This window comes from Anaerococcus sp. Marseille-P3625, from assembly GCF_900232825.1.
GTDB lineage: Bacteria > Bacillota > Clostridia > Tissierellales > Peptoniphilaceae > Anaerococcus.
In genome coordinates this window covers 1-57,671 of the sequence record NZ_OCTP01000009.1, presented here as the reverse complement: position 1 = coordinate 57,671, position 57,671 = coordinate 1, and the positions used below count along the sequence as shown (strand labels likewise).

The following is a 57,671-nucleotide window of genomic DNA, read 5'->3' as shown; positions in this document are numbered from 1 at the left end:
GGTATTTCGTAATTCTAGGCAAAATACCTATTAATAGTTACAATAATTATACAATAATTATCAAATTGTGTCAAAAACCAAAGCTTTGATAAAACTTGCCAAAAGCTTAAAATTTCAATAAATAAGCCCCACAAGGATTTTAATCAGATTCTTTTGGTCAATTAATTTTAAAATAAATTTTTTCTTTTAACTTTGCATATTTTTATTAGATAGTATAATTAGTCTGTATTACACAAAAAAAGGGGAGAAATATGAAAAACAAAAAATTTTTATTAATATCACTTGTTTTTGCCTTACTTTTACCACAAGCAGCTTGCTCTAGCAAAAATACAAGCGAAGAAAAACAAGCAACTGTAAGCGAAGATGGCAAAAAAGAAGAAGAAAATAAGGATGAAGCAAAAGAAGAAAATAAGGATTCTATGCCAGCTGGAGATTGCTGTGGTGGAGCAGTTCCAAACCAAGAAAAAAAATCTGAAATCTACCAAAAAGAATTTTCTTACTTGCCAGAAGGCTTTGTAGAAAACTTTTCTGACAACAAAAAAGACCTAAGAACGGTTGAATATGTTGATGAGAAAAGCCCAGCAAAAAAAATAACCCTCCAACTTTGCGATAACGATAAAACATTCAAGGAATTTGTAAAAGTAGCTGACAAAACAGAAGAAATAGACATAGCCGATCAAAAAGCTCAATTTTGGGATGATGGAGCCTTTAGATATATAGTTTTAGACAAAGGAACTTACAAAATTTTCGCAAGAAGCACCTTGGATAAGGAAGAAACCATCAAGGTTGTCGAAGCAATCAAATAAAATGATAAGCACTCTAAAAAGAGTGTTTTTATTTTGAAAATTTTTAGCAAATAGATGATAATACTAATAAGATTTACAAAAGGAGAAAAAATGCTTAAAATTTATCCAGTTTATTTTCTAATCTACGCCATGGCAGGCTGGCTCTTAGAAGTTGCCTTTAACGGTATAAAAAACAAAAAATATATCAACTGTGGAGTTTTAAACGGGCCTTGGTGTCCCATGTATGGACTTGCAGCAATCCTTATAATCATAAGCCTTGATTTTTTCAAGATAAATAACAAGATCGCCCTATTTTTCATAAGTATGTTTGTGGCAAGCACAGTTGAATTTATCACAGGTTTTATCCTAGAAAAATTATTTGGCAAAAAATGGCGGGATTATTCTGACAGGAACTTTAACCTCTTAGGCTATATTTGCCTAGAATATTCCTTGATGTTTGCGGCAGTTGGCTTTATCTTCTACGATGCGATCCATCCAAGCATCAGCCAATTAGTAGGAAAGATCCCGGAGAATTTCTTAATAATAACAAATGTAATAATTGGAATTGCCTTTGTCATCGACACATTCGCCGCAGTAAATTCTATCCTTGGAATCAACAAGAAATTTGCCCAAATAGAAAAATCTTCCGAAAAAATTGGCGAATTTACAGACGAACTTGGAGAAAAAATAGCCGAAAGAAGCATAGAAAAAGCAGAAAAATTAACAGAAGGCAAAAAAGAAATAGATGAGAAAAAACTTGAGATTAGAGAAATTTTCGACAAATACGGAGAAAGAAGACTCCTAAAAGCCTTCCCAAACCTTATAAAAGACTTGGAAGATAAGAGAAAGGAAATAAAAGATTAGGGAATTACTTTGAGATCTTTCGACTCCAAACATCTATCGATGTTTTCCGCTTACTATGCCAAAGCTTAGCTAAGCAATGATTGTATTAAATTTGTGTATAAATATATTTAAAAAATACAAAAATGCCCTTTCTGGAAAACCAAAAATCAAAAAAATCTCTACAGCCTAAAATTTCCAACAAAAAACCAGCCTAGGTTTTCCTAAGCTGGTTTTTGCTTTATAAAATTTTGACAAATTTTATTTTCTAAGCCTTTAATCTAAGAGTTTTTTTCTTTCTTTGATAAAAATCATAAATCAAAACTCCCACAAGCATCACTACAAATCCACAAAGAGCGTAGAACAATGTTCCATTTCCTCCAGTAAATGGATAAATTGCTTGTTTGTTTACAATTACCATCGGATCTGGTTCTTTGATTTCTTTGCCGCCTTCAGTTTTCTTAGTGTATTTTATATTCTCATAAGTTCCTGCTTCTACAGATTTTTCTATAGATTCAATACTTATTGTTCGAACTTGGTCAATATCTGCTCCATCATTGCCTTTAGGAAGTTTTAATGTCTGTGTGATAGAAGTTTTTGTGCTTAGATTGCCACTATCATCAGTATTTGTAGATTCTAATTTAGCTCTTAGCACTATCTTAAAGCTATCAGTAGATTTGATAGGATCTGTTGATTTTGTATCGTTGATTTTCTTTAATAAATTATGGAAGCTAAATAAGATATTACTACCGTTTGAACTTAATATACCACTGCTGATGTCTTTTACTTCAGTCCATGTTTCATCATTCTTTGATTTTTTATGGTAAATCTTTACTTCTGAGACGTTTGCACCATTTCCTCTCCAATTAAGTCCAATGTTATCAGCTATTAGTTCAAAGTGTGATTTTGGGATTGTAGAAGTAGCACTCTCATCACCTGGATAATAGGTAAGTTCCTTATTATCTCCATTAACAATGAAAGTCATCTCCAAATCCTTAGGCTTTTCTTTCGATTCATCTTTCTTAATATTAATATCAGTAAAGGTCTTTTCTTTTACTTCTCCATCAGCAACCGCAAACTCCTTGACATAATCTCTAGGTCTGATATGACCATGTGGAGCTTTAATTTCTTTTAGTGCGTAGTAGCCATTTTCATAGAATTTGAACTCTACTAGACCTTTGGCATCTGAGGTGAATTTTTGTACTTCTTTGTATCCATCCGGAGCTGTTTCATCTTTAATTAAGACTAATCTTTCAGTTTTACCATTAGCCGTCTTTTCATATAGTTTAAGATCTTTTGAATAAGCCTTATCCTCAAGATTTTTCTTATACCAAACTTCAAACTCAGCACCAGTTAGAGGATTTTTTCCGTCTGGGCCAGTTTTCTTAAAGATGATCTTATGTTCTTTCCTGTTTACTATTGTTATTGGTACTACACCTGGTTCTTCAACATATTTTTCTTGTTTTTGTCCCTTTCCATCCTTGTAGTATTCTTTTCTGAAAATCTTGCCACTTTCATCTACTTTGAATTCAGCTACTGGACCATCTGGTTTTACATATCCTTCTGGTGCTGTAGTTTCTTTTAATTGATATTCACCTTCTGGAAGCTCAGAATATTCAATCAATCCATTTTCACCAGTTGTAATTGGTTGGCCATGAGAATTCCACTTTTCTTCACCAATCTTTTTGTAAAGTTGGAATGTTGCACCTTGTAGCGCTGCTTCATCAAAATTGTTTACTTTCTTAAACTTAATTTTATTTGAAGGGTTAACTGCTTGGATAGAAAGTTTGGCATCTGCTGTTGATTCATTTTTGAATCCATAGACCCCATCAAATCTGTCAACAAATAATTTTCCTCTATAATAATCATATAATTGAAGAACACTTTCTGCTTGATAAGATGATTTATCTTTACCTGAAACTCTACCTGTTACTTTAACAATATATGAGTCTCTAGAAGACATACCATTTTCAAATGGAAGCTCTAATAATTCTCCTTTAGCCATGCTTTGTCTTGATACACCATAGCCTGATCTTGTTATGTTGGTACTATTTTCATTAACTCCAAATGATTCCGGCATATCATTCTCAACATTAGTATTGTTGGATAATCTGTACTTAGTAATTACTACATTTTCTACATCTTGACTAGGAATATAGTAGAAAGAATTTGTACGTGAATTTTCTTTATCCCTATTAATGTAGAAGTAGTGAAGGAATTCTCCAGTTTCTTGATTATACTTAACTATCTTGGAGGTCATATTTAGATAATCAATTCTATTATTATCTTTTTCCATTCTAAGATCATAAATAACCTTGATGTCTTTATATTGACTTGTATCTTTTCCAATTCCAAATCCAACTTTTTGACCGCCAAAAGTTCCATCTGAGGTTTTTACTTTGTATAGGTCTATAAATCCAGTAAGCTTGTTTGAAAAATCAATTAAAGTATAAGTGTCGGCATATTTTGTGAATGTGTAAGTCAAAGTTCCAGCTTCTCTATTATAATCAGCTTTTGCTATAGTACCTACTCCATCAGCAACTACATCCAAATTTGATATGCTGTTTTCAAAAATTCCGTGTAGGTCCATATTGTCACTTATATTTAGTACAAAATAGTCACCAGGATTAATCTTTGTGTTTTCTGCAAGTGTGAACTTATTAGTAAATTCCATACTTTCACCATAATGTGGATGGATTTCTCCTTTTTTTCTTGGTGTTTTGGATTCTGGATTTAATACCTTCATTTCAGTGGTTTCAAGAGTAATCTTATCTGATAAATCTTTTCCAGTTCTTGCAATATCGCCAGAATATGGATCTAGACCTTCACCACCTACTGTAAAGTGCCATACTTGCTTAGTATTAATGTGTCCATCAGGAGATTCAATTTCTTCTAGTTTGTAGTTACCTATTTTAAGTCCTTCAAATGATAATTTACCATCTGTTCCTACTGTTTTTTCAACAGGTTTTGAAACATCTGTTAGGTTTGTAAGTCTAAACTTAGCTCCTGCTGTTAGTTCGCCTTTGTCATTTGCTGTACCTTTTAAGGCAGTTCCATTTTCATCAACTTTATTGATCATTACACTACCCTTACCTGGCTTTTCGTTTACGATTTTACCCATGTTCTTGGCAGTGGCGCTTGTAACATAGTCTACTAGCAAGCCGTCTTTTTCAGTGGTTGATTTTTCTTTGATATATTGGTAAACACCATTTGCCTTATCGTATTCTAGAGAAATATATCCGTTAGAAGTTGGTGTTATTTGGATTTCACTTAACTTATATGTGTCCTTTATAAGCTTTCCTTCTTTGTCCTTTATTTCTCCTGGGAATTTGATACTCAAATCTCTTAAAGGCACTTCTTTAGTTTTATCCAATGGATTTATAATTCTGGTTGTTTCCAAATCAGCATTCTTAGCATCCTTAAATTTGATGACTTCATTAGTTACTGGATCGTGCATTTCTAATTCTTCAAATTTGTAAGATTTATCATTTCCTGGGAAATAGAATCCAACTGTATCTACCTTAATGTTTTCACCAGTTCTAGGGTCGGTTATCAATTTTGAAACTATACTTACTGTTTCAACTGAGAAATGTAGAAGTGGTCCATCAATTGGTTTGTATCCCTTTGGAGCTTGTACTTCTATTAGTCTATAACGACCTGGTTCAAGTCCTCTAAAACCAAAGTAGCCGTTGAAAGCAGATGATACGTAAGAGCCTTCTACTTCTTCATAGATTCCTTCTCTTACTCTCTTTTCAAGCTTGAATACTGCACCTTCAAGTCTTCTCTTAGTGATTTCTTCTACACTATCTTTGTCAGTTTCCTTACCGTGTTTAGAGAAGGTGATGTTGTATCTTTCTGCATCATTTTCAATACTAAGTCCTTCTTGAGGAACTGTATTTGTTTTATTTGAAGAGTATAGGGAACTAATGTCGATGCTTGTTTTTATAGTACTAGATGGGTTCTTATATCCTTGAGTGCCTGGTGTAACTGTAGGTGTTATTTTACCTGTTATATATGGATCGCTTCCTATATATACTTTCTTACCTAAAGCATTAGCATATTTTTGACCAGCTGGTTTAGAATTTGCCCAATTGTCTGCTCTAGTTTTACCGTAATTATATTCCAAGTATTGTCTAAGTGTTTCTGCACCACTTTGGAAAGATGCTTCGTCCTTACCATTTTCATCTTTAAGAGCTTTGTAAGTTATACGACCATTGTCGTTATATAATTGTTGGAATTCTCTTGCACCATCAAAGAATTCAATATCAATATCAATCTTTCCTAAATCTTCATCTGGTAAATCAGTTTTGTTGTTATTTACATAAGGATCTTTTAGTACTGGTTCAGTACTTGATGCAGTTCCCTCCTTATTTGTAAAGTTATAGTTAGAATCTATCGCTACTTCATTAGTAACATTTCTATCTATAATAGAAGTATCATAAAATCCTTCAATGTCTATATAGTAAACTCCTGGTTCAAGATTTAGTTGGTCTTCGTCAAATCCCCAGTCAAATGGTCTCCATCTTGCTGTGTTTACAACAGTTACATCTGGATAAGAAACGTCATAGTCATTTAAGATTTTAATCATTTGAGCTTCGTTCGGATCTCCATCTATTCCAGTTATCTTATAAGTTGACCTGTAAGCTGTCTTTACACCTTCTTTGATAGTAACTGGTGGAAGTCCTGGTCTGTCAATTTCTTCTCTTTTGTGTTTTGGTTTAATTTGAACGTTGACAGTTCCATTTTTTCCTCTTGTGTCAATATATACTCTTTGGATAAATGTTCTTGATTCTGTATCAATATGAGTGATTTTTGTTGCGTATTTTACACCATTTGCTTCTTTTATATCAAGATTTTTATTTTTTTCAATAAAGCTTTGTGGTGTTTCTTCTGGTCCTTTGTATTTTGCTACTAGTTGACCATTTTCTTCCACAACCTGTACTTTCCAAGGAGCATTTGCTTTTCTATAGCCTAGTGGGGCTGCTGTTTCTTCAATTACATAATATCCTTCTGGCAATCTAACTGGCTTATCATTTTTATCCTTAAATTCAACAAGTCCTTTATCATTTGAAGTTCCTGTTTTTACTCCAAAGTTTTGGTCAAATGTCTCGTATTTTTCATCAGTTTTTCTGATGGTAAATATAGCACCTTCAAGTTTTCTGTCGTATCTGTCTTTTTTGTAAATCTTAAGATCAAGACCTGTTTGCTTGTTGGTAATTTGAGCAACTTGACCATTCTGTATTTCAGTTCCTAAATCTATCTGCTTAAAGCTTGCAGTAACACTTACATTAGCGGCTGGCATTATAAATGAGTTATTTGTAACTTGTACAGAATCGCCATTGTCAGCTGTTACTGTAAATTTATCTAATTCATAACCTGATATTGCTGTGGCTGTTAGAGTGACTGATGCTCCAGCTAAAGCAGAATCTGTACTTGCAGTAACCGAACCATTTTGTATATCACTAGCAATATTAACCTTGTATTTGTAAGTTTGTGGATCTTTTACAAATGTTGCAGAAATTGTGACATTGGATTCTGGCATTGTAAATGAGTTATTTGTAACTTGTACAGAATCGCCATTGTCAGCTGTTACTATAAGTGTGCCAAGCTTAAAGCCTGGATTTGGTGTAGGTTTAAGATTTACAGTTGTTCCTTTTGTTGCAGTGCTAGCATCTGCACTTACTCTTCCATCTATAATATTTTCATCTATCTTAATATTATAAGCAGTATCTTGTGGTTTTTCATAAGAAACGTTAACTCCTACATCTGAGGTCGGCATTGTAAAAGTATATGTTGTTTCATTTACTTTTGTATATGCCACAGTGCCACTTGTGCTATTAATACTTAGCTGTTTTAGCTTAAATCCTGTTTGTGGCGTCAATGTAAGTGTAACGGTATCTCCAGCTTTTATATTTTCGCTTGGACTTGCACTTATTGTTCCGTTTTCTTGAACATTGATATAAACTTTATAAACTTTTTCAAAAACAGCACTTATTATTACATCTGATGCTGGCATTGTAAACTTATTGCCATTTAATCTAACAGGATTATTAGTGCCTTTTTCTAATACTTGTAAGCTATTTTCCTTATATTTATAGCCTTGATTTTCACTAATAGTTAGACTTATCTCTTTTCCTGCTTCAGAGCTTGTTGGATTTGCTCTTACAGAACCACCCAAAGAAGAATATTCAGTAATATTGTATTTACTTCCAATGACTGGCACATTTGCTTCATTTGTATAAGATTTTTCTAACCAACACTTGTTACCGTGTTGCCCTCCAGTATAAAAGTTATAGTTTGAACCTAAACCTATTGGATAGTTTTCATTATAATTTGTTTCAACTTCTATCAAGATGGTTCCTGGATATCTTGTGTTGATATCATTAGTTTGAATTTTCTTGGTACCTTCTGCTGTAAATCTAATATTTTTACTTATATCAGTTTTACCAGCGATAGCATCTATATCCGAACTTTTATTGATATTAGCTAGACTAGTACCATCAGGTACTTGGTAAACTCTTGTCGTAACTTCACTCGGACTTATATCGTACTTATCATAAGCTCTGTGGAATTTGATGTTACGATTTTTCTTAGCATAACCTTCTTTGTATATGAATACTTGTTTGTATCTATTGTGTTCTTTGTCAATTTCGATTATCTTTGTGTCAATTAACTGTCCGAATTCTGAATCGGAAGCATCTTCTCTCTTTGTTGGTTGAGTTGAGCTTTTATTGTCTACAACTTTCCAACCATTTCCAGCTCTTAGCGGATTTGCTAAATCAACTAAATTTCCGCCAACTTCAAGGCCAGAATTATCACTGCTAAAGCTTTCTAATAGGTTTCTTCTCATTGGATTAGCAAACAAACTTCTAACAGATGCTGCTGATACATTGTTAAGATTTTCTACAGATAGATTTGTGTTTGGATTACTTATTCCAGCATTATTAGCTTTGATATAAATTTTTCCATCTTTAGTTATTGTAACTGTCCAATCAGTATCGGCTTTTTCATAACCTGGGGCTGGTTTTTCTTCTACTAGTGTATATTTACCAGGTTTTAGACCGTCAAATGAAACCATACCGTCAGATCCAGTGGTCATAAATCTTTCGTCTTGGCTTGGATCTGGTCCTGTCAGTTTGAAAACTGCTCCTGGAATTGCTGTAGTTTTATCTTCCTTAACTTTTTTGATTTTAAATCCATATGTTTTGAGACTATTTGTTACATCAAGCGATCCTTCTGCTAGGTATGAACCAACTATTGTACCGCCTGTATCACTTACAAGGCCTGCAGTTTTGATGTCGGAAACTCTTTCGTAGTAATCGGACTTCCAGTAGGTTGTGTTACCTTCTCTCCAGTCCATACCTGTACCTACTCCACCGCTTTCGTCTTTGTAAGGTACTTTGACATCAACTACTATCGGCTTATTTGTAACTGGTAGGTCTAGTTTTAGTCTAGTTTCTCCAAAATGGGAATTGTTGGTAGATTTTTTTACTTTGTCAGTAATTTCAGTAACTTTATAAGATGCAAGTCTTAAGTCTGATATTAGACCAGTAACCTTACCATCAGTATTGCCACCTGTTTTCGGTTCTAGAGTGAATATTTTTACATCTTCAGTGCCCGCATACCAATCCATATTTGGATATTCTGGTTTTTCTCTATGGATTGTAGCTGCAGTTACTCCATCAACTCCTACCGTTTGTCTTGCTTCTGGGTTTATTACATATCTTTGGACTACATATTTTTCTTTCTTATTTATAGCAATAATTCTTGTACCCAAATACTCAGCCTTTTGATTATTATCTACCCAACCAGTCCATCTATTGTCATAGTTTGACCAGCCTGATGTGTTCCTATTTTTAACATCAACCCATTCTGTACCTTCATCTCCAAGAAGTGATTTTTCTACAGTTACATCTTCTTTTGGATCTGAATAGTTGTAGACTTTTGTTTTGCCATCTTCTACTCTTAGAACCCATCTTTTATTAAGTGGATTATAGCCTGTTGGTGGTTCATCTTCTTCAAGTATATAATTCTTGCCTTCTGTTAGAGTTGCTTTAAATTCTACAATACCATTTGGTCCTGATGTTGCTTCAGCTGAGAAATTTGGATCGTCTGGACTTGTTATCTTAAATTTTGCTCCAGGAAGTGGCTCTCCCTTGCCGTTCTTTTTGTAAACTCTAAACTTTTGTCCAACTGGTTTGTTTGATACTGGAATATTAATTTTATTTCCAGTATAAAGTTGACCTACACCTGTAATAGATGTTTCTCTTATTCTCACGCTACCGTCACTTAGAACTGTAACTTGCCATTTTTTGTTAGTAAGCTGATAGTCTTTTGGTGCTTTAGTTTCTTCTAAAGAATATCTTCCAGGTGCGATATTAGCAAAATCAACTTCACCATTAGCATTAGATGTTCTGTAAATTGTCTTGTTATTTTCATCTGTTAAGGCAAAAGTTGCTTTAGGAAGTTTCTTTCCTTGATTTGTTTCGTCGTATTTTGTTAATTTAAAAGAACCTGGAGTATATTTATGATTTATTAAACCAATTACTTCTTTATAATATTTTGGTATTTCTCCGCCAGTTTGGTCACCTATGGCTGTGTTTACATTGGCCTTGGATGCGAAAGCTGATGTAAGGTTACCATCATACATATAGAAAGCTCTCCATTTTTTATTAAACTGGTCTATATCGGTAATCTTAAATGTTTGTTCTACTACATATCCACCCTTTTCTCTTGGTTTTGGTACTTTTACAACAAGAGGAGCCTTGCTAATAGCTTCTGTAGCTAATTTTTCATTGGTTTTTATATTAGCTGGATTATAGTTAATATATATACCATTTTGTGTCCTTTCACTCCCACTTTCAGGATTTATTGCTTGATGTGCTAGTAAGTGGTAGATATTTGGATCTTGTTCTGGTCTTATACCCATTGATAGAGGCATATACTTATTTAAAGGAAGTTCTCCTAACCAATATTTTGCATAATCAGTTGCGTATACTTTTACATCATTAAGTTCATATAGAGGTTTATAACCCTTACCTGACCATTCTGCAATACGGTTGTTTTGAAAATCAGTTGTTAACCAGTTATATCTGACTGTTTTTGCACTATAACCTTCACCAAGTGGGTTTAGATATGTTAGAACTGTTACATACCATTGTCCGTCTTCTTTTTGGTATACATCTCTAAAGTAGTAAGACTGGTTAGAGTCGCCTGTCCCTGAGTGGTGGCGTCCATAGTCCGCATTTATTTCTTGGTTTAAAACAGGATTTCCATCCACATTAGCGACACCAGGAGCTACCTTTATAGTAAATGTATATTTTCCTGTTTCTCTTGCAAAGTATTTATCTGGAATTATACCCCTGAGGTTAATAGAAGCTGTTACATCTTTTTTTGCCTTATCGTTAAATACATAAGTCAATAGGTTGGTATCATAATCGAAGTATGGATCTGCAACTTCTACACCCTCAATTACAATCTTAGGGAAAGCAGAGAAATATTGGGTGAAGTCAAGGTTTCTATCGAATTGAATTTCAAATCTTGACCCTTTTGACACATTAGTTAAAGTAACATCGGCATGGTATTTTAGGGATTCATAAGAATATGCTTCCCAAATGCCTGTCTTAGTACCAATATCACCCGGTTCGTTTTCTAGGTATTCAAGTCTTTGGTTAACACTAGTTACTTTAGCCTTTGCTGAGCTTCCTGTTTCTTCACCCTTTTCAATGTAGTAATCTTGTCCTGTTTGTGGGGTTCCAATACCATCTTCAAATCTTGCCTTGTAGCTTACTTGACCTTGGTCATCAACTACAACTTCAAAATATACACCGTTTTGTTGGTAACCATCTGGTGCGGATTTTTCTTCTAATCTGTATGTTCCTGGTGGGAATTGTCCAAAGTCTGCTGTACCTTTGTCGTCAGTAAATTTATTGGCAATTACATTATCATTACTATCTTTAAGGACAAATTCTGCACCTTGAAGTCTTTCTCTATTTCCGTTGGTATCAAATGTGTCGCCAAATTTTGTTGCAGAAATTGGGCTTTTTGTAAATTCTTCGTTTGTTACTAAAATTTGATTTTTTTCGCCAGTTCCTTGTCCATTTGTTTTATTTAAAATAACGCTTTGAGTAAGTTTTGTTTGTCTAGCTGTATCTTTATCTGTCAACCAATCGTAGTCTAAACTAATAGATTGTTTGTTTCCTACATTTGCTTTAACTTTTACTAAGAATCCCCAGTCATTTTCAAATCTTTGTTGTGGGAAGTAAATTTGGTAACCAGTTTTTCCTGTGTATGGATCTGTAGTATTTGCTGTGCCTGTAATTTTGTTATTATTTGCAGCATTTATTACATTTTCCCCAAGTAAAGGAATGTATCCTTCAGCATTTTGTTGTTCCATGCTGTACTTAACGTTATTTCTATGTCCTGGAGATACGTCGTAAGCTTTTACATCTGTAATATTTACGCCTGGTATAGAAATATTAAGTCTTGTATTTCTATTTGTACCATCCGCACCATTATTGCTTTCTGGTTTTAGGTAAAGGTAGAACTCAACTTCATTTTGATTAGTTGTTCCATTGGTTGTTATCTTACCATAGTGCATAGCGTTCATATAGTCTGGCCAGTTAGGTGCACTGTCGTGTTGGACAAGTTTTGTCACGTTTTTGCCACCTGATAGCTGGATATTGCCACCATCTACACTGATTGTACCATCTTTTGCTATGGTGATTGTTTTTTGTGATTGGTCAAGCTTGTAACCTGCTGGAGCTTTTTCTTCTGTTAAAGTATAAGTTCCAGGTAGTACATTATTAAAGGCAGCTTTACCTTGGTTATCAGTAACTATAGATGGTTGATTATCGCCTAGTAATTTAAATCTTGCTCCTGCTAGTTTTTTGCTTGGATCCTTGCTATCAACTTTTACTACAGTAAATGTAACAGGGTTTGGTTTTGTTGTATCAATAGCAGAGTTGTGAATGTATTGACTTTTTGTATCTCTTTGATAGTAGTTGGCATTTTCGTTGTATTTGTAAGTTTTTCCATTTACTCCAACTGTATCTTGGTCGAATTTTTGTTCGATTTTATTTTCTCTTTTAGAAGCTTCGTGAGAATTTTCGTCAATATCCCAATATCTTGCGTTAGGAATTGTGACAAATCTTGTGGTCTCTCCAGCAGCGCCTTTATCTACATGTACTTTACCAAGTTCATTTCCTTTATTATCTTTTGCGATAAAGTCTTGTCCAGGCATAGTCATGCTTTGCTCTGGCAAGTTCCAAACTTGGTCAATGTATAGGTCTCTGAATTTAGAAATTCTTACACCAGAAATACTATAGTTATTTGGTTGATCTGCATTTGTTAAACTTGTATCTAATTGATAAACCGCAATATTTCCAACTTCTTGTTTGCCTTGAGGGTCAGATTCTTTTGTTGGAAGAGAATTGATATTTTTTGTTGTTCCAATTTGAACCATTTGACCTTGATCGTTTAGACCGTAGACTGCACTTTGTCCACTTGTTATATTTTGATTACCTTCTAGAGTTCTATCTTCAAGAGGTAGGCCCTTATTTTCATCCTTACTTGATACAGCATCTGTGATTGTCCAAGTAGCTTTATTATTAGATTTGAATTCTCCAAGGATTGTTGTTCTGTTATTAATTCCTGAACGAGTTGGTGTGAAATCTCTTATGGCTTCTTGGCTAAAACCATTGTCGTTTATTGATCTAACTGCACCTTTTTTCAAACCTTTATTGGCATTGTAAATAGATATATCGACCATATAAGAGCCTTGCCTATTTACAACAGGTGTATAGAAAGTATATATTGCTTCGTTGCCAGTTATATCTGGTTTGTAGTGAACTGAACTTGTGATTCCAAGATTTCCATCTATTGGGTTTTTTGTCAAAGCCCCATCACTTGTTATTTTTAATTCTTGACCATTTACCTTGAAGTTTTGAATTTCTCCAAGTCCTGATCCTTTGACTGTTGTAAGGTTTAAGTTAAAGCCTAGGCCATCTTTTAGGTCTTCATCAGCATTTACTTTTATAGTCCAGCTCATGCCAGTCATTACTCCATCTTCTACAACTGGTGTTCCAATTGGATCTAGGTCTAGCTTATAATCTGCCGATTCTACAATTTGTACTACATCATCTCTTCCATCTTCTATGATAGTATTTGTTACATTACCATTTTTATCTACTACCACTGGTAAAAGAGCTTTTGGATTTGTAACACCAAGTCCTGATACTTTGTTGATAACGGTGAAACTTTGATCGGCAGGGATATTTTTAGTATTGAAATCTACGTCAATATTTAAAGGAAGGTTTATATCTTCAGATATTTCCTTTGATATTTTATATCTTATGGTGTTTGTAGTCGAATCATATTCTGGATTAGCTATTACTTGTCCATTATAAACTATTGGTTTTAGAGTTGATGGGTCTTTTACCATTAGTTTTTCATCTAGGTGGAGATCAAAATATTGGTCAACTTTAATTGGACCAAGTCTATTTGATGTGTCAAAACGGGTTCTTATTGTGAATTTCTTATTTTCTAGTGGTGATGGACTTCGGCCTACAGGAGTAGGTATATTTTCTTTGCCAAAAAGCAAAGTTTCTAATTTGCCTAATAAGCCTTCTTTGTTTGAATCTTCTTTTGCTGGCTCGTCAATTTCTGCCTCTTGATTTGTTTGATTTTCAGTGGCAGTATTTGTTTTTTTGCTATTTTCTTCTGATTTTTCTTTATCCTCAGTATTTTCTTTTGTAAGTTCTTTTGTTTGAGGATTTTGATTTTCTTCGGTATTTGCTTTTATTTCTTCTTTTGGATAAATTTCATCTAATAGCTTTTCTAGGTCAATTTTTGCTACTTTGAATTTTTCCTCGTTTAATCCAGAAGTTAGGGTTATTAAGATTTCTTTTAAATTTTCTTTGTCTAAATCTTTTGCTTGATCTTTTAGATTATTTTTAAATTCTTCTTCGTTTATTTTTTCATCGTTGTAAGATTTGATATTTTGAGTTATTTCTTCAACTTTTGCTTGTAGGTTTTCATTAAGTTTATTTTCGCTTTTGTATTTATTTATCAAAGCATCTTTGTTTAGGTCGATAGGAGAAGCTGATGTTTGTTCTTTGCTTTGATCTGGCAAAGAATTTTCTTTAATTTCTTTATTTTCATCAGGCAAAGGATCTTCGTTTGAATCCTTATTTTCTTCTTCAGATTTTTTATCTTTACTTTCTTCTTTATAATAAGGGTTTTTTATTATTTTATTATTGTAGGTAAATTCTTTTGGGTTTGCGTCTTTTTTAACTTTGGTTGTTAGGGCGATTTTTGCAATAAATCCTTGTGGAATTTGTAATTCACTTTCTTTGGCAAAAGGAATTTCTTGGCTAAATTCTTTTTTTAGGATAAAGCCTTCTTCGTCTGCTTGGTAGAAGTCTACTTTGATTCGACTTTCTTTTGTATCTTGGTTTTCGTCTAAATTTATTTGATAATTTATGCTTTCCTTAGCTTCTGTTTGTGTATTTATTAGATAATCTGTCCAGGAAATTTCTGCTTTTTTATCCCCTAGAAGATTTGCTTCTTTGAAAGTTCCTTCAATTTGGTTTTCTTCTTCTATTATTTCTAGTTGGTATAAATTTTCTGGGTTTTCTTCTAAGATAATTTCTTGTGGGTTTTCTTTTTCTTCTTTTTGCTTAAAGCTTAATCTTTCTTGGTGGAGTATTTCTTCATTTTGATCTTTGATTACAAAGTCTAAAGAGTATATTTGATCTTTATTTTCTTTGATTTTTTCAAAAGTTTTTTCTTCTATTTGTGTGCTTAGGTAATAAACTACTTCTTGGCTTTCGCTTTCTGTGGTGGCTGATAGGGTTTCTATGTATTTATCTTGATTTAAAATGTTTGGAGTTTTTACTTGATTTTCAATTTCTACTTCATTGCCATTTTCATCTATGGTTGTTGTTTTTTCAAGCTTTAGTTTTTCTTCTTTGCTATTTTTGTTTATGGCAAAGAAAGCCTTGATTTTTTCTAAGTCATTTTCTTTGGCTTTTATAGCAATTCTATAAGATATTTGACCTGTTGTTTGTGATAGGCTCACGGATTTTTCTATTTGAAGTTTTTCAAGTTCTTCTTTTTTTATGTCGCTTTTTAAAAATGTGCTTTCTTTCTGATTTTGGGCAGACTTATCCCCTTGATTGTCCTCGACAGCTTTTAGGCCCATTAAACTTGTTTCTTTGCCGTAAATTTTTCTAGGATTTTTTGTTAAACTTTGTGCTAAAATTTGACTTGGAAATGTCAGAGTGAATACTAGAACCAACGCCAGTATTTTTACTAAAACTTTTTTTAATTTGCTTTTCATATACTCCCCTTAAAATTCATATTCTTATGTATGGTAATTTTTTATAGATTTTCATAAATTAAGTAAATTCATAAAGAAAAATGCTCTATTTTAAAATAGCACACACTTTTCCATTCTTATACTTATATTATACTATGAAAAGTATATTTTTAATATAGCAAATCCGGCGTTTTTTTAGTTTTATTTTCAACAAAACACAAAAATTACTAAATTTTTTTTAATTTTATTATTTTTAAAGAAAATAAGGACTATTGTTGGTAATTTCAAGCTTCTTTACCTTACAATAGTCCTTAATTTAATCTATTTTTTATTAATATTCTTTAGCTATTTCTCTAAGTACTTCAATAGCCTTGTCAATTTCTTCATCAGTATTAAAGTATGAAAAGGAAAATCTTACTATTCCTTGAGCCTCAGTTGCAAAATGTTCGTGAATTAATGGCGCACAATGAGCTCCAGGTCTTGTTTGAATGTCGTATTTTTCATCCAAAATTAGGGCAAGCTCTGATGATTCCATATCCTTTAAGTTGATTGAAACTATCGGAGAATATTCACCCTCTGGTTTTTTGGAATAAATTTTTATTCCTTCTATATCTTTTATGCCATCATAAAATCTTTTGGTGATTTCTTTTAGATGTTGGTGAATTTTGTCAATTCCCTCATCTAAGATAAATTTTATGCTGGCATCCATGGCAATTTGTGATATGAAATTGCTCGTTCCAACTTCAAAAACTGCCGGAAAATCTAGCGGATGATTTTTGTCAAAGGAATTAACTCCAGATCCACCAGAAAATACATTAGAAAAATCAAAATCGCCATTTTTTATAATTCCACCTGTTCCTGATGGTCCATAAAGTGACTTATGGCCAGTAAATACAAAGATGGAATTAGGATATTTTGAAATATCAAGATCCAAACAACCTGCAGTTTGAGCAATGTCTATTATCATTATGAGCTTATATTTTTTTGCATAAGCGTGAATTTTATCCAAATCATTTACATTGCCCAAAAGATTTGAGGCTTGATTTGTTATGATAAATTTAGTGTTTTCTCTAATAAGCTCTGGGATTTTGTCAAAATCTACATTGCACTTTTCATCAAAATCTATAAAACTAAGTTCTGCCCCGCTTTGATAAAGCGGTCTTAGAACTGAGTTATGCTCTGTTGTTGTAGTTATTACATGGTCATTTTCTTTTACCAAAGATTTGATTACAAAATTTAGGCCAAAACTTGCATTTTCAGTAAGGGCAATATCATTAGGATTTGCTATATGAAAAAGTTTTGCCAAGTCTTTCTTAGTTTGGAAAATTCCCATCATGGAGTTTTGGCTTTTAATGTGGCCGCTTCTTGAAGGGTTGCCCAAATCGTTGGTATTTAGCAATTCTATGAATTTTTCTTTTAAGGCATCTGGTTTGTGAAGAGTTGTCGCCGAATTATCAAAATACATATTCTTTTATCTCCCTTTTTTTGCCATCATGACCTAAGCTGTAGGAATTCTCATAATCATCTTTTGTTAGAATTTCCATAGCCTCATCGATAAAATCTTTATCTACTCGCAAGCAATAGCCACAACCTGTACCAATTTCTGTTGGCAATGGAATAAGTCTTGATCCTTTTAAATGTTCAACTTTGCTTAAAGCTGCCAAGGCTTCAGAAATGTTGTGAAAAGAAAATAGAAAATATTCTATATTATTAGCAAGGGTAGATGGCATGATTAGATCTCATTGCTTCTACAATTTTGTACATATTGGTGATTTCGCCAACTTTTAGCTCTTCTTTTTTGCCATAATTTTGTAGGCAAAGTCCGCAAGAATAAATTCTTACTCCCCTAGCTTCAAGGCCTTTAAGATCTTCAATAGATTTTTCATTTTCTGTTGTCATAAATACTCCTCTATTGTAGAAGTACATAGCAACTGGAAGATGGTCTTGTTCGGTTAGGGCATAGATAAAGCCTTCTAGTAAAGATTTGGAAAATTCTGGATCTCCATCAGCCATTTTATCAGAGCTTACAATTACAATGTAGTTGCTGCTTGTAGCATCATTTACGCTATAGCTTTCGATTTGGCTATGGTCTAGGGAATCTTTTGTTTTTTCTAAAGATACTTTGTATTTTCTATCTTCAAGTTTTTCTACTTTAACATCTATTTTTAATTCTTTTGCCATTTTTGATAAGTTTTCGGTTGCAACTTCGTTATCAACTAAAACTTCAAATTCTTTCTCATCTGGATTTTCTCTAAAAGCCTTTTTTGTTTCAATAACTGGGATTGGACAAGCTTTACCTAATACATCAATTTCTTTCATTTTTTTCTCCTTTAAATTTTTTTACCTTACAATAATTGGATAAAATCTTTTGGATTTTACTTCCCCTATTTCATATATATCCATTTTTTCTCTTTTAAAATCATTTTTTATTTGATCGGCTGTTTCTCTATCAACGGAAACTAATAATCCACCTGAGGTTTGTGGGTCAAACAAAACTTCGCTTAGGGCAAAATTATCTTCGTAAAATTCTACACGTCCTCCAAGATAATTTCTGTTATTTTGACCACCAGAAGTGTATAAAAATTCTCCCGCAAGTTCTAGGGCTTGATCAAGGATTGGAACTTTTTTGCTATCAACGATAATTGTAAAATCATCTCCAGCCATTTCTGATAAGTGGCCTAAAAGTCCAAAGCCAGTTACATCTGTTGCTGCGTGGATATCATAATTTACAAAAATATCTCTAGCGTATTTGTTTAAAGTTTTCATTTGATCTGTACAAGCTTTGAAATTTTCTTCTGTTACAAGACCCTGGTTGTAGGATCCTGTTATAAGACCTGTTCCAAGTTTTTTGGTTAATAAAAGCACATCTTTATCGTGTGGAGTGTTGTTTTTCCAAATTTTATCCAAAGCAACCTTGCCAGTAACGGACAAACCGTATTTGGTTACATGATCGTGGATTGAATGACCACCTGTAAGGCTTGCTTTAGCTTCTGTTACCTTATCATTTCCACCTCTAAGAATTTCTCTTAGGATATCAAAATCATCTTCTAATGGGAAAGTTGTAATGTTTAGGGCACAAATTACTTCGCCACCCATAGCGTAAACATCGCTCATTGAATTTGCTGCTGCAATTTGACCAAATAAATATGGATCATTTACCATTGGTGGGAAAAAGTCTAAGGTTTCGATTATTCCAGTTTTGCCATCAATGTCGATTACTGCTGCGTCATCTTTTTTGTCAAAGCCTACAACTATATCATCACGTTTGTAAGGAGTGATATCTTCTAATAATTTGTCCAAATTTCCTGCGGCAATTTTTGCATTGCAGCCGCCACATACATTTAATTGACTCATAAATTTTCCTTATAACATTTCTATAAAGGCAGCAATCCTCGTGTTTAGTTGACCTATATCAGATTTTGAAAAGTCTGTTTCAACAAACATATAAGGTATGCCTTTTTCTTCTGTAACAAATCTTTTGATTGTTTCTCTTTCTACTATATATGGATGGCAAGAAACCAAGTCCATTTCCAAAACTCCATCAGCCTTGTATTTATCAATGAGTTTGCTTAAAAGTTTTAGTCTATTAGTATCAGGTGTCATAACAGAACAACCAATGTCAAGGTATCTGCTTGCTATAGCTTCGTTGATATCTTCTGCTTCAAGGTCGATATTGTTGTCAAAATTTTTCTCTCCAGAGCAGTTTTCAAAAGAAACTACAACTCCACCATTATTTTCAATAGCATTGATAACTTTTTCTGTAGCTCCGCCCATTGGGCAACCAGTTACTATAATTCTTGGCTTTTTTTCTCTAGTTGATGGATCGTATTCATCGCGAACTTTTTTTGCTATGGCATTAATCTCATCGGCAATAGCTTTTTTGTCCATTTTGAAAGTTGATCCATAGGTTACATGGAAAAAGTCTAAGCCACTCATTGGCGCTGGTTCAAGTTCCATAGTATCGGCAAGATTTTTTTGTGCATCTCTTATATCATTGCCAATTTTTGCCCAATATCTAAGATTTTCATCAGTTATTTCAGTATTAAATTTACCTTCCAAATATTTTCTAAAGTCTATAACTTCATCTTTCCAATATTGTAAGGCTCTGGCATTTTGTGTTTGTGGCAAGTGCATGATATAAACTGGCTTAATGTCATTCATTAACTCATACATTTTTTTCTTACCATCACAAGTAGTTTCGCCTACAACTACATCAGAAAAATAAAAGAAAGGACACTTGTTTGTCTTGGCAAAACCATAGGAAGATTTTATAAGTGGGCAAAGATTTGTTGGCAAATCTCTTTCTGCTTCTTCTATGGTTTCATCGCTTGTTGAGCAAAGTGCAACGGTAGAAGCTCCTGCCGCCCAAGCAACTTCTGCTGGAAAATAGGTGCAATAGTGACCAACTAGTGGAATTCCCTTATCTTTTAATTCTTTTACAGACAAGAACGCATTTTGCCTTGCTTCGGCAAAATCATCAAATATCTCGGGCAAATCTTTTACAAGTTCTGTCAATAATTTCTCCTTTCAAAATTTAAATCTACATTTATAAAACAAGTATAAAACAAGCATTTTCCATGCTTTTGTAAGAAAAATGAAAAATTTAATTTATATATCCACTAAACGACAAAGGCTTTGATTGTCAATTTATTGTTAATGTTTTATCTGAAAAATAAATAAAATTCATTTTCTTATTGAGATTTCAAAAATTTACTATATAATAATCCTAGCAGAAAGGGAGTAGCCCAATTATTTAATCGTCAGAACGAATTTATTTCCGGTTGAATAAACCCTTATACGGTGGCAAGACTTTTGGCGAATTCGTCAGAAGTCTTTTTTATTACCATTTTGCAAAATTATTATAGGAGGAATTATGGACTACCAAGGTTCTAAGGAAGAAATTTTAGAAAAAATTGGATCTAACGAAAAATCTGGTTTAAGTGCAAGCGAAGCAAGCAAAAGACTTGAAAAATACGGTCCAAATAAAATCGAATCTTCCAACAAAAAATCAATGATTCAAAAAATTTTGGATCAAATAATTGACCCCATGGTAATTTTACTTATAGTAGCATCAATCATTTCTGCCTTTACTGGAGATAAGATCGAAGCTATCATAATTATTGCAATTGTTGTTTTAAATGCTATTATGAGTATTTATCAAGAAGGACAAGCTGAAGATTCTGTGGCAGCTTTGCAAAAGATGAGCTCGCCTGAAGCGACAATAATTAGAGATGGCAAACGTATAAAAGTAAAAGCTGAAGAACTTGTGCCAGGAGATATCGTAGTTCTTGAAACAGGAGATATTATTCCAGCTGATATGAGATTGCTCGATTCTAGGAATTTAAAAATCGATGAATCATCCCTAACTGGAGAATCTGTCGCAGTAGAAAAAGATGCAAACGAAGAATATAGCGAAGAAGTTGGCATTGGCGATAGAAAAAACCAAGCTTTTTCATCATCAATTGTAACTTACGGCCACGGCTTAGGAGTGATTACAAAAACAGGTCACGAAACAGAAATCGGACAAATTGCAAAAAGTCTTGATGCTGTTGAAGAAAAAGAAACACCTTTGCAAAAACAACTTAAAAATTTGTCAAAAAAACTTGCGATTTTAGTTGTTGTAGTTTGTGCTTTAGTTTTTGTGGTTGGATATTTTAGAACGAGCATGGATTTACTTGATAACTTTATGGTTGCAGTTTCCCTTGCAGTAGCAGCTATTCCAGAAGGCCTAACCGCAGTTGTAACTATAGTTTTATCAATCGGCATGAATAGAATGGTTGAAAGAAAAGCCATTGTAAAAAATCTTGTTTCTGTTGAAACTTTAGGTTCTACAACTGCCATTTGCTCTGATAAGACTGGTACTTTAACCCAAAATGAAATGACCATAACCAAAGTCTACACTGATTTTAAAGAATTTGATGTTAGCGGTTCTGGTTATGCACCAATTGGCGAAATTTCCCACAAGGGAGAAAAAATCGACGAGAACGAGCAAATAAAATTATTGATGACAATTGCATCTTTTAGTAACGATGCAAATTTAACTGAAGATTCTGGAATGTATCAAATTACAGGCGATCCTACAGAAGGAGCAATGCTAACTCTTTCTGAAAAATGGGGCATAAATCAAGAAAAATTAAACGAAGCTCATCCAAGAATTGACGAGATTCCTTTTGATTCTGATAGAAAAATGATGACAACTTTCCATAACATAGAAGATTCTTACTATGCTATGACCAAGGGTGCGCCAGATATTATAATCAAAAATTCTTCAAAAATCATGATCGATGGCAAATTAGAAGACTTTACAGATGATTTAAAGAAAAAAGTTTTGGAGGAAAATACCAAACTTGCAAGACTTGCCCTTCGTGTTATGGCCTATGCTTTTAAACCTTATGAAAGTTTGGAAAATGAAGAGCTTACAACAGAAAATATAGAACGTGAAATGATTTTTGTAGGTCTTACAGGAATGATCGACCCACCTAGAGAAGAAGCTAAGAAAGCCGTTGAAGAATGTCACAATTCTGGTATCGATGTAATAATGATTACTGGAGATTATTTTGAAACTGCCCTTGCTATTGCCAAGGATCTTGGCATTGCAGAAAATGCCGACCAAGCTATGCAAGGTTCTGACTTAAATAACAAAAGCGATGAAGAAGTAAGAGAAATTGTAAAGACAAAACGTATTTTTGCAAGAGTATCACCACAAAATAAGGTTCAACTAGTAAACGCCCTCCAAGCAAACGGCAATATTGTAGCTATGACTGGAGATGGTGTAAATGACGCACCTGCAATCAAAAACGCCGATATTGGAATATCAATGGGCATAACTGGAACTGATGTTGCCAAAGATACTGCCGATATGATTTTAGTTGATGATAATTTCGCAACTATTGTAAATGCAGTTGAAGAAGGAAGAGTAATTTTTTCAAATATCAAAAAATTTGTATCTTTCCTTTTATCATGTAACATAGCAGAAGTTGCCATAGTATTTTTGTCAATACTTTTTGGCTTACCTTCTCCACTAACACCAATTCAACTTTTGTGGCTAAATCTTGTAACCGATGCTTTCCCAGCTCTTGCTCTTGGGGTTGAACCAGCGGAAGCTGACATAATGAATCGTCCACCACGTGATCCTCATGAGAATATCTTATCTGGAGAAACTGGCCAACACGTAATCTTGCAATCAATTGCCATAACAGTTGCAGTTCTTGCCGCATATATTATAGGCTTAAATTATATTTTCCCAAATAATATAGCTGGCGCTCACACCATGGTATTTGCAACACTTATCACAAGTGAATTACTAAGAGCATTTTCCGTTAGAAGTGAAAAATACACCCTAAAAGAACTTGGATTCTTTTCAAACAAAGCCTTGGTAAAGGCAAATATTTTATCCTTCTCTTTGTTGCTTTTGGTTATGTATGTACCGATTTTAAGAGAATTATTTGAACTAGAGCTAATTACTTGGCAATGGTTGGTAATAATTGTACTAGCCTTCCTACCGCTAATAATTGGTGAAATTAGAAAAAAAGCTAATAAATAAAATTTAGGAGAACTTACAAAAATGTAAGCTCTCCTTTTTTTTATAGAGAAAAAACAATGCCCAAAAGTCCACTTATTCCAATTATTATAAGTGGATTAATTTTTTTAAATTTTATTTGGACAAATAAAAAAATTGCAAAAATTGAAATTGGCAAAAGTCTAAATAAGTCTAATAGATTTCCACTAATCTTAAATAAATCAATATCCAAAAGCGTAAGGGCCATAACAGAACTCATAGCTCCAAGTATTAAGCCTCCAGTTGCTGGACGAATTGTAAAAAACATATCATTTACAATTTTTGAGTTCTTAAATTTTGCCATAGCTCTTGCTATGATAAGAATAATTATTATAGGTCCTGTCACAAGTGAAATTGTAGCAAGAATTGCACCAGGGATCCCGTAGGCCTTAAAGCCTGCAAAAGTTGCCACATTTATGCCTATTGCTCCTGGGGTTGATTCTGAAACTGCTATCATATCTAACAAATCTTTTTGAGTAAAATAATTATAATTTCTGGCTATCTCCTGCAAAAATGGAATGGTTGCAAGGCCTCCACCAATTGCAAAAAGTCCAGCCTTAAAAAATTCCCACATTAGTCTAAGCATTTTCTTTACCCCTTCCTAAAAGTATGCCAAAAATCCCAAGACTTATAACAATAATGACTGGAGAAATTGACAAAACCGCCACAGCAAGAAATGTTAGGAAAAATATTATAAATTTTAGACTTGTGTCGGCATTTTTTTTAGTCATTTTCATAACTGTATAAAAAACCAAAGCACAAACGCCAATTCTTATTCCCGCAAAAGCGTGTTGGATAAAGGCAAGATGGCTGTAAATTTTAAGAAAATTTGCAATTAAGACAATGATTATAATTGATGGTGTGATAAAACCTAAAGAAGCAACAAGTCCACCGATTTTCCCTGCCATTTTATAGCCTAAAAAAGTCGAGGTGTTAATGGCTATAATTCCTGGTGTCGATTGACCAATAGCATAATAATCCAAGATTTCCTCTTGGCTTGCCCAATTTTTCTTATCGCAAACTTCTCGCTCCAAAAGCGGCAACATGGCATAGCCACCGCCAAAGGTAAAAACACCGATTTTTGCAAAAGTTAAGTATAAATCTAATAAAATATTCATGAAAAATTCCTTTCTACTAATAGTATAGCACAGCTTTGATAAAGTTTTAAATTTGGGAAAATCACCAATAAATTATTCTTAAAAGCTATTGGGGTATATTATATAGGAAAGAAGAAAAAAATAAGGAGTTTTAATGAAGTTACTTTTTGATTGTGATGGAACTTTGCTTGATTCTATGCACATTTGGGTTGAACCTATCAATAAAATTTTTAATAAATATGGCTATAGTTTTGAAGGCTTGGAGAAAAAAGAAAAAGGCGTAATTGAAGCACTTCCTTTAAGTGGAATGGTCACTTACATAGCAAAAAACATAGCAAAAGATATGACAGAAGAAGAAGTTAACAATTATTTTTTGGAAATCGTTGAAGATGGTTACAAAAATCATCTGATGCCCAAAGATGGCGTTTTGGAAAAGCTAAAGGATTTTTACGATCACGATATTGAAATGGGCATAGCTTCTTCAACTGATTCCAAATACCTAAAACTTGCTTTTAATCGTTTGGGAATTGACCATTATTTTACCTATTATAACACTCCAGATTTATTAAATTCCAAAAAATCTGATGCGAAATTCTGGCAAAGTGCCATAGATAATTTTAAGATAGATCCAGAAGAAATAATGCTTTTTGACGATGCTCTCTATGCCATAAAAGCTGCAAATAAATCAGGAATTAAAACTTGTGGAGTTAGAGATTTTCCTTACAACAAAAATGAATGGGAAGATATCAAAAAATTTTCCGATATTTATCTTGAAGGAATTTGGGATTTTGATATAAATACTTTATTAAAATAAGGATGCTAGTTTTTTACTAGACATCCTTTATTTTTTATACCATATTTTCTGGTTTTACATATTTGTCGAAATCTTTTTCGTCTATATAGCCTAATTCATGGCTTGCTTCTCTTAGGGTTAGGCCTTTTTGATAAGCGTATTTGGCGATTTTGCTTGCCTTATCATAGCCTATGTGTGGAGAAAGGCTTGTTACAAGCATTAAAGATCTATCCAAATTTTCTTTTATTTTTTCTTGGTTGGCTTTTAAACCTTCTAATAGATTTTTTCTAAAGCAAGTTAATGATTTGCTTAATAAGCTTATTGATTGATCCATATTATAGATAATTAGTGGCATATAGGTGTTTAGTTGCATTTGCCCTTGGGAATTTGCCATAGTTATAGCAAGATCATTTGCCATAATTTGTATTGCAACCATTGTTATTGATTCAACTTGAGTTGGGTTAACTTTGCCAGGCATTATTGAAGAACCAGGTTCGTTGGCTGGAATTATTAACTCGCCAATACCGCATCTTGGTCCGCAAGATGAAAATCTAATATCACTTGCAATTTTATACATATCACTTGCTAGGGTTTTGATGGCTCCATGTGTATTTACTAGGGCATTTTTGCTGGATAATTGATAAAATTTGTTGGTATCACTTACAAATTCGCTAGCTAATTCTTTTGATAGCTCGCTTGCCATTTCATCGCCAAAATTCTTCTTGGCATTTATTCCAGTTCCTACTGCTGTTCCACCGATGGCTAGTTTTCTTAGATATTTGCTTACTTCTTTTAGGATTTCGTAATCTCTTTCAACCATTACTTTCCAGCCAGAAATTTCTTGAGATAATTTTACTGGAGTTGCATCTTGTAAGTGGGTGCGGCCAGTTTTTATTATGTCATTTTCTTTTTCCAATTTTTCTAAGGATTTTATTATTTCTTCTATTGCTGGAAATAAGTTATCTTTTAAATTTATAAATGTTGAAAGGTGCATGGCTGTTGGAAATACATCATTTGATGATTGGCTCATATTTACATGATCGTTTGGATGGATGAGTTTTTCTCCTTTTTTTGCATTTGCTATGTGGGAGATAACTTCATTTACGTTCATATTTGTCTGAGTTCCAGAGCCTGTTTGCCAGATTGTTAGTGGAAATTGGTCAGTGTATTTTCCTTTTAGGATTTCATCTGCAGCATAGATTATTAGATCTCTTTTTTCTTCATCTAATTTGCCTTCATTGGCATTTACAATTGCTGCAGCTTTTTTTATATAAACTATTGCGCGAATTAAGTTTTCTGGCATAGTCTCTACATCTTGAGGAAAGTTTGTAAGAGATCTTTGAGTTTGAGCTCCCCAAAAAGCTTCTTCTGGAACGTCAATTACACCAATAGAATCTTCTTCTTGTCTAAATTTCATTTTCCCATCCCTACAATATCTTTTCTTCATCCAAGATGCCTGGTTTGATCATCTTTTTAAAGTCGAGGATTTTATCTAATTCTTTTTCATCAAGTAAGCCTTCTTTTAGAACTAATTCTCTAATGCTTATGCCTGTATCTATTGCCTTATGAGCAATTTCACTTGCTTTTTGGTATCCTATGTGTGGAGCAAGTGCTGTTACTAGTCCAACGCTTCTTTGAACCTTATCTGAAAGAGCTTTTTCATTTGCTGTGATATTGTCAACACAATTAATTCTTAGTGTATTTATTGCACCTTTTAGTGTTCTTAGTGATTCAAATAAGTTGTAGAAAATTATTGGTTCAAAAGCATTTAATTCAAGTTGACCTGCTTCAACTGCCATAGTTACAGTCATATCATTTCCTATTACATTAAAGGCAACTTGGTTTACAACTTCTGGTATAACTGGATTTACTTTTCCTGGCATTATTGATGAGCCTGCTTGGCGAGCTGGTAATTTGATATCAGCAACTCCTGCTTGTGGACCTGAACTCATTAATCTTAGGTCGTTGGCTATTTTTGATAAGTTTGATGCGTAGGTTTTTAGTATAGCTGAAGCATAAGAGAAACCATCTAGGTTTTGAGTTCCATCTATCAAATCTTCATTTTGTGTAAGTTTTAGACCTGTAACTTCTGCCAAAACTCCAACTATTTCTTCTACATAAGTTTTATCAGCATTTAAGCCTGTTCCTATAGCTGTTCCACCAAGGTTAACTTGGCTTAAAGTTTCTATTGCGCTGTCAAATCTCTTGTGGTCACGTCTGATAACCTTTGCATAAGCTGCAAATTCTTGACCAAGGCTTATTGGAATTGCATCTTGAAGTTGAGTTCTACCCATTTTGTAAACTTCTTTGAATTCTTCTGCTTTTTTGTCAAAAGATCCTATAAGTTTTTCTGTTTCTTCTTTTAGTTCTTCAAAATATCTAATTAAGGCAATTTTACCTGATGTTGGGATTACATCATTTGTTGATTGACCACGGTTAACATGATCATTTGGATGGACTTTATCATAAATTCCCAATCCACCACCTAAAGATTCATTTGCAATATTTGCAATAACTTCGTTGGCATTCATGTTAAAGCTTGTTCCAGCTCCACCTTGGATAGGATCTACTATAAAATTATCCCTGTATTTGCCATTTAAAAGATCATCACAAGCTGCAACTATTGCATTTTTTTGATCTTCTTTTAGCAAGCCTATTTTACCGTTTTCTATGGCGCAAGCTTTTTTTACCTCAAGCATTGCATCTATAAATTTATCGTCAACAGGAAGACCTGTTATAGCGAAGTTTTGATTTGCTCTTAAGCTGTTTGCCCCATAATAGGCGTCTTTTGGTACTTCAATTTCCCCTAAAGAATCAAGTTCATTTCTATATTCTGTCATATAACCCTCCTATATTCATTATAATGAATATTTGCATTTCTTACAAGTAAAATGAAAAGGTTTTTAAGATTTATTTTTAAATTGATAAACTCTTATAAAGCTTATCTTAACAAATAAAAAAAATCATCAGCTTGCAAGCGCTTTGCCTGATGATTTTTATAAATTTTATTAAATTATTTAATGGATTTTTTCATTTTTTTAACCAGCATAAAAACTACCAGCAAACCCTTGGCAACACTAGTTAAACTCATTGCTAACCAAACTCCAGCCACACCAAAAATTGGCATGAAAATTTTTGATATAGGAATTCTCGAAAAATCAGAAACCATACCTATAATAGCTGGCGTTTTTGTATCTCCTAAACCATTAAAAGCTCCTGTTAAACCAATTTCAGTCGACATAAAAATTTGTGAAAAGGAAAGGATTGCCAGATATATAGCTCCAAGCTCAATAGTTTCTTTGTCATTTGGGATAAATAGTTTGAAAAGTTGGTATCTAAAAGCAAATAAAACTAACATTGAAATTGTTCCTATCACTAATAAAATCACAAAAGATTTTTTGATAGATTCTTTTACTCTTTCCATAAGTCCTGCTCCGTAGTTTTGTCCAACCATAGCCGCAATTCCAACTTGCAAGCCCTCAGTTGTATTCCAGGTTATAGCTTCAAGCTGACTACCAACTGTATAGGCTGCTACTGCCGCTTCACCAAAATCTGCCATAAATTTATTTAAAATGATGCTAATTGTCGCCATAAAAGAACTCATAAGGGCCGCTGGAAAACCCATCTTAAATATTGAAATTACCCAAGCTCTTTTATAATGAAAACTTGAAATGGCCGATTTTAAAATTTTGTTTTTCCTAAAAATATTAAATACAAAAATCAAGGTCACAACTATTTGAGCCATAACTGTCGCAAGAGCAGCGCCTTTGGCCTCAAGCCTTGGAATTGGACCATAACCAAAAATCAAAATCGGATCTATGATAATGTTAGTTATAAGCCCAATGGTATTTATCTTAAAGGGAGTAAGACTATTGCCCAAAGATTGGAAGGATTGAGATAAAACTGGATTTATAAAGAAAAATATCATCCCAAAACTTATAATGTGCAAATAATCTCTGGCATAAGCGCTGGCACTTTCCGTAAGTCCATAAAAATTTACATAATAATTGGAAAATAAAAACAAAAGCAAGGAATAAAAAACGCTTATGGTTATGGTAAGTATGTAACCATTATTTAAAACTTTTATGGTTTCTCTATCATCAGATCTACCAAAAGCATGGGAGGCATAAACTCCAGTTCCAATTTTTGGTATCAAAGTTATGGCGTTGGCAATCCAAAACAAAAATCCAGCAATTCCAACACCCGCTATGGCATCTTTGCCAAGCCTACCTAGGAAAAATATATCTACAAAGTTATAGGTAATTTGAATAAATGCAGTTAAAGCTAATGGAATTGAAAGTTTAAAAAGGGATTTGCTAATATCACCCTTGGTCAAATTTGTATTTTGATTCATAAGTCCTCCTGACTATAATATTTTACAATTCATTTATCTTAATGTCATATAAAAATTGATTATAGAATAATTATTGGTATAAATATTATAAAATAAAAATATGGAGATATAAAAATGAACGCTGATTTTAGGATAAATGGCAAAGTTATAGAAAGTGATAGACTTATTCTGAGAGCTTTTGAATATTGCGATTTGGACGATTTTTTTGCTTACGCTTGTGTAGATGGAGTAGGCGAAATGGCTGGTTGGAAACATCACGAAAATAAGGAAGAGTCTTTGAATATTTTAAAATCTTTTATAAAATCAGATAAAACTTTTGCCCTAGTCTACAAAGAAAATAACAAAGTGATCGGCTCTTTAGGTGTTGAAAAATATGGGTTTGAGGATAAATTACCAGAATTTTCCAATTATTACGCAAGAGAATTGGGAGCTGTTTTAAGCAAAGATTATCGGTCTAAGGGTCTTATGAGCGAGGCCATCAAAGCTCTTATAGATTATTTATTTAATGAATTGAACTTAGATTTTCTTACAGCTGGATATTTTGATTTTAATAAAAGATCAAAGAAAATGCAAGAAAATCTTGGCTTTAAGCCTTATAGAAAAGTAATAATTGATACAATTATGGGGACAAAAGAACCTGGAGTTTTATCTTTATTAGTAAATCCAAATAAGAATCTGGTCCTAAATTTTTCCCATCCAGAAACTTTAATTTACCAAGAAAAATAATTTTTTATAAAAGAAAAAGCCTTGAATAACTCAAGGCTTTTGTTGATTTTATACATTTCCGTCGATGTATTTTTTTCTTAGTCTTAAAGCTGATGGGCAAACTGCAACTCCACCCTCGCCTGTTTCTCTAAGTCCTGCTGGAAGGCTATCTCCAACTCTTTTTAGAGTATCGACAGCTTCATCAAATGTTACAAAAACTTTAACTCCTGCCATTGCCATATCTGCACTTGCAAGGGCATTCATTACTCCGTTGGCATTTCTAATATTGCAAGGAAATTCTACCATTCCTCCAATTGGGTCGCATACTAATCCTAAGATGTTTAACAAAGCACAAACTGCCGCATTTTCTTGGATATGAATGTCATAACCTCTAAGATAGCAAACTGCAGCTGCTGCCATAGCACTTGCAGCTCCTGTTTCTGCTTGGCAACCACCTTCTGCTCCTGCAAATGTTGCATTGTCAAAGATAACTTGGCCAAATTGGGTGGCAACTAGCATAGCTTCCATTAATTTTCTATCATCAAAACCGTATTTATGATACATAGTCATCAAAGTTGCTGGAAGTATTCCTGCAGATCCTGCTGTTGGAGCAGCTACAATTCTACCCATGGCTGCGTTTACTTCACTTGTTGATAAGGCCATGGCCATGGCTAAAGCAGCTGTATCTCCAAGAACTGTATCACCACTTAGGAAATAATCGTTCATTTTTTTTGCATTTCCGCCTGTCATACCTGTTACTGATACAACTGGGACTTTTAGAGCTTGATGCGATGATTCTTTCATTACATCTAGGGTTCTTTGAAGTCTATTAAATATATCTTCTTCGCTAACTTTGGTATTTTCAATTTCATCTTTTACAGATAATTCCCAAAGTGACAAGTTCTCTTTTTCACATCTTTGTTTTAATAACTCGAGTGTTGTTAACATAATTTCCCTATCCTAAATACTTAATAAAGGTAAAATTCTTACCCTTTGTTATGGTTTCAATAATTTCATCTGTTAGTGGTTCATCTAATTGGCAAACTAGCATTACATTATCGCCATCTTTGATGGTTTTCATCTCATAAATATTGTATCCATTGTTGTAAAGCACATTTGACACAAAGGCAATTATACCTTTTTGTTCGCCATAAGACATAAATAAGGTTGGTCTTTTGGCATAATATTCAATTGGATTTCCATAAATTTTATTTATTACAATGGCTCCACCACCGATTGATGAGCCTTGTATTTCTATATCTTTTTTATCTTTAGGGTATTTAAAAACCATTTTTACAGTGTTAGGGTGAACATCTCCTAAGTCTGTTGGTATGAAATTATAAGAAATTCCTGCTTCTTTGGCATATTCAAAGGAATTTATTATCCTATCATCTTCTGGGCCAAATCCTAGTATCCCACCTACTAAGGCTCTGTTAGTTCCATGGCCCTTGTAGGTTTTGGCAAATGATCCATGAAGGTAAAAGTCAACTTCATTAAATCCTGGGTCAGCAATTTTTCTAGCAATATTGGCTATCTTGCAAGCTCCTGCGGTATGAGAGCTAGATGGTCCAACCATTACTGGACCAATTATATCAAAAATAGATGCATTTACTGGCATATTATCTCCTTTATTATGTTCATAAAATAGAAGGGGTTTTAAAACCCCCTTATTTATTCTTGCAAAGGTTTCTAGTTACTATTGTGGGTTATTTACCACTGGTGCAGCTTTCCAATCTTTATTACCTAAGATAACTTTGTTGTAGAATTTATCTACAGCAGCTGCTATGGCAACATCGCCTGATACGTTGGCAGCTGTACCAAATGAATCTTGGGTTAGATAAAGTGAAATTAATAAACTTGCCATTGCTGATTCTGGTGCAATTCCAACTATTGGTAAAAATGGAAGTGCACTCATAACAGCTCCACCTGGTGCTCCAGGAGCAGCTACCATAGCAACACCTAAAGTTGCTATTAATGATAACATTAGTCCAAATGAATGTGGAAGATTATACATATAAAGAATTGTAAAAGTACAACCTGTAATTGTAATCATAGATCCAGGCATATGAACTGTCGCTCCCAATGGAACTACGAAATCAGCAATTTCACGGCTAACACCGTTATTTCTTGCACATTGTAGGTTAACTGGAATTGTAGCAGCTGAAGATTGAGTACCTATAGCTGTCATATAACCCCTAACTTCATTTTTAAGCATAGCAAAAGGATTTTTTCCTGTGTAAGATCCAGATACCAAGAACATTACTGTTACATATAGTAGGTGTAGGATTACTATGCATAGGAAAATTCTCCAGAATATACTTAATACTGCGAAAACTGATCCGCTATAGCTCATTTCTGCGAAATTACCTAAAATGAAAAATGGAAGAACTGGTACTATTGCAACTTCAAGAACTCTAGTAATAATAATATTAAATTCTGAAACTGCCTTATAAAGTACTTCACCATTGTTGTTTTTACGTAACCATGAAATAGCTATACCCATCATAAAGGCAAAAATCAATGCCCCTGTTACATCAAAAAACGGTGTAATTGGAACACTAAAATATGGATCCAAGGTTTTTCCTTCAGCCGCCGTAATGGCATCTACTTGTGCTGTAGTAATAAATTTTGGGAAAATATTACTAGCCATAATGTAAGATAAACTTCCTGCTACTAAAGTTGAAATATAGGCAATTAGTACTGTAATGCCCAATAATTTTCCAGCTCCCTCTCCTAGGTCTGCAATACCTTTAGTTACAAAAGCAAGAATCATTAGTGGGATGATGAATGATAAAAATGATCCGAAGATCTTAGAAAATGTTACAAATAATCTAGTAACTCCAACTGGTAGATATCTGCCAATTAAGATACCAAGAATAATTGCAATAATTAATTTTGGAACAAGTCCAAGTTTTTTAAAAGCTCCCATAAGCTCTCCTTATTGAATTTTTATGTAAACCTTTGCTCCTATATTATATCTCATATTTACAACAAATAAAATTTTTCGCCAAAATTTTTTAAGAACATTCATTTATAAAATTAATTTAGCAAAATTCACCAATCATTTATGATTTTTCTTAGGATTATCTTTTACATTTCACCAAGCCTGTGACTAGAAAATCTAAAACCAAGTCTTTTTCTGGATTTTCCACAATCATTTGGTAAGTCACAAAGCCATCTTGCTTTTCATTTCTAATTTTCTTATCAAATATTTTAACTTTTATATCATATCTAACATTTGGATAAACAGGTCTTAACCACTTTGCCCCTTCAATGCTAACCCCACAAATCATTCCGTCAGCATCAATACCAGTTTTGACCCACTTTGACCAAAATGTCATAATAGAAAAAATACCAGAAGATATTATCCCTTTAAATCTTGATTTTTCAGCTAAATTCTTATCGCAATGAATATCCCTTGGATCATACTCTTTGGCATTTTCTATAATCTCTTCTTCTGTCAAAATAGCAGGCTCAATTTCCCTATCAAAAATTTGCCCAATTACATAATCTTCAAAATACATAAAGCACCTCTAAATATTTCTACCCAAAATTGGCAAAGAAAAAAGCGCCCTGTCGGACGCAATTATTATTTGTTCTTTTGTGAAGATTCTTTAGCCATTTTTATATTTTCTTTTAATTTTGCTATTTGATCTTTTTCTAGTAGGGTCCCTTCTACTGGATCGCCTATTATATTTCCTTTGTTGTCTACTACTATTGTTGTTGGATATACGAAGATTCCTTCTAGGTATGTTTTCATATCTCCATCATTTTCTACTGCTAGTGCTTTGTAGGTTGGCTTTTTCTCTTTTACTATTCTTTGGTAAGCTTCTTTGGTTGATTGATCGTAGTTTACGTCTGTACACATAGAAATAAAGTCTACTCCATCTTCTTTTTTAAGATCATCTGCCACTTTGTTTAGTTCATCCATTTCGCCTATGCAAGCAGAGCATCCTGTAAACCATAGGTTGATTACTGTTGCATCATTTTTTGCAATATCTTCTAGACCAAAAGGATTACCATCTTGGTCTGTTGACTTAAATTCTGGTAAGCTTTTTGCGCTTTCTGGTTTTGCTACTTCGCCTTCAGTTTCTTCCATGGTTTTGCCTTCTTCTTTAGCTTCTTTGGCTGGTGCTTCTTCTTTTTTGTCAGCTTCTGCTGGCATTTCTTCTTTTGTTTCTACTTTTGCTTTTTCATCTACATCTTTATTTGCTTGATTGTTGCAACTTGCAAGAGTTAGTCCCATTAGGGCTAATACTAGTATTTTGTTTATCTTTTTCATTATTACTCCTTTTGATAAAATAGGTAGATATGGCTTTTGTCGGACAAGCTTTGAGACATTCATTACATCTGATACATTCTAAATGGTGGTCATTTTTTCTAATATCTACATCCATTTTGCAAACTCTAGCACATTTGCCACAATTTATACATTTATCTTCTGACACTTCCATTTGATAGAAAGAGTATTTGTTAAAGAGAGAATAAAATGCTCCAAGTGGGCAAATCCATTTGCAAAAAGGTCTGTAAAATAAGATTGATAATATTATTGTTACTATCAAAATAGCTGACTTTAGCTTAAATAAATTGCCTAAGGCAAGTCTTAGGGATGGATTTTTTAGGCTAAGTGGTATTGCTCCTTCTAAAATTCCTTGAGGACAAATATATTTACAGAAGTATGGAGGAATAACTTCGTATTTATCTCTTAGGAAAATTCCTAGGGCTAGTACTAGAAAAATCAATATTAGGTATTTGACATATCTTAGTGGCCATAATTTTTTTGTTGAGAATTTTTTCGTTTTGATTTTATGGAGGAGATCTTGAAAAAATCCCATTGGGCAAATAAACCCGCAGATGAGTCTACCTACCATGACGCCAAAAAATGCCATTATGCCAAAAACATAATATGAAAATCTATATTTTTTTGCTCCCATTACAGCTTGCATTGAGCCTATGGGGCAAGAGCCTGAAGCTCCAGGACAAGAATAGCAATTTAAACCTGGTAAACATATTTTTTTACCAGAGCCTTGATAAATTCTTCCCTTAAAAAAGTTAGGTATATGTAAGTTGTGAGCCAAAGCCATCAGCGCTTGAATTTTTAGTCTTGAAATATTTTTTATTTTATCCAATTCCTACACACTCCAAACACAGATTGATTGCTTTAGAAAAAACTGTATTTACTTCACCTCTATAAGCTCCATATACCACAAAAGCTATAGAGATAATTAATAAAAGCTTGCTAATTATTCTTTTGTCTTTTTTTATCATATCCTTACCTCGAATATTATGATAACAAGTTATTTGTTAAATTGATGTTAAGATTTTTTTAATGTCAAAGAAAATTTGCTGCCCTTTGGCAAATTGTCAGAAACTTCTATTTTTGCCTTTAAAGAATCAGCAATTTGCTTGGATAGAGAAAGTCCAATTCCAAAACCTTCTTTGTGACGGGAATTATCCACCTGATAAAAGAGATCAAATATTTTTCCCTTCTGCTCATCACTTATGCCAATGCCTGTGTCGATTACATCAATTTGTAGCTTTTCATCTGAATCTTTTAGAAAAATATCAATTTTGCCGCCTTCTACGTTGTACTTGATAGAATTTTCTATTATATTAAAAAGTAATCTTTGCAATAGTGCATCGTCAGTTTTTAGGCAAATGTCGGCATTTTTGTGAAAGTTTAGATTTATATTTTTTGCTGAAATTTTATCTTCAAGATCAAAAATTATCTCTTCTATTAGGGAATTTATAGAAACATCGCTTATATTTATTTCTTGATTTTTGGAAAATAAGAGAACGGCCTCTATGAGATTTTTTAGTTTTTCTAAGCTTTTATCCATTCTTTCCAAAAAATCTTTGGTTTCTGGATCTTGGTTTTTCCTTGAAAAAACATCAACTTGAGCCTTCATAACAGCAACTGGCGTTCTTAGCTCGTGGGCAACATTGGCAGAAAAATCTTTCTGTCTTTTGTAATCTCTGTAGATTCTTCCCATAAGATTGTTAAAGCTTTCTGATAAATCGACTATTTCGCTTGAACCTTCTTCTAGTAAAAGTTTTTCGGCGAAGGTTTCTGGCTTATCGATGTCGATTTTTCCTATATTTTTTTGAAGCTCTTTAAGTGGGGCAAGAATTTTTGAAATTATTAGGGCAAATATCAAAGACCCAATCAAAATTACAACTAAGGTTACAATAAATGTATAAATTTTAAAATCTGCCGATGATTGCAAGTGAGCGTTATTTACAGTTACCACTATAGAATTTTGGTAATTTGGCATCCACTGTTTGATATTTTCAAGCAATTCGTCAGTCATTTGAATTTGCTTTTGATTTATCATGTAATTTGTGATTGTAATCATGGCTATAAAAATAATCACGACTGCGAATATCAGCTTAAAAACTATGGATTTATAAAATTTTTCATCCTTCATAGATCCTATAACCCTTGCCTATTACATTTTCTATCTTATTTTCTCCGTCAATTTCCTTGATTTTTTTTCTAAGAGATGACATATGAACTCTTACAGAATTTGAAAAGCTATCTGCATTTGAATCCCAAACATGATCGATTAACTCTTCGCTTGAAACATATTTTTGGCGATTTAAAAATAAATATTCCAAAATCGCAGTTTCTTTGGCAGTTAAGTTGACCTTAGTTTCGCCAACAAAGGCTTCTCTTGTAGTGGTATCAAAGCTTAAAGTGCCAGCCTTTAAGATTGTGTTTTCTGTTACAGATTTGCGTCTTAAAAGTGCTCGCATTCTTGCATCAAGCTCTTTTAGATCAAAAGGCTTTACCATATAATCATTTGCCCCATAATCTAAGCCCTTTACCCTGTCGTCTATATCACTTCTTGCCGTAAGCATTATTATATTTACTTCTTGGTTAAATTTTCTAATTTCATCTAAGACTTGGAAACCATCTTTTTTTGGCAAATTAATATCTAAAACTATGACATCGTAAGTTTCCACATAGGCCATATCAATTGCTTCTTCGCCATCGTAAGCCTTATCAACAGCATAACCATACATTGTAAGACCTTCCGCTAATAGTTCTATCAAATCTAAATCATCTTCAACAACTAAAACTCGCATCTTTCCCTCCTTTTACTTAATTATATTATAAGATTTGTTAAATTTGTATAAAACTTTAAAATTTCCTTTTATCTTAAATTAAAATTATAATTATTAGTCACTAGCTGTCTACTATTTTTTTAATCAAAAAGCGAAAATTGTGCTTTTATAAATTTATAGTATAATCATATTAAATAACTTTAGAAAATTACTCTGAAAATAAATAAAAATATAAGGAGATATTATGAAATACAAAAAAATATTTTCACTAGTGTTAGCTACAAGTTTTATTTTGGCAAGTTGTAGCGTAAGTGAAAGTCCTAATGGGGCAAATGAGAATGAAGATTCAAAACAAGTTATAGAAGTAAAAAACACCGATGATGCTAATAAAATAGCAGATGAAACTAAAGATCAACAAGCTTCAAATTATAGCCTCTACCCTGAAGTAAGTCTTAGTATAAACGACGCCAAAAAAGCTTTCGACCTAGAATTTGGTGTAGGCGATATTGGAATCACAAGCCTTTCTCTTGATAATGACAATGGCAAATACTATTATGAGATAGATGGATTTTTGGATAATAAGGAATATGAGGCAAAAATTGATGCAAATACTGGAGATATTATAGAATCCAAAAGCGAGGCAGAAAATGAAAACAAAGAAGTATTAGATTTTACTCTATTAAAAGATCCTAATGATGTAATTACCAAGGCCTTAGAAGGCAAAGAAAATGCTTATGTCAAGGAATGGGAGCTTTCTATAGAAAATGGCAAAGCTGTTTATGAACTTGATATAGAAAATGCTGACGATATGGAAATTGACGCTTACGAAAAAACAAATTAATTGACCGCTTATTAAATTTACTAAATAATTAAAGGTGGTAAAATATAAGAAGGAGGATTTTATGAAAGTAAAAACACTAAATAAAGCTATGATTCTTGCTCTATTAAGTTTATCACTTGCAGCTTGTACTTCCAACACTTCCCAACAAACAAGCCCAGATGTTAACACAGATCAAGTTGAAAATAGCGATGACAATACTAATGAAATAGTAGAAGAAGCTAAGGCTGATAACGATATGGAAAATACAGATATCAAAGAAAATAAAACAGATGATGATGCTGATAAAACTACTACCATTGAAGTAAAAAAATCAGATAGTAAAGAAAATAAAGATAAAAATACTGCCGATAAGAAAGAATCAACCGATAAAAAAGATTCTAGTAAGGCTTTAGACAAAAACTCAAAAGAAAAAGATGGCGTTTACTCATCTTCATTGATGAGTGAGAAAAATGGCGAAAGAGAAGCTGAACTTCAAACAGCAAGTGTCTATGACATCCTTGCAGAAGAAGGAAAGCTTACAGTAAAGGGTTCCATAGATTATCAAGTAGATCTTAACGACTACAAAAATTTGGAAGAATTAGAAAATAATAGCTATACTTTCAAAATCGATGAAAATACTGAATTTTTATCAGGTGGAGGCATGGCTAATCCAACTTACTATAAAACCCTCGAAGAATTTAACAATTTTTATAAGGAAGTAAAAAACTCAGGACTTGGCCTTGTAATCACTGTTAAAGACGGTCTAGTAAAAAGCGTACTAATAACATCATAACAAAAGAGCTTGTAATGAGCTCTTTTTTTTGCAAATTTTACTTTTTCTTCATAAATCCATAATTTTTTCTTAATGAAATTTTTATATAATTGATTGTCATTATCTTTTGAATATTATTAATATTTCTTGTAAAATAGATGTAGGTTTTAAAATTTTATGATTAGAAAAATTTTATCATAATTTCTGATATATTTTTTTGCCTAATATTTTTCGGAGGACTTATGTCGGTTCAGTATTTCATAGAACTTTTGGGCGGTCTTGCCTTGTTCTTATACGGTATGGAAATGATGAGTGGTGGTCTTGAGCTTGTTGCAGGCGATAGGCTACGTGTTGTAATTGAAAAGATGACCTCAAATTTTTTTAAGGCTATTCTTGTCGGCGCTTTTGTAACTGCTATTATTCAATCTTCTTCTGCCACAACAGTTATGGTAGTGGGTTTTGTTAATGCAGGTCTTATGACTATTTATCAAGCAGTCGGAATAATAATGGGGGCAAATATTGGTACTACCGTTACTGGTCAACTTGTTGCCCTAAATGTTTCTCAAATTGCACCTATAATTGCTTTTGTAGGATTTTTGCAAAATACTTTTTCTTCTAAGAAAAAAATTAAATATATTGGTCAAGCTGTAATGGGTCTTGGTTTTTTGTTTATGGGTATGGAATTTATGAGTAAGGCCATGGAGCCATTAAGAGAGTATCCTGGCTTTATAACTTTGATGACAAAATTTGAAAATCCAATACTTGGAGTTTTGGCTGGTACAACTATTACTGCAATTATACAGTCATCTTCTGCATCTTTGGGTATCTTGCAGGCTGTTGCTAACCAAGGAGTTATTCCTTTAAGATCATCTATGTATATTGTATTTGGTTTTAACATTGGAACTTGTATAACTTCAGTATTATCCTCTATCGGATCATCAAAAAACGCAAGAAGAACAGCCCTTGTCCACGTATTATTTAATATTATTGGAACAATTATTTTTGTACTAGTGGCATTTCTCATACCTATTGATCAAATTGTTACTAGCTTCTCAAGGGATGTTCCAGCAGCACAAATTGCAAATTTACACACCTTGTTTAATATAGCTACAAGTATCATCCTTTTCCCTTTCTCAAGAAAACTTGCAGATCTTTCTTTCAAGTTAATCCCTGGAGTTGATAAGGAACAAGAAGAGATGAGCCTTCAATTTATCAACAAGCATATTGTAAAAGATGCTTCAGCAACATTTACAGATATTAGGGCAGAAATTAATAGAATGCTTGAGCTTATCAACCAAAATTACAAAGAAGCTATGGCTCTTTTGTATAAATTTGATGAAGATATATACGATGAAATTTTTCATAGAGAGCAAGTTATAAATTATCTTAATAAGGAAATTTCAGCCTTTATTATAGATTCTTTGGGTTTGTCAATGAATGAGGAAACATCTTCACATTTTGCCTCTTATCTTAGAATTTCTAGGGATATGGAAAGAATTGGAGATCACTCAAAAAATATTGCCGATGTTGCAAAGTTAAAGCATGAGGAAAAAATGATTTTTACCGATGATGCAGTTAAGGAACTTGATGGCCTAAATAATATTATTCTTAAAATGTTTGATGCTATCATTGGCGATATTGATAGTGTAGGTATTGTAAAACAGATGCGTGATTCTAACGAAGAAATCCAAAAAGATGTTAATATTTACAGAAACAATCATATGTTAAGAATGAGAGATAGATCTTGCGATCCAGAAAGTGGTTTGATCTTTGAAAAGACCTTAACTGCCATGGAAAGAATTTCTTCTTATATATCAAACGCAGCAAAATTTGCAATTTGATTTGCTAAAAATTTAGAAAATAATAGATCTTTCTAAATCGATTAATAAAATACACTTTGTTTTAAAGCAAAAAAATGCCAGCTGAGGGCTTTTCCCTTACTGGCATTTTTATTATCTATTATTTAGATTGTTTTTTTTGTGCAGCTACTTTTGCTTTTTCTTCTTTACGTTTTTTCATAGAGTCCTTGATACCTTCAACAATAGCATCCATTTCTGGTTCTTTCATTGATTTTAGTGAACTTACTATGTTTAGACTTTCTGGAAGAACATCCATTACTTTCATTTCGTTGTCTATGAAAGCTTCCATTTTTTCTGCTGCTTGTGGAGCCCATGTTCCGTTATCTATAATTGTAACTGCTCTGTTTTGAACATTAAGTGCTTTCATATCTTCTAGGAAGTTAAGCATTGGTGGATAAATTCCTAGGTTGTAGGTTACTGATGCTAGAACTATGTTTGAGTATTTGAAAGCTTCTGCTATTAGTGTAGATACGTGAGTGCTTGATACATCTCTTAGACTGATATTTGTAATTCCTGCTTCACATAATTTTGATGCAAGTGCTTGAGCTGCAAATTCTGTGTTACCATACATAGATGCATATACAATTAGTACACCATCTTCTTCTGGTTCATAGGTTGCCCAATGTGTATATTTATCTAAGATATAACCAAAGTTATCTCTCCATACAAGTCCATGAAGTGGGCAGATGTATTTAATATCAAGTCCGCCAGCTTTTGCTAGAGCTTTTTGTACGAATGTACCATATTTACCAACGATATTTGTGTAATAACGACGAGCTTCATCTAGATAATCACGATCCCAATCAACTTCATCGGCAAATAATCTACCGTTGTTAGCGATAAATGAACCAAAAGCGTCAGCTGAGAATAATACTCCGTTTGTTACATCAAATGTCATTAGAACTTCTGGCCAGTGAACCATTGGAGCTTCTACGAAAGCAAGTGTATGCTTACCGAAGTTCATGGTGTCGCCTTCTTTTACTTCTATATATCTATCATCTACGTGATAACCAAATTGTCTCATAAACATTACTCCCTTTTCAGAAGAAATGATTTTTAGATTTGGATATCTTTCAAGCATTAATTCGATTGATGAGCAGTGGTCTGGTTCCATATGGTTAACTATCATATAGTCAAGGTCACGACCGTTAAGTACACGGCTAACGTTGATTATATATTGACGAGTAATTGACCAGTCTACTGCATCTACTAAAACTGTTTTTTCATCCATTAATAGGTAGGAGTTATATGATACGCCTTGTGGTATTGGAAAAATATTTTCAAATAGGGCTAGTCTTCTATCATCCCCACCTACATAATATAAGTCATCTGTTACTTTTCTAACTGTATACATAATCCCTACTTTCTATCTTCTGGGAATTCAAATTTGATGAATTCTTCTTTAGCTTCACCTGATACTGGTGATACCCAGCTATCTGGCAATTTGTCAAATGGTGTACCTGGTTCGATTCCTTGTGTTGGATCACCGATTTCTGGGTTATATTCATAACCTGAACCTAAGTCAAGATAAATATCTTCTTTTGGTGCCATCTTACGAGGTTTGCTTCTCTTAACTTTCTTCATTGGTGGAGCAGGTTTCTTAGCTTCGCCGTTATCTAATTCTTTGATTAGTAATGGTAAAACTTCTGCAAAGTCCCCAACTATACCATAATCACAGTTGTTAAAGATTGGTGCATTTTTGCTGTTGTTAATTGCAACTATTGTAGATGCATCACGGATTCCCTTTAAGTGTTGGCCAGCGCCTGAAACTCCGACACCTATATATAGGTTATTTTTGAAGTTTTGACCACTCATACCAACGTATCTATCAAGTGGGACATATTTTAATGTTTCTGCTACTGGTCTTGATGATGAAATAGCTGCTCCTGCTTGGTAAGCAAGATCTTCTATTAATTTCATATTTTTCTTTTCACCGATACCACGACCTGCAACAACTATTCTTTCAGCTTCTGTAACTGGTGTCCATGGATCTATACCAACTGTAAAGTCGTATCCATCTTTCTTTAAAGCTGCTACTAAATTTTTAACCGCTTCTTTAGGATCTCCTTCAAAGATCTCCCCTTTTCTGATCCCTGCAATTGGACCTTGTTTTGATTTTCTTCCAACTGCTTGGACTCTGGGTGCACGTCCGACTGTGTTTGCACCGACAACAACTCTCATGATTTCGTTAGTTCCTTCATAGATTTGGGTAATTTTTGCATCTCTAAAGAATCTTTCAACATCAACACCCTTGATAAATCCAGAACCACCGTAAAGTTGGATAGCTTCTGTTGTAATCTTCATAGCAAGATCTGAAGCAAATTGTTTAGCCATAGCTGCTTCTGCAGAATATCTTTCATGATTTTCTTTTAGTTCTGCAGCTCTGTAAATCATAAGTCTTGCAGCATCAAGTTGAGTTGCCATATCAGCAAGTTTGAATGTATTTGCTTGTAAGTGAGCTATTGGCATACCAAATTGTTCACGTTCTTTAGCATAAGCTAGAGCTGATTCGTAAGCACCTTGGCCAATACCTAATGCTTGTGAAGCAATACCAATTCTACCACCATCAAGAGTTGCCATAGCAATCTTAAAACCTTGACCTTCTTTGCCAAGTAAGTTTTCTTTTGGAACTTTTACATTGTCAAAGTGTAATTCTGCAGTAGATGATGATCTAATACCTAATTTATCATAGTGATCAGAGCATGTAAATCCTTCCATGCCTTTTTCTACGATAAATGCAGAAATACCATGGGTTCCGATACCTGGAGTTGTAACTGCGAATACAACATAAGTATCAGCTTTTGGAGCGTTGGTGATAAATATTTTTTTACCATTTAGGATATATCTATCTCCATCAAGTTCTGCTGTTGTTTCTGTACCACCAGCATCTGAACCAGCGTTTTCTTCTGTCAAACCGAAAGCACCGATTTTTTCACCTTTAGCTAGTGGAACAAGATATTTTTGTTTTTGTTCTTCTGTACCAAAGGCAAAAATTGGGTAGCTTCCAAGAGATGTATGTGCTGAGCAAATTACACCAACACCACCATCTACTCTAGATAATTCTTCTACTGTAATAGCGTAGCTTAAAACATCTAGACCTTGGCCGCCGTATTCTTTTGGATAAGGTATGCCCAAAAATCCAAGTTGTCCCATTTCTTTTACAATATCATCTGGGAACTCATTTTTTTGATCTAGATCAAAAGCAATAGGTTTTACTTTTTCTTCTGCAAATGCTCTAACTTTTTTACGTAGAGCTTCATGCTCATCTGTAGTCTTAAATAACATCAAAACCTCCTTATGTGTTCTTACTATAATTCTAGTTCTAAGAAAACGTTTTGTCAAATATATTTTTAGCTAATAAATTTATTTCAAAGTAATTTGACTTATCTTGCTAATATACATAAATTTATACAGACAAATGATTATTTCCAATATTTTTTTAAGAAAACTAAAAATAAGTATAAAAAAAGACCGACATACTCGATCTAGTAAAATGGCTGGGATAGTAGGACGCAAACCTACGATCGTAAGACGCAGAATCTTATGCCTTAGCAACTTGGCTATCGTAATACAGCATAATTTTACAATTGACACATAAATTATAACTTTGATTAGCTTTGTCGCATACGATTTTCCCTTATAATTAAAATATTTTGGCTGGGATAGTAGGACTCGAACCTACGATCTCCAGAGTCAGAATCTGGTGCCTTACCAACTTGGCTATATCCCAATAATCTTATTTACCCTTATATATTAACACAAATTTTATTTTTTGGATAATTTTATTTAAAAAGATCCTTGCAAAAATTTACAAAGACCTTTTTAGCTCATTTATTATTTATTTCCAATAACTTTGTAATAATCTTTTTCTTCATTTACACTAGTTTTGTAACCAGCATTTTCTAGAAATCTTATTACATTTTCTTTGGCTACTTCTGTATCTACTAAAACCTCGATATTGTTTTCGCCTGTTAGGGTTGCTTCTTGGGTTAACATTATTGGTTCTGGACAGCTTAATCCTCTTGTATCTACTTCTTTCATGCATTACTCCTTTTTGACATACTTGCTATTAGTAAGTTTATTACAAAACAAATTGCTACTGCTATCATTCCATTAACTGTTGGACCTTCTGGGCTTGATGCTAGTCCAAAGTTGTGAGCAAATGCAGCCCCTATGATTAATCCTATTACTGTAATTGCTGCATCGTTATCGCCTTGACCTGATAATACTGTTTGTCTAATTGGGCAACCACCCATTAATACTGATGAGAATCCCATCAATAGTGTTCCTAGGAAATTCCACAAGTGATTGCTGTGAGCTACTGGTTGTTCAGCAAAGCCAAATTTAAATTGGCCAAATACTAGGTTCATTACTAAAGCACCGATGAAAATTCCAAGAGCTCCCATAAATAAGGTATTATCTTTTACTAAAATTATATCTCTAAATGCTCCTGCTGTACAAAGTCTTGTTCTTTGGAATAAGGATCCAACGATTAATCCTGCTATTATTGACATTATAATTGGAGCATGTTTAGATCCTGGTCCTTCTGTTGCAAATACTATAAATTCTGGTTTTACTAGCAAAAATACTAATAATAAAACCATAAATGCTGGCATAAAATATCCGGCAATTTTGCTTTGATCATGAGCACGTCCTAGAGAAAATCCTTTTTTTAGGAAATATACGCCGATTGCTATACCACAAATAAAACCTAATAAGCCGACAATTGCATTGGCATCTCCACCTGCAAGTCTAAGTATTAGTCTAAGTGGGCAACCTAAAAACATCAAAGCTCCTATCATTGAGGTAAATCCAAGAGTAAATCTTAAAATTGGAGCAGATCCTCCCTTAGATTTGAATTCTCCTCTGATATTAGCCATTATACAAGCTCCTAATATAAAGCCTATAATTTCTGGTCTAATGTATGAAACTTTTGCTGCTGAGTGAAGGCCGATTGCTCCTGCTATATCTCTCCAGAAACAAGCAAGGCAAAAACCCATGTTACCAGGGTTGCCATTTTTTACCAAAAATGCGGCTATGGCACCGATTATCAAACCTGCTATTAGGTTTATTGTTTTACGATTTTTATTAATTTCCATAAAATCCTCCGATTATTTTTTATAAATTTTCTTTTAAAATTGCACTTTCTGGCATGTCTTTTTCAAAATTCCACTTATCTTTAGTTTTTGCAAAATCTACAAATATTGATAAGATTGCAAAAGCTGCTAGTAGGTACTGGTAAAATAGAAATGGCATTATGTCAACTGGTGCAAGGAGTCCTTGGGTAATTTTTGCTGCTATTAGAAGCTGAATTCCATAAGGGATAAGTCCTTGACCAACGCAAGAGAAAATATCCAAAAGTGAGGCCGATCTTCTTGGGTCAACCTTATAATCTTTTGATAATTTCTTGGCTATAGGTCCTGCAATTACAATGGCTACGGTGTTGTTGGCTACAGCTATATCCATCAAAAATACTATTAGGCAAATTCCAATTTCCGCAGATTTTCTTCCTTTTACAAAGCCCAAAACTTTTTTGTTTATAAAATCAAGTCCACCTTCTTTATTAACCATGTAGGAGAGTCCACCAATAAGCATTGACAAGATAAAAATCTCTGTCATTGATGTAAAACCTTCATAGATAAGTTTTGATAGACCTATATAATCAAAGGAATTTTGGAAAAGCATAATTACGCTTGCAAAAATTATTCCACTGGTCAAAACTACAAATACGTTGATTCCAATAAGGGCTGTTACCAAGACAAGTAAATATGGCAATACTTTTACTATTTCTATTTGGCTTGTTTCTATTGGAATTACAGTTTCTGGTCTACCAAAAGCTATAAATAATACCAAAGTAATGATAGCTGCTGGCAGTGCGATTTTTAGGTTTAGGTTAAATTTATCTTTCATATCTACATTTTGAGTCTTTGTTGCAGCTATGGTCGTATCGGAAATAATGGATAAGTTATCTCCAAACATTGAACCAGACACTAAGGCTGCAAGGCTCATAGCAAGATTTAGACCAGCTCCTTGGGCAAGGCCTATTGTAACTGTTGTAAGAGCTGAGATGGTTCCTACTGATGTACCAGTTGCTGTTGACATAAAAGCTGCTATTATAAAAATTCCTGCAATTATAAGATTGGCCGGGACAAATCTAAGACCAAGATTAACTACTGCATCCCTACCACCGCTTGCTTGAGCAACTGTAGAAAAAGCTCCTGCAAGTAAGTAAATTAGGCACATAGTTATGATATTTTCATCGCCACAGCCTGCTATAAATATAGAAAATTTCGAATTTAAGTCATCTTTAAAAAGTATAAAGGCAACTATTACAGCGACAAAAGCTGCAACTGGTGCTGGCATTTGATAAAAAGCATTTTCCACGCCTTGAATTTGCAAAATAATTCCTGTTACAAAATAAATTATTACAAAGACTAATAAGGGTATCAAGGCATAGGCATTAGCTTTAGTGTTTTTATAAGTTTCCATTTTTTATCCTCTCTAGCTTTTAATAGCTTCTGGCATTTGACCGATTTTGGCATTATTGCCATATTTATTGATTGCGTAGATAAAAGCATTTAAATTTTCTATTGGCGTTCCTACTGGTGAGCCACAGCCTGTAGCTGCTATATAGCCACTTTTGGCATCTGCTGCTTTTTTTATGCAAGTTTTTACAGCTTCTATTACATCATCAATACTTCCATAGCGCATCACTTCTACTGGTGCAACATTTCCCACAACTATAAGCTTATCCTCGATTGCTTTTTTGCAAGCTTCTAAGTCCTCACAATTATCGACACTGAAAAAATCTATATCAAAATCTTTATAATATTTCCATTGTCTGTTGGTATGGCCACAAATGTGTAAATTTGGCTTGATTCCATTTAGTTCATAGTAGGCACTTAGTTGTTTTTTTAGATAAGGTAGGGAAAATTCCAAAGCTTGTTTTGGCGATAAAATATCATCGCAAGCTACTGGGTCAACCACCATTACGCTTGTCGGTCCAAATTCCTTTTTGAAAGCTTTTGCCCAAGATAAGTTAGCCTCATAGCAAAAATCTAAAAGTTTTTTTACTCCATCAGGATTTTTCTTAAGATCTCTAAGAAGTTTATCCACTGGTCTAATGGCTGCTGCCGTTGTAATTGGCCCTGGGATTTCAGTTTCAATTACCATATCAGGAAATCTATCTTTCATGATTTTTCCTCTTTTTAGCTTTGCAAGCAAAACTTCGTTGCTATAGGGATCTGGCATTTTTATTAGATTCATATTAAGCTGATCTTCCATGACAAATTTTTCTATATAATCTATGTCATTTTCTGGAAAAACAAGCTTTGATCCTACAGCTTGGCCCATAGTTCTAAGAGAAAGCTCCTCTGTTAGTCCAACTATTTTGTAGTGATCGTATTTGTATTTTACAATATCAGTTAGGACATCGACATCTTCCAATTGGCTAATGCTATAAGAAAGACAATTTGCAATTATCCTATTGGTGGACATTATTGCAAAGGGAAGATGATCCACCACCTGACCATTTAGATAGGCGGAAATCCTTTCACCCGAACTAATCTTTGGCCTATAATTTTCCATTTCTATTTTTAGTTCTTCTTTATCCATCAATCCTCCTTTCATAAGTATTTATACAAAAAGCTTAAATTATCATTATTGATAAAGAGCTTTTGGTATTTCATTAATTCTTGCATCTTTGCTATATTTTCTTACTGCATAGACAAAGGCATCGACATTTTCCTTGGGAGTTTCTGCTGGAGTCCCACAGCCTGTTGCAAGTATGTATCCATTTTTTGCATCCGCTCCCTTTTTTATACAAGCTTTAACAGCATCAATTACATCATCAATGGTCCCATTTTTCATAATATCAACTGGTGGAAGATTGCCCATTAAGCCTAATTTGTCTTCTATGGCAATTTTGCATTCCTCTAAATCATGGCAATTATCCACGCTAAAAAATTCTATATCAAAATCTTTTAAATCTTCCCACTGCCTTTTGGTGTGGCCACAAATATGTAGGTCTGGCTTTATGCCATTAAGTTTTCTAAGTCCACTTGTCAAAGCTTTTAAATATGGATATGAAAATTCCTTGGCTTGTTTGGGAGATAAAATATCATCGCAAGCTACTGGATCTGCAATCATAATTTTTCCTGGTCCAAATTCCTTATAAAAAACTTCTGCCCATTTCATATTTGCTTCTAGGCAAAATTCCAATAATTTTTTCACTTCTTCTGGATTTTTTCTTAAATCTCTTAGTAATTTGCTTAAAGGTCTAAGAGCTGCTGCCGTGGAAATTGGTCCAGCAAGAAAAGTTCTAATAGGATGGTCGGGAAATTTTTCTCTTAATTTTCTTGCATTTGCTAATTTTTCTGCCAAAATCTTATTTTTGTAAGGATCTGGCATTTGCAAAAGATTTACATCAAGCTTTTCATCTAGGAAATATTTATCGACACGATCTATTCCATTTTCTGGGAAAATCCCAGTAGATCCAAGGGCGTAGGCCATGGTTCTAAGATTTAGGCCTTGAGAAATTCCAAAAATCTTATATTCATTTGCTAATTTGTCGGTAACTTCAATTTGCCTGTCGATATTTGAAAATTCTTTTATAGAATAGCCTAAATTATATCCATAAACCACATCCAAGCTCATTATATTGTAGGGCAGATGATCGACTCTTTGTCCACTTAGATAAGCCTTCAATCTCTCATGTGAATTCATCTGTGATGGGTATTTTTTAAGTTCTTTTTCCAGTTCTTCTTTGTTCATTTTTCTTCCTAAGTTAGACTTCTAAAATGTTTCTTGCCGGTGATGTATTCTTCCAATCTTTTGATTAGGATAAAATAAATGGCAATATTTCCCAGCATATGGTTGATATCAAAGGGAATTGAACCCACATACAAGGCAATAAATGAAATTTTGCCTGCATCTATTATCAAAACTTGCATTAAGGTAATTAATAGCCCGTAAATAAATCCTGATCCGCCAAGAGCTAGGGCCTTGGTCAAATCAGTTTTATTAATTTTTTTAAAAATTATAAAATTTATTAGGCTTAGTATGGCAAAATCTACAATTTGAAAAATCACCCAATAACCAAAGCCCAGATAAAAGCTTGTCACTGTCATGGTTATGGCATTTACAATTATCGCTTCGTCAAGCTTTCCATCAATGGCAAGAATTAGGATAATATCTGATAAAATTTGCACATTGGGAATAAGTTGAAAATTAATTCTACTTAACACACAAATGGCGATAAGACTTGCAAGTCTTGTAAGTTTTCTAGTATCCATCTACATTTGTTCAAATCTAAATTCTATTTTATCTCCTTCTTTGACTTCATAATCGCCGATGCCAACTTCTGCCATTTGGTCGTTTACATAATACATCCAGTATTGGTTTTTATCCTTATCTTGGCTTATGCCTGCTAGTTCTGTCATCATTCCATTTTCAAATTTAGCTTGGTGTTTTTCTTCTAGGTATTTTTCTAGACCATCTTTTCCTATTTCTGCATCTTCTGTTAGGATTTCTTTGTCATTAACCTTATCGTAAATTGTTATCTTTACACTTGTAGTTTCTGGAGTTTCAGATTTTTCTTCTACTTTTGTTTCTTCTTTTGGCGCTTCTTTTGCTTGATTGTTACAAGCGCTTAGGCTTAGACTTGTGATTGTTAAAATTGCTAATAGATATTTGTTGATTTTTTTCATATTTTCCTCCTAAAATTGCATAGCTCTTGCAAATGTTTTTTCATAATCTTTGCTTGTTGAAAGTTCCACATAGGAAATTTCCTTGGCCAAGTCTTCCATTTCATTTTTTATTTGGGGATTCATAAGAGCCATATATGCCCCAACTAGGGACGAATTTCCCACATAAGTTATCAAATTTTCTACTTCTTTTGGCAAAATTCCAACTTTGCTTATGTCAGATTTTTTTAGATGCGAGCCGAAAGCACCAGCAATTATTACAGAATTTAAGTTCTCTATTTCAACTTTTTCTATTTGTAAAAGTGTTAAAAATCCCGATAAAATCGCGCCTTTGGCAAGTTGAACTGCTCTTATATCATCTTGGCTTAGGTAAATTTTATTTTCCTTATCTAAAATTATAAATCTCTTACCATTTTCATTTTCTCTGATATAGTTTTTTCTAAAATCAGAATTTTCCAAGTTTTTTGGATCTATTATCCTTCCTCTTTTGTTAATTAATTTATTCTCAATCGCATCTGCTACGGCGCTTAGTAGGCCGCTTCCGCATATGCCCTTAGCTTTTTTACCTCCTATAATTTTTAGTCTTATTTGATCTTTTTCTATTTTTATTTCTTCAATAGCTCCTCTTTCTGCACGCATACCAGATGATATATTCATCGCCTCTAAGGCTGGCCCTGCTGCAGTTGAGCAAGCATACAATTTATTTCTAGTTTTTAGAACCATTTCACCATTTGTTCCAATATCTATAAATAAGGTATTTTCCTTTTCTTTTAGTTTTGTAAGATAAACTCCAGCTACTATGTCGCTGCCTATAAAAGCTGAAACATTTGCCAAAGTGTAAAGATTTGCGGGAAAATCTATGGCCAAATCTCTTGCGTAAAATTTTTGCCCTTGTAAAAATTCCGCCTCATAGGGAAATCTCCCAAGTTTTCTTGCATCAGCTCCTACTAGCATGTGTAACATAGTAGTGTTGGCAGCTACAATAATTTCTTTGATAAAATTTTTTTCGATTTCAAAATCTTCTATGAGTCTATGCAAAAGCTCGTTTAAGCTTTTTACTAAAACTTCTTTTAATAGGTCTTTTCCCTTGGAGTTTTCATATTCAAAGCTAATTCTAGTCATTACATCAAGACCGTATTTGCTTTGAGGGTTAATAGATGAAGTTTTGCCCACGATTTCACCAGTTGATAAATCTACCAAATAAACGGCAATTGTCGTAGTTCCAATATCTATGGCAAAACCATAGCCAGATCTATAATCTTTTTTAAAATCAGGAATTTCCCCAACATCTAATATTTCTAGTTTTGAATTTTCGTAAAAATTTCTTATTTTTATATCAGTTTGCGGAGAAATTTGGCAGGCAAGTCTGATATTTTCCTTAATTTCTTCTTTGCTTAAAAGCAATTTTTCTTTTTCGCTTGGTGGATTTACAATTCCAGATAAAATTTTTATCTTGCATTTGCCACAAGTTCCTTTGCCATTGCAAAAATTATTGATCTTTACAGAATTTTCCAAAAAATCTTTTAGGACATCTTCTCCACTTGCTTGAAATTCTGTGTCTAAATTTTCGATTTTTATTTTCATTTTCCAATAAAACTTTTGGCTACTTTTACAGCTTCTGTTGCATTTTCGCTATAGGCATCTGCTCCGATTTTTTGGGCAAAGCTTTCTGAAACTGGGCCTCCTCCAATCATCACAATAAATTTATCGCGAAGGCCTCGCTCTTTTAGCATATCTATAACTTTTTTCATATTTTCCATGGTTGTCGTCATAAGAGTTGACATCATTATAAATTTTGCATCATTTGCCAAGGCTTCATCTATAAATTTTTCGCAAGGAACGTCTTTTCCCAAATCTATCATCTTAAAACCAGCTATTTCTAGCATAAGTTTTACTAAATTTTTACCTATATCGTGAGTATCGCCCTCGACAACGCCAATAACTGCTGTCGCCAAATTTTTTTCTTGGTGACTTTCCATTTTTTCTGTTAGAACATCGATACCGTTATACATGGCATCAGAGCAAATTAGAAGATCTGAAATATAATATTCTTCTTCTTCAAAAAGTTTGCCAACCTCGTTCATTCCTTTGATAAGCCCCTTAAAAATCGCCTCTTCTGGATCGTAGCCTTCAGCTAGATAAGCCCTACAAAGATCTGCAATTTCCTCATCTTCTTCATCTATAACCATCTGTGCCATCTTATCAAAATATTCTTCTTTCCTAGGCATTTTCCCTCCCTATTTTAATCTTGTTTACTTTATCAAAACTTTTATCAGCTAAATTTATGCATCTATCGCCCATAAGGGAATTTTCGCTAAACAAAATATCTATGTATTTTTTAGGTTTTTCAAATTTTATCTCTTCAAAATAAGCCTTATCTAAGTCAATGAGGGCAAAAGTTGATTTGGGGCAAAGGTGAAAAGTAAATTCGTAATTTTTTCCCAATAGCAAAACTTTTTTTAAAAATTTTTCCAAAAAATCGTCTACATATCTTGCAATTTCTTTTTCTCCCAAAACTTTGGGATCAAGGATACTTTCAGAAAAAGAAAAAACTTTTACATCTTTTTCAAGCATTTTTTTAATAAAATCTATGTAAATATCTGAAAGTTTGTCGTAAAGATCATTTAAAATTTCTCTTTTTTTCTTCATAGCTCGCATAACTTTTGTAAGTTCGAGAAAATTATCAAGTGTTGCCAAAGGTCCTCTAATTTCTATTACAGTTTTTGCTGGATCTAGAATTTCCAAGGATTGTACCATAGTTTTGTAAGCTTGATTTTCATAATCCATTTGCAAATCAATTTCTTCAATTTTTTCAAAAATTGGGACAGCTTTTATCCCATTTTCAAATTCGACTCCCAAACAAACAGAAATTATGGGAATGATTGGAAGTGAAATATATCTGCCCGATTTGGCAAATTCTGCCATAAGCTTTGGATTTGTATAAGTTTCTTTATTTATGGCACGACTTGGATTATCCACGCACTTATAAGATCTAATCATAATTTTCCTCACAAGCTTTAAAAGTTTTTTCCACAAAAAAATTAATGATTCTTATGGAAATTTGCACATAGCAAATACAACCAAAAGCGTGTACTTTTTAGGAAAACCTAAGCTTTTAGTTCCATAATAATCATTAATTAGCTCAAAAAAGATTTAAATAAGTGTACTTTCCCTAAGGATTATCTAAATCTCTTGATATTAACTTAACATTTATAAGCACTATTGTCAATATTATTTATAAATCTTCTAAATTAATCAACTCTAGTGCTTATTTTTCTTCCTACAAAATAAATTATTCCACTTAAAATTAGCATAAGACTTATGCCCTTAGCGACACTTATTCCCAGGATATTTTTCTTTACAGCTATTGATCCATCGACTACATCGTTGATTGAAAAATATGCCAAAGGATTAAAACTACTAGTATTTGGCAAATATCTTACAGCAAGTATTAGGATTAATCCAACAAGTGTCATAATAAAATAAATCTTATATCTATTTTTGATTTTTACACTTAGGCTGTGGGCAAAAGTATAGAGCAAAACAAGTAGGCTTAGCGAAAGCGCCAAAGCTTCTAAGAGATATTTTCCAAGGCTGATATAAGTGTAATAGGATGAATAATCCATATTTTCCATAGGATTTTTAACTGCTCCCTCATATCTTAAAATCGGATAAGCTAGTGTTTTGCGAGGGTCAAAGATAAGTCCAATGATAAGTATAAGAGCTAGTACAAAGGCAAAATATTTCAAGGATTCTAGCAAACCAACCAAGTATTTCTTATCATAATATTTTCCCTTATCTATTGGATTTGTGTATAAGAAATCCAAAGAATCGCTTTTTTCAAAATCTCTATTATAATTTGTCCCGAAAAGATAAAGGCAAAGCAAAATCAAAAGTACTGGCAAATTGTATTTGTAGATAAATCTATAAACTAGCATAAAAGAAGAAATATCAAGCGGAATTTGTCTTGCCATGGCAAAGTCTAAATCTTTAGGATTTTTATCCTCGTCATACCAGCTAAGAGACCTGTTAAATAAAACTTTCATCGGCTTTAGATCTTTCTCTAGCAAAAGTTTTTTATAATTTTCCCTAACTTCTTTAGAAAATACTGACAAGTCCCCATTTTTTAGAGTAAGTGGATTGATATTTACGCTTTCTTCAGCAAAAACATTGCCCCTATAATCTCGATCAAGTCCATCAATATAGGCGTTGGTTTCATATAGCAACTTGTAAAAGTTCGGATCCTTTTCCCTATAAAGATTTTCCAAATTATTGTATTCTTCAAGTCGCCTGGTCGATTCTTCAAATTCTTTGCGATTTTCTTCCATATAAGAAGATTTTGGATAAAAATGCTCTTCTTTATTATTTTCAATGCTCATTGTTAAGGCTAATTTTAGCATATCCGCCTGAAAATATTCTTTTCCAACATTATTTACATAGTACAAATTGGATGAAATTAAAACAACTATCAAAAATCCTCCTAGAATATAAGGAATTTTTTGATCTAAGAATTTCCCGCTTTTGTAAAATTCAAATCCCATAATAGACGTTGGCTTTGTTCTTGAAATAGCCTTATACTTTAGTTTTATCATCTTATCAATGGCCAAGAATCTAAAGGAGATCAATAATAGGACAAATATTAGAATTAAATATATTACAAAAAACATGACCCTTACCCTTGGACCCACATAGACAAAAGGATTGTTTGAAACTCCATTTAGACTTGGATCTAGCTCATAAGCTCCCAAGAAAAACTTATCGTAGGTAAAATATATAGGATTGTAGAGATTTTTTAGTTTGTCAAAAACATCGGTCACTATATATAAAAGGGCAAAAATAGAGCTTTGAATGATGGTTGCAATACTATTGTCTTTAAAAATTAAAATTATTAAGCTTGAAAGGGCAAAAATCAAAAGGCTTTTAAAAATAAAAAGTCCTACTACTTTTTGTAGATATTGATAAAATAAGATGTAAATTTCCTTATATTCATAAATTCTAATAGGAAAATCCAGCAAGAAATTTATATCTTTTTTAATTAATCCACAGATAAAAGAAAAGAAAAATATTAATAGGCTATAAAATAGACCCAAGCCGATAAAACTTATGATTTTATTTAGCAAATATCTTTTTCTAGAAAAAGGCTCTGTGAAATACAATAAGATATTATCTTTTTTGTAATCATCTCCTATGGAATTTACCAACAAAAATCCCAGCAAAATACAAGGAATAAAGCCAAAATATAAATTTAAGTTGGTAAATAAAATATTGGCAGAGCTTTGGTAATTGTCATTTAAAAACTTATCCACATCGACCTTGTTTTTATCCAAATATTGGTAAGCCACATCATAATAAGAAAGTTTTTCCTCATATTCTTTTGTTAGTTTTAGATCATACTTATTTATAAAATTTTTAATCTCATTGATGTAATCATGGTTAACAGCTGGATAAGAAAAATCATAACGAATCTCTTTTTCGCTTCTTTCTTCGTCATCGCCCTTCATTTTTTGTATTTTTGTATAATCTTCATTAAATTCCTTGCTTTTTCCTTGCCAAGCATATTCATTTATGCTTATCTGCTCAAGAAATGGAGCATCTTCTTGGCCAGATACAACTTCATACAAAAAATCAAAATCTCCAACCGCCTCATCAATTTGCCTATCAAACATATTTATTGAAAAAAAGTTGCCATAAATAGTAAGAATTAAGGCAAGCAAAAAAACCGCCCAAAAATTGCCATTTTTAAAAAATTTCTTTATCTCAAGTCTAATCATAATTTCCCCACTGCTTTATCTGTGTATTTTATTACATTATCATGTTATAATTATTATAGCACAAAATCAAGGAGAGTATTATGATTGTTGACGTAAAAAATTTAAATAAATCTTATGGCAAGCACAAAGTTTTAAATGACCTATCATTTAAGATAGAAAAACCCCAAGTCCTAGCCCTTATCGGTCCAAACGGTTCTGGCAAATCTACTCTTATGAATTGTATGATGAATCTTATAAGCTTTGATAGTGGCGAGATTGAAATTTTGGGCAAATCTAATAAAGATTATGAGATTTTTAGAGAAGTTTCTTTTCTAAAAGATAATAGAGTTTTATATCCATATCTAACAGGCTTTGACCATCTTAAATACATTTGCGATATACAAAAAATCCCCCAAGAAAGAATTGAAGAAGTTATAGAACTTGCTGATATAGGATCTTTTTATAAAAAAATCGTAAGCTCCTACTCACTTGGCATGAAGCAAAGGCTTCTTCTTGCTATGGCTCTTTGTAATAATCCTAAGCTTATACTTATGGATGAGCCTCTAAACGGTCTTGACACTGATAGTATTTTTAAATTTAGAGATTTGATAAAAAACCTTGGCGAAAATAATACGACAATTCTAATTTCTTCTCATAGCTTAAATGAGCTTGATTACATTACTAACGATATACTTTTTCTAAAAGGCGGTTCTGTAATCTACGAAGATATAGAAATTTATAAGCAAACTGAATATAGGATATTTTTAGAAAATTCAGACGATATGAAAGTTTTACAAAATTTTTTAGATACAAATTCAGAAAATATAAAATACCAGATAAAAGAAGCTGAAAATTCCATAATTTTTAACCTTAAAGATTCAAAAATCAACCAAGTCTTAAGTTTTATCTACGAAAATAATATAAAAATCAAAAAAATCCTAGCAAAAACTTACGGTGCTGAGGATAGGTACAGGAAGATTTTTGCCCTTGACTAAATTTTTAAATTCAGAATTTATTTACTCTTCTAAAATATTAAAAAACATAATCTAATAATTGAAATATAAATAAATAATAGACAATTATTTAAAAAAATAAAAATATCAAAGAAAATTCTAATAAAAAAAGGCACAAAAAAACTGATACTCATGTATCAGTTTAATTTGTTTAGCAGCTTCCTACTCTACCGGGAGGCTTCCCTCCGAGTACCATCGGCGTTGTTGGGCTTAACTTCTGTGTTCGGTATGGT

Annotated in this window: 42 protein-coding genes and 1 tRNA gene; 9 read left to right on the top strand and 34 right to left on the bottom strand. The window is 33.1% G+C overall.

Annotated features, from left to right (window positions below):
- The first annotated feature begins 251 nt into the window (after positions 1 to 251).
- A complete protein-coding gene (locus CS884_RS00890; RefSeq protein WP_099320214.1) occupies positions 252 to 806 on the top strand; it encodes a DUF4367 domain-containing protein in 555 nt (184 codons plus the stop codon).
- A 90-nt stretch (positions 807 to 896) separates the two neighbouring features.
- Positions 897 to 1,649: a hypothetical protein gene (locus CS884_RS00885; protein ID WP_099320213.1), complete on the top strand. Its 753-nt coding sequence runs from the start codon at positions 897 to 899 to the stop codon at positions 1,647 to 1,649.
- A gap of 244 nt (positions 1,650 to 1,893) precedes the next feature.
- On the opposite strand, the gene CS884_RS00880 is transcribed toward CS884_RS00885, so the two are convergent.
- The 6 genes from CS884_RS00880 to CS884_RS00855 all read right to left on the bottom strand — a co-directional run bounded on the left by CS884_RS00880 (position 1,894) and on the right by CS884_RS00855 (position 20,460).
- A complete protein-coding gene (locus CS884_RS00880; protein WP_099320212.1) occupies positions 1,894 to 15,966 on the bottom strand; it encodes a SpaA isopeptide-forming pilin-related protein in 14,073 nt (4,690 codons plus the stop codon).
- A 310-nt stretch (positions 15,967 to 16,276) separates the two neighbouring features.
- Complete coding sequence (locus CS884_RS00875) at positions 16,277 to 17,410, bottom strand: aminotransferase class V-fold PLP-dependent enzyme (protein ID WP_099320211.1); 1,134 nt, start codon at positions 17,408 to 17,410, stop codon at positions 16,277 to 16,279.
- Positions 17,400 to 17,675 (bottom strand): DUF3343 domain-containing protein, encoded by a 276-nt coding sequence (locus CS884_RS00870; protein ID WP_099320210.1) that lies wholly within the window; start codon positions 17,673 to 17,675, stop codon positions 17,400 to 17,402. The genes CS884_RS00875 and CS884_RS00870 overlap by 11 nt, the downstream gene beginning before the upstream one ends.
- The gene (gene yedF, locus CS884_RS00865; protein ID WP_099320209.1) at positions 17,656 to 18,264 is read right to left on the bottom strand and encodes a sulfurtransferase-like selenium metabolism protein YedF; all 609 of its coding nucleotides are present in this window, start codon (positions 18,262 to 18,264) and stop codon (positions 17,656 to 17,658) included. Before yedF ends, CS884_RS00870 begins: the two co-directional genes overlap by 20 nt.
- 21 nt (positions 18,265 to 18,285) lie before the next feature.
- Entirely contained in the window at positions 18,286 to 19,299 is a 1,014-nt protein-coding gene (gene selD / locus CS884_RS00860; RefSeq protein ID WP_099320208.1) for a selenide, water dikinase SelD, read from the bottom strand.
- Between the two features lie 9 nt (positions 19,300 to 19,308).
- Positions 19,309 to 20,460, bottom strand: a complete 1,152-nt coding sequence (locus CS884_RS00855) for a double-cubane-cluster-containing anaerobic reductase (protein WP_099320207.1) — start codon at positions 20,458 to 20,460, stop codon at positions 19,309 to 19,311.
- A 358-nt stretch (positions 20,461 to 20,818) separates the two neighbouring features.
- Between CS884_RS00855 and CS884_RS00850 the strand changes: the two genes are divergently transcribed.
- Entirely contained in the window at positions 20,819 to 23,488 is a 2,670-nt protein-coding gene (locus CS884_RS00850) for a cation-translocating P-type ATPase (RefSeq protein ID WP_099320206.1), read from the top strand.
- A gap of 40 nt (positions 23,489 to 23,528) precedes the next feature.
- On the opposite strand, the gene CS884_RS00845 is transcribed toward CS884_RS00850, so the two are convergent.
- Together CS884_RS00845 and CS884_RS00840 are read right to left on the bottom strand one after the other, a co-directional pair.
- Entirely contained in the window at positions 23,529 to 24,089 is a 561-nt protein-coding gene (locus CS884_RS00845) for a chromate transporter (protein WP_099320205.1), read from the bottom strand.
- Positions 24,082 to 24,621 (bottom strand): chromate transporter, encoded by a 540-nt coding sequence (locus CS884_RS00840; protein ID WP_099320204.1) that lies wholly within the window; start codon positions 24,619 to 24,621, stop codon positions 24,082 to 24,084. Before CS884_RS00840 ends, CS884_RS00845 begins: the two co-directional genes overlap by 8 nt.
- Before the next feature lie 133 nt (positions 24,622 to 24,754).
- On the opposite strand from CS884_RS00840, the gene CS884_RS00835 reads away from it, so the two are divergent.
- Entirely contained in the window at positions 24,755 to 25,414 is a 660-nt protein-coding gene (locus CS884_RS00835; RefSeq protein WP_099320203.1) for an HAD family phosphatase, read from the top strand.
- Between the two features lie 34 nt (positions 25,415 to 25,448).
- On the opposite strand, the gene CS884_RS00830 is transcribed toward CS884_RS00835, so the two are convergent.
- From CS884_RS00830 to CS884_RS00820, 3 genes are all read right to left on the bottom strand, one after another.
- Positions 25,449 to 26,810 carry a lyase family protein gene (locus tag CS884_RS00830; protein WP_099320202.1) on the bottom strand — a complete coding sequence of 454 codons (1,362 nt, stop codon included), beginning with the start codon at positions 26,808 to 26,810 and terminating at the stop codon, positions 25,449 to 25,451.
- A 10-nt stretch (positions 26,811 to 26,820) separates the two neighbouring features.
- Positions 26,821 to 28,233 (bottom strand): aspartate ammonia-lyase, encoded by a 1,413-nt coding sequence (locus tag CS884_RS00825; RefSeq protein WP_099320201.1) that lies wholly within the window; start codon positions 28,231 to 28,233, stop codon positions 26,821 to 26,823.
- 173 nt (positions 28,234 to 28,406) lie between these two features.
- Complete coding sequence (locus tag CS884_RS00820) at positions 28,407 to 29,747, bottom strand: MATE family efflux transporter (RefSeq protein WP_099320200.1); 1,341 nt, start codon at positions 29,745 to 29,747, stop codon at positions 28,407 to 28,409.
- A gap of 114 nt (positions 29,748 to 29,861) precedes the next feature.
- On the opposite strand from CS884_RS00820, the gene CS884_RS00815 reads away from it, so the two are divergent.
- Positions 29,862 to 30,473, top strand: coding sequence for a GNAT family N-acetyltransferase (locus CS884_RS00815; protein WP_099320199.1), 612 nt, complete (start codon positions 29,862 to 29,864; stop codon positions 30,471 to 30,473).
- Between the two features lie 48 nt (positions 30,474 to 30,521).
- On the opposite strand, the gene sdaAA is transcribed toward CS884_RS00815, so the two are convergent.
- From sdaAA to CS884_RS00770, 9 genes are all read right to left on the bottom strand, one after another.
- The gene (sdaAA, locus tag CS884_RS00810) at positions 30,522 to 31,400 is read right to left on the bottom strand and encodes an L-serine ammonia-lyase, iron-sulfur-dependent, subunit alpha (protein ID WP_099320198.1); all 879 of its coding nucleotides are present in this window, start codon (positions 31,398 to 31,400) and stop codon (positions 30,522 to 30,524) included.
- Positions 31,401 to 31,407: 7 nt separating this feature from the next.
- Positions 31,408 to 32,070 (bottom strand): L-serine ammonia-lyase, iron-sulfur-dependent subunit beta, encoded by a 663-nt coding sequence (gene sdaAB, locus CS884_RS00805; RefSeq protein WP_099320197.1) that lies wholly within the window; start codon positions 32,068 to 32,070, stop codon positions 31,408 to 31,410.
- A gap of 78 nt (positions 32,071 to 32,148) precedes the next feature.
- Positions 32,149 to 33,381, bottom strand: coding sequence for a dicarboxylate/amino acid:cation symporter (locus CS884_RS00800; RefSeq protein ID WP_099320196.1), 1,233 nt, complete (start codon positions 33,379 to 33,381; stop codon positions 32,149 to 32,151).
- A gap of 154 nt (positions 33,382 to 33,535) precedes the next feature.
- Entirely contained in the window at positions 33,536 to 33,976 is a 441-nt protein-coding gene (locus CS884_RS00795; RefSeq protein ID WP_099320195.1) for a MaoC/PaaZ C-terminal domain-containing protein, read from the bottom strand.
- Positions 33,977 to 34,041: 65 nt separating this feature from the next.
- Positions 34,042 to 34,734 carry a TlpA disulfide reductase family protein gene (locus CS884_RS00790; protein ID WP_099320194.1) on the bottom strand — a complete coding sequence of 231 codons (693 nt, stop codon included), beginning with the start codon at positions 34,732 to 34,734 and terminating at the stop codon, positions 34,042 to 34,044.
- Positions 34,658 to 35,581 (bottom strand): 4Fe-4S binding protein, encoded by a 924-nt coding sequence (locus tag CS884_RS00785; protein ID WP_099320193.1) that lies wholly within the window; start codon positions 35,579 to 35,581, stop codon positions 34,658 to 34,660. The genes CS884_RS00790 and CS884_RS00785 overlap by 77 nt, the downstream gene beginning before the upstream one ends.
- Positions 35,574 to 35,720 (bottom strand): CD1871A family CXXC motif-containing protein, encoded by a 147-nt coding sequence (locus CS884_RS10755; RefSeq protein WP_099320192.1) that lies wholly within the window; start codon positions 35,718 to 35,720, stop codon positions 35,574 to 35,576. Before CS884_RS10755 ends, CS884_RS00785 begins: the two co-directional genes overlap by 8 nt.
- Positions 35,721 to 35,767: 47 nt before the next feature.
- A complete protein-coding gene (locus tag CS884_RS00775; protein WP_099320191.1) occupies positions 35,768 to 36,880 on the bottom strand; it encodes a HAMP domain-containing sensor histidine kinase in 1,113 nt (370 codons plus the stop codon).
- Entirely contained in the window at positions 36,870 to 37,541 is a 672-nt protein-coding gene (locus tag CS884_RS00770; protein WP_099320190.1) for a response regulator transcription factor, read from the bottom strand. Before CS884_RS00770 ends, CS884_RS00775 begins: the two co-directional genes overlap by 11 nt.
- Positions 37,542 to 37,764: 223 nt before the next feature.
- On the opposite strand from CS884_RS00770, the gene CS884_RS00765 reads away from it, so the two are divergent.
- The 3 genes from CS884_RS00765 (at position 37,765) to CS884_RS00755 (ending at position 40,953) form a co-directional block, all read left to right on the top strand.
- Positions 37,765 to 38,361, top strand: a complete 597-nt coding sequence (locus CS884_RS00765; RefSeq protein ID WP_099320189.1) for a PepSY domain-containing protein — start codon at positions 37,765 to 37,767, stop codon at positions 38,359 to 38,361.
- Between the two features lie 61 nt (positions 38,362 to 38,422).
- Positions 38,423 to 39,133: a hypothetical protein gene (locus tag CS884_RS00760; protein WP_099320188.1), complete on the top strand. Its 711-nt coding sequence runs from the start codon at positions 38,423 to 38,425 to the stop codon at positions 39,131 to 39,133.
- 221 nt (positions 39,134 to 39,354) lie between these two features.
- On the top strand, positions 39,355 to 40,953 hold the full coding sequence (locus CS884_RS00755; RefSeq protein WP_099320187.1) for a Na/Pi cotransporter family protein: 1,599 nt from the start codon (positions 39,355 to 39,357) through the stop codon (positions 40,951 to 40,953).
- Positions 40,954 to 41,071: 118 nt separating this feature from the next.
- Here the strand turns inward: CS884_RS00755 and CS884_RS00750 are convergent, their stop codons facing one another.
- From CS884_RS00750 to CS884_RS00685, 14 genes are all read right to left on the bottom strand, one after another.
- Positions 41,072 to 42,325 (bottom strand): FprA family A-type flavoprotein, encoded by a 1,254-nt coding sequence (locus tag CS884_RS00750; protein WP_099320186.1) that lies wholly within the window; start codon positions 42,323 to 42,325, stop codon positions 41,072 to 41,074.
- Positions 42,326 to 42,330: 5 nt separating this feature from the next.
- Entirely contained in the window at positions 42,331 to 44,256 is a 1,926-nt protein-coding gene (locus CS884_RS00745; protein ID WP_099320185.1) for an acyl-CoA dehydrogenase family protein, read from the bottom strand.
- Positions 44,257 to 44,625: 369 nt separating this feature from the next.
- A tRNA-Gln gene (locus CS884_RS00740) sits at positions 44,626 to 44,701 on the bottom strand.
- A gap of 104 nt (positions 44,702 to 44,805) precedes the next feature.
- Positions 44,806 to 45,012: a sulfurtransferase TusA family protein gene (locus tag CS884_RS00735; protein WP_099320184.1), complete on the bottom strand. Its 207-nt coding sequence runs from the start codon at positions 45,010 to 45,012 to the stop codon at positions 44,806 to 44,808.
- Complete coding sequence (gene yedE, locus CS884_RS00730; protein ID WP_099320183.1) at positions 45,009 to 46,070, bottom strand: YedE family putative selenium transporter; 1,062 nt, start codon at positions 46,068 to 46,070, stop codon at positions 45,009 to 45,011. The genes CS884_RS00735 and yedE overlap by 4 nt, the downstream gene beginning before the upstream one ends.
- A 19-nt stretch (positions 46,071 to 46,089) precedes the next feature.
- Positions 46,090 to 47,460 carry a Na+/H+ antiporter NhaC family protein gene (locus tag CS884_RS00725; RefSeq protein ID WP_099320182.1) on the bottom strand — a complete coding sequence of 457 codons (1,371 nt, stop codon included), beginning with the start codon at positions 47,458 to 47,460 and terminating at the stop codon, positions 46,090 to 46,092.
- A gap of 12 nt (positions 47,461 to 47,472) precedes the next feature.
- Positions 47,473 to 48,585 (bottom strand): uroporphyrinogen decarboxylase family protein, encoded by a 1,113-nt coding sequence (locus CS884_RS00720; protein ID WP_180753278.1) that lies wholly within the window; start codon positions 48,583 to 48,585, stop codon positions 47,473 to 47,475.
- A gap of 45 nt (positions 48,586 to 48,630) precedes the next feature.
- Entirely contained in the window at positions 48,631 to 49,743 is a 1,113-nt protein-coding gene (locus tag CS884_RS00715) for a uroporphyrinogen decarboxylase family protein (RefSeq protein ID WP_099320180.1), read from the bottom strand.
- An 8-nt stretch (positions 49,744 to 49,751) separates the two neighbouring features.
- The gene (locus CS884_RS00710; RefSeq protein WP_099320179.1) at positions 49,752 to 50,264 is read right to left on the bottom strand and encodes a hypothetical protein; all 513 of its coding nucleotides are present in this window, start codon (positions 50,262 to 50,264) and stop codon (positions 49,752 to 49,754) included.
- Positions 50,265 to 50,678 (bottom strand): DUF4430 domain-containing protein, encoded by a 414-nt coding sequence (locus CS884_RS00705; RefSeq protein WP_099320178.1) that lies wholly within the window; start codon positions 50,676 to 50,678, stop codon positions 50,265 to 50,267.
- Positions 50,679 to 50,687: 9 nt separating this feature from the next.
- Positions 50,688 to 52,259: an ASKHA domain-containing protein gene (locus tag CS884_RS00700; protein ID WP_099320177.1), complete on the bottom strand. Its 1,572-nt coding sequence runs from the start codon at positions 52,257 to 52,259 to the stop codon at positions 50,688 to 50,690.
- Complete coding sequence (locus CS884_RS00695; RefSeq protein ID WP_099320176.1) at positions 52,256 to 52,903, bottom strand: corrinoid protein; 648 nt, start codon at positions 52,901 to 52,903, stop codon at positions 52,256 to 52,258. The genes CS884_RS00700 and CS884_RS00695 overlap by 4 nt, the downstream gene beginning before the upstream one ends.
- Positions 52,896 to 53,675: a uroporphyrinogen decarboxylase family protein gene (locus CS884_RS00690; protein WP_099320175.1), complete on the bottom strand. Its 780-nt coding sequence runs from the start codon at positions 53,673 to 53,675 to the stop codon at positions 52,896 to 52,898. The genes CS884_RS00695 and CS884_RS00690 overlap by 8 nt, the downstream gene beginning before the upstream one ends.
- A gap of 251 nt (positions 53,676 to 53,926) precedes the next feature.
- The gene (locus CS884_RS00685; RefSeq protein WP_099320174.1) at positions 53,927 to 56,446 is read right to left on the bottom strand and encodes an ABC transporter permease subunit; all 2,520 of its coding nucleotides are present in this window, start codon (positions 56,444 to 56,446) and stop codon (positions 53,927 to 53,929) included.
- A gap of 80 nt (positions 56,447 to 56,526) precedes the next feature.
- Here CS884_RS00685 and CS884_RS00680 point away from each other — a divergent pair, with 80 nt between their 5' ends.
- The gene (locus tag CS884_RS00680) at positions 56,527 to 57,420 is read left to right on the top strand and encodes an ABC transporter ATP-binding protein (RefSeq protein WP_099320173.1); all 894 of its coding nucleotides are present in this window, start codon (positions 56,527 to 56,529) and stop codon (positions 57,418 to 57,420) included.
- Positions 57,421 to 57,671: the final 251 nt, after the last annotated feature.

Coding starts and splice junctions, on each gene's coding strand:
- CS884_RS00890 (WP_099320214.1), top strand. CDS start 252: ATGAAAAACAAAAAATTTTTATTAATATCACTTGTTTTTGCCTTACTT.
- CS884_RS00885 (WP_099320213.1), top strand. CDS start 897: ATGCTTAAAATTTATCCAGTTTATTTTCTAATCTACGCCATGGCAGGC.
- CS884_RS00880 (WP_099320212.1), bottom strand. CDS start 15,966: ATGAAAAGCAAATTAAAAAAAGTTTTAGTAAAAATACTGGCGTTGGTT.
- CS884_RS00875 (WP_099320211.1), bottom strand. CDS start 17,410: ATGTATTTTGATAATTCGGCGACAACTCTTCACAAACCAGATGCCTTA.
- CS884_RS00870 (WP_099320210.1), bottom strand. CDS start 17,675: ATGCCATCTACCCTTGCTAATAATATAGAATATTTTCTATTTTCTTTT.
- yedF (WP_099320209.1), bottom strand. CDS start 18,264: ATGAAAGAAATTGATGTATTAGGTAAAGCTTGTCCAATCCCAGTTATT.
- selD (WP_099320208.1), bottom strand. CDS start 19,299: ATGAGTCAATTAAATGTATGTGGCGGCTGCAATGCAAAAATTGCCGCA.
- CS884_RS00850 (WP_099320206.1), top strand. CDS start 20,819: ATGGACTACCAAGGTTCTAAGGAAGAAATTTTAGAAAAAATTGGATCT.
- CS884_RS00845 (WP_099320205.1), bottom strand. CDS start 24,089: ATGCTTAGACTAATGTGGGAATTTTTTAAGGCTGGACTTTTTGCAATT.
- CS884_RS00840 (WP_099320204.1), bottom strand. CDS start 24,621: ATGAATATTTTATTAGATTTATACTTAACTTTTGCAAAAATCGGTGTT.
- CS884_RS00835 (WP_099320203.1), top strand. CDS start 24,755: ATGAAGTTACTTTTTGATTGTGATGGAACTTTGCTTGATTCTATGCAC.
- CS884_RS00830 (WP_099320202.1), bottom strand. CDS start 26,810: ATGAAATTTAGACAAGAAGAAGATTCTATTGGTGTAATTGACGTTCCA.
- CS884_RS00825 (WP_099320201.1), bottom strand. CDS start 28,233: ATGACAGAATATAGAAATGAACTTGATTCTTTAGGGGAAATTGAAGTA.
- CS884_RS00820 (WP_099320200.1), bottom strand. CDS start 29,747: ATGAATCAAAATACAAATTTGACCAAGGGTGATATTAGCAAATCCCTT.
- CS884_RS00815 (WP_099320199.1), top strand. CDS start 29,862: ATGAACGCTGATTTTAGGATAAATGGCAAAGTTATAGAAAGTGATAGA.
- sdaAA (WP_099320198.1), bottom strand. CDS start 31,400: ATGTTAACAACACTCGAGTTATTAAAACAAAGATGTGAAAAAGAGAAC.
- sdaAB (WP_099320197.1), bottom strand. CDS start 32,070: ATGCCAGTAAATGCATCTATTTTTGATATAATTGGTCCAGTAATGGTT.
- CS884_RS00800 (WP_099320196.1), bottom strand. CDS start 33,381: ATGGGAGCTTTTAAAAAACTTGGACTTGTTCCAAAATTAATTATTGCA.
- CS884_RS00795 (WP_099320195.1), bottom strand. CDS start 33,976: ATGTATTTTGAAGATTATGTAATTGGGCAAATTTTTGATAGGGAAATT.
- CS884_RS00790 (WP_099320194.1), bottom strand. CDS start 34,734: ATGAAAAAGATAAACAAAATACTAGTATTAGCCCTAATGGGACTAACT.
- CS884_RS10755 (WP_099320192.1), bottom strand. CDS start 35,720: ATGATAAAAAAAGACAAAAGAATAATTAGCAAGCTTTTATTAATTATC.
- CS884_RS00775 (WP_099320191.1), bottom strand. CDS start 36,880: ATGAAGGATGAAAAATTTTATAAATCCATAGTTTTTAAGCTGATATTC.
- CS884_RS00770 (WP_099320190.1), bottom strand. CDS start 37,541: ATGCGAGTTTTAGTTGTTGAAGATGATTTAGATTTGATAGAACTATTA.
- CS884_RS00765 (WP_099320189.1), top strand. CDS start 37,765: ATGAAATACAAAAAAATATTTTCACTAGTGTTAGCTACAAGTTTTATT.
- CS884_RS00760 (WP_099320188.1), top strand. CDS start 38,423: ATGAAAGTAAAAACACTAAATAAAGCTATGATTCTTGCTCTATTAAGT.
- CS884_RS00755 (WP_099320187.1), top strand. CDS start 39,355: ATGTCGGTTCAGTATTTCATAGAACTTTTGGGCGGTCTTGCCTTGTTC.
- CS884_RS00750 (WP_099320186.1), bottom strand. CDS start 42,325: ATGTATACAGTTAGAAAAGTAACAGATGACTTATATTATGTAGGTGGG.
- CS884_RS00745 (WP_099320185.1), bottom strand. CDS start 44,256: ATGTTATTTAAGACTACAGATGAGCATGAAGCTCTACGTAAAAAAGTT.
- CS884_RS00735 (WP_099320184.1), bottom strand. CDS start 45,012: ATGAAAGAAGTAGATACAAGAGGATTAAGCTGTCCAGAACCAATAATG.
- yedE (WP_099320183.1), bottom strand. CDS start 46,070: ATGGAAATTAATAAAAATCGTAAAACAATAAACCTAATAGCAGGTTTG.
- CS884_RS00725 (WP_099320182.1), bottom strand. CDS start 47,460: ATGGAAACTTATAAAAACACTAAAGCTAATGCCTATGCCTTGATACCC.
- CS884_RS00720 (WP_180753278.1), bottom strand. CDS start 48,585: ATGGATAAAGAAGAACTAAAAATAGAAATGGAAAATTATAGGCCAAAG.
- CS884_RS00715 (WP_099320180.1), bottom strand. CDS start 49,743: ATGAACAAAGAAGAACTGGAAAAAGAACTTAAAAAATACCCATCACAG.
- CS884_RS00710 (WP_099320179.1), bottom strand. CDS start 50,264: ATGGATACTAGAAAACTTACAAGACTTGCAAGTCTTATCGCCATTTGT.
- CS884_RS00705 (WP_099320178.1), bottom strand. CDS start 50,678: ATGAAAAAAATCAACAAATATCTATTAGCAATTTTAACAATCACAAGT.
- CS884_RS00700 (WP_099320177.1), bottom strand. CDS start 52,259: ATGAAAATAAAAATCGAAAATTTAGACACAGAATTTCAAGCAAGTGGA.
- CS884_RS00695 (WP_099320176.1), bottom strand. CDS start 52,903: ATGCCTAGGAAAGAAGAATATTTTGATAAGATGGCACAGATGGTTATA.
- CS884_RS00690 (WP_099320175.1), bottom strand. CDS start 53,675: ATGATTAGATCTTATAAGTGCGTGGATAATCCAAGTCGTGCCATAAAT.
- CS884_RS00685 (WP_099320174.1), bottom strand. CDS start 56,446: ATGATTAGACTTGAGATAAAGAAATTTTTTAAAAATGGCAATTTTTGG.
- CS884_RS00680 (WP_099320173.1), top strand. CDS start 56,527: ATGATTGTTGACGTAAAAAATTTAAATAAATCTTATGGCAAGCACAAA.